Annotated in this window: 39 protein-coding genes, 7 pseudogenes and 1 riboswitch; of the genes and pseudogenes, 16 read left to right on the top strand and 30 right to left on the bottom strand. The window is 60.1% G+C overall.

Translation table 11 applies throughout. From position 1 onward, the window contains the following. The 9 genes from CP49_RS33935 to CP49_RS33885 form a co-directional block, all read right to left on the bottom strand. Positions 1–1,406, bottom strand: a 1,406-nt coding sequence (locus tag CP49_RS33935; protein WP_156438805.1) for a heavy metal translocating P-type ATPase, incomplete at its 3' end; no start/stop codon positions are given. An 11-nt stretch (positions 1,407–1,417) separates the two neighbouring features. Next, positions 1,418–1,939: a FixH family protein gene (locus tag CP49_RS33930; RefSeq protein WP_057854475.1), complete on the bottom strand. Its 522-nt coding sequence runs from the start codon at positions 1,937–1,939 to the stop codon at positions 1,418–1,420. Next, entirely contained in the window at positions 1,936–3,399 is a 1,464-nt protein-coding gene (gene ccoG / locus CP49_RS33925; RefSeq protein WP_057854474.1) for a cytochrome c oxidase accessory protein CcoG, read from the bottom strand. Before ccoG ends, CP49_RS33930 begins: the two co-directional genes overlap by 4 nt. Positions 3,400–3,477: 78 nt before the next feature. Then, complete coding sequence (gene ccoP, locus CP49_RS33920; protein ID WP_057854473.1) at positions 3,478–4,347, bottom strand: cytochrome-c oxidase, cbb3-type subunit III; 870 nt, start codon at positions 4,345–4,347, stop codon at positions 3,478–3,480. Between the two features lie 6 nt (positions 4,348–4,353). Next, on the bottom strand, positions 4,354–4,518 hold the full coding sequence (locus CP49_RS33915; protein ID WP_057846728.1) for a cbb3-type cytochrome c oxidase subunit 3: 165 nt from the start codon (positions 4,516–4,518) through the stop codon (positions 4,354–4,356). A gap of 11 nt (positions 4,519–4,529) precedes the next feature. Continuing rightward, positions 4,530–5,264: a cytochrome-c oxidase, cbb3-type subunit II gene (ccoO, locus tag CP49_RS33910; RefSeq protein WP_057854472.1), complete on the bottom strand. Its 735-nt coding sequence runs from the start codon at positions 5,262–5,264 to the stop codon at positions 4,530–4,532. Between the two features lie 11 nt (positions 5,265–5,275). Beyond that, on the bottom strand, positions 5,276–6,898 hold the full coding sequence (ccoN, locus tag CP49_RS33905; protein WP_156438806.1) for a cytochrome-c oxidase, cbb3-type subunit I: 1,623 nt from the start codon (positions 6,896–6,898) through the stop codon (positions 5,276–5,278). 403 nt (positions 6,899–7,301) lie between these two features. After that, positions 7,302–8,021, bottom strand: coding sequence for a helix-turn-helix domain-containing protein (locus tag CP49_RS33900; RefSeq protein ID WP_057854470.1), 720 nt, complete (start codon positions 8,019–8,021; stop codon positions 7,302–7,304). Positions 8,022–9,292: 1,271 nt separating this feature from the next. Further along, entirely contained in the window at positions 9,293–9,733 is a 441-nt protein-coding gene (locus CP49_RS33885; RefSeq protein WP_057854467.1) for a CBS domain-containing protein, read from the bottom strand. Here CP49_RS33885 and CP49_RS46770 point away from each other — a divergent pair. From CP49_RS46770 to CP49_RS33865, 5 genes are all read left to right on the top strand, one after another. Next, positions 9,726–9,923, top strand: a complete 198-nt coding sequence (locus CP49_RS46770; protein WP_210183110.1) for a hypothetical protein — start codon at positions 9,726–9,728, stop codon at positions 9,921–9,923. The genes CP49_RS33885 and CP49_RS46770 overlap by 8 nt on opposite strands. Beyond that, positions 9,920–11,455 carry a sensor protein FixL gene (gene fixL, locus CP49_RS33880; RefSeq protein ID WP_156438804.1) on the top strand — a complete coding sequence of 512 codons (1,536 nt, stop codon included), beginning with the start codon at positions 9,920–9,922 and terminating at the stop codon, positions 11,453–11,455. Before CP49_RS46770 ends, fixL begins: the two co-directional genes overlap by 4 nt. Continuing rightward, the gene (gene fixJ / locus CP49_RS33875) at positions 11,445–12,062 is read left to right on the top strand and encodes a response regulator FixJ (RefSeq protein ID WP_057854466.1); all 618 of its coding nucleotides are present in this window, start codon (positions 11,445–11,447) and stop codon (positions 12,060–12,062) included. The genes fixL and fixJ overlap by 11 nt, the downstream gene beginning before the upstream one ends. Positions 12,063–12,147: 85 nt before the next feature. Further along, the gene (locus tag CP49_RS33870; RefSeq protein WP_057854465.1) at positions 12,148–12,543 is read left to right on the top strand and encodes a response regulator; all 396 of its coding nucleotides are present in this window, start codon (positions 12,148–12,150) and stop codon (positions 12,541–12,543) included. Between the two features lie 118 nt (positions 12,544–12,661). Next, on the top strand, positions 12,662–13,351 hold the full coding sequence (locus CP49_RS33865; RefSeq protein ID WP_057854464.1) for a helix-turn-helix domain-containing protein: 690 nt from the start codon (positions 12,662–12,664) through the stop codon (positions 13,349–13,351). Positions 13,352–13,873: 522 nt separating this feature from the next. Here the strand turns inward: CP49_RS33865 and CP49_RS33860 are convergent. Continuing rightward, on the bottom strand, positions 13,874–14,077 hold the full coding sequence (locus tag CP49_RS33860) for a cold-shock protein (protein ID WP_057854463.1): 204 nt from the start codon (positions 14,075–14,077) through the stop codon (positions 13,874–13,876). 618 nt (positions 14,078–14,695) lie between these two features. Then, a pseudogene (gene metE / locus CP49_RS33855) lies at positions 14,696–17,007 on the bottom strand (5-methyltetrahydropteroyltriglutamate--homocysteine S-methyltransferase). A 102-nt stretch (positions 17,008–17,109) separates the two neighbouring features. Beyond that, a riboswitch (cobalamin riboswitch) is annotated at positions 17,110–17,305 on the bottom strand. Positions 17,306–17,684: 379 nt separating this feature from the next. On the opposite strand from metE, the gene CP49_RS49520 reads away from it, so the two are divergent. The 3 genes from CP49_RS49520 to CP49_RS33845 all read left to right on the top strand — a co-directional run bounded on the left by CP49_RS49520 (position 17,685) and on the right by CP49_RS33845 (position 19,463). Beyond that, entirely contained in the window at positions 17,685–17,882 is a 198-nt protein-coding gene (locus CP49_RS49520; RefSeq protein WP_420807671.1) for a DUF6925 family protein, read from the top strand. Continuing rightward, positions 17,879–18,142 carry a hypothetical protein gene (locus CP49_RS33850; protein ID WP_057854462.1) on the top strand — a complete coding sequence of 88 codons (264 nt, stop codon included), beginning with the start codon at positions 17,879–17,881 and terminating at the stop codon, positions 18,140–18,142. The genes CP49_RS49520 and CP49_RS33850 overlap by 4 nt, the downstream gene beginning before the upstream one ends. Before the next feature lie 223 nt (positions 18,143–18,365). Further along, the gene (locus CP49_RS33845) at positions 18,366–19,463 is read left to right on the top strand and encodes an ISAs1 family transposase (protein WP_057854476.1); all 1,098 of its coding nucleotides are present in this window, start codon (positions 18,366–18,368) and stop codon (positions 19,461–19,463) included. 921 nt (positions 19,464–20,384) lie between these two features. On the opposite strand, the pseudogene CP49_RS45470 reads toward CP49_RS33845, so the two are convergent. The 7 genes and pseudogenes from CP49_RS45470 to bioB form a co-directional block, all read right to left on the bottom strand. Then, positions 20,385–20,814, bottom strand: a pseudogene (locus CP49_RS45470) (3-methyl-2-oxobutanoate hydroxymethyltransferase); the annotation flags it as partial. A gap of 185 nt (positions 20,815–20,999) precedes the next feature. Further along, positions 21,000–21,200: a hypothetical protein gene (locus CP49_RS45465; protein ID WP_145963732.1), complete on the bottom strand. Its 201-nt coding sequence runs from the start codon at positions 21,198–21,200 to the stop codon at positions 21,000–21,002. 823 nt (positions 21,201–22,023) lie between these two features. Further along, a complete protein-coding gene (locus CP49_RS33840) occupies positions 22,024–23,289 on the bottom strand; it encodes an adenosylmethionine--8-amino-7-oxononanoate transaminase (protein ID WP_057846716.1) in 1,266 nt (421 codons plus the stop codon). Further along, positions 23,286–23,918, bottom strand: coding sequence for a dethiobiotin synthase (gene bioD / locus CP49_RS33835; RefSeq protein WP_057854461.1), 633 nt, complete (start codon positions 23,916–23,918; stop codon positions 23,286–23,288). Before bioD ends, CP49_RS33840 begins: the two co-directional genes overlap by 4 nt. Further along, the gene (locus CP49_RS33830; RefSeq protein ID WP_057854460.1) at positions 23,915–25,069 is read right to left on the bottom strand and encodes an 8-amino-7-oxononanoate synthase; all 1,155 of its coding nucleotides are present in this window, start codon (positions 25,067–25,069) and stop codon (positions 23,915–23,917) included. The genes bioD and CP49_RS33830 overlap by 4 nt, the downstream gene beginning before the upstream one ends. An 81-nt stretch (positions 25,070–25,150) precedes the next feature. Next, positions 25,151–25,503: pseudogene (panD, locus tag CP49_RS33825) on the bottom strand (aspartate 1-decarboxylase). 50 nt (positions 25,504–25,553) lie between these two features. Continuing rightward, complete coding sequence (gene bioB / locus CP49_RS33820) at positions 25,554–26,549, bottom strand: biotin synthase BioB (RefSeq protein WP_057854458.1); 996 nt, start codon at positions 26,547–26,549, stop codon at positions 25,554–25,556. Between the two features lie 227 nt (positions 26,550–26,776). On the opposite strand from bioB, the gene CP49_RS33815 reads away from it, so the two are divergent. The 4 genes from CP49_RS33815 (at position 26,777) to CP49_RS33800 (ending at position 30,033) form a co-directional block, all read left to right on the top strand. Next, a complete protein-coding gene (locus CP49_RS33815) occupies positions 26,777–27,412 on the top strand; it encodes a GntR family transcriptional regulator (protein ID WP_057854457.1) in 636 nt (211 codons plus the stop codon). Between the two features lie 171 nt (positions 27,413–27,583). Next, on the top strand, positions 27,584–27,943 hold the full coding sequence (locus tag CP49_RS33810; protein WP_057854456.1) for a Dabb family protein: 360 nt from the start codon (positions 27,584–27,586) through the stop codon (positions 27,941–27,943). A 117-nt stretch (positions 27,944–28,060) separates the two neighbouring features. Next, positions 28,061–29,452, top strand: a complete 1,392-nt coding sequence (gene pabB, locus CP49_RS33805) for an aminodeoxychorismate synthase component I (protein WP_057854455.1) — start codon at positions 28,061–28,063, stop codon at positions 29,450–29,452. After that, complete coding sequence (locus CP49_RS33800; protein ID WP_057846708.1) at positions 29,449–30,033, top strand: anthranilate synthase component II; 585 nt, start codon at positions 29,449–29,451, stop codon at positions 30,031–30,033. The genes pabB and CP49_RS33800 overlap by 4 nt, the downstream gene beginning before the upstream one ends. Positions 30,034–30,138: 105 nt before the next feature. Here CP49_RS33800 and CP49_RS43760 read toward each other — a convergent pair. Beyond that, positions 30,139–30,889, bottom strand: a pseudogene (locus tag CP49_RS43760) (IS5 family transposase). 968 nt (positions 30,890–31,857) lie between these two features. Between CP49_RS43760 and CP49_RS33790 the strand changes: the two are divergent. Beyond that, complete coding sequence (locus CP49_RS33790) at positions 31,858–32,118, top strand: hypothetical protein (RefSeq protein ID WP_057854454.1); 261 nt, start codon at positions 31,858–31,860, stop codon at positions 32,116–32,118. A 188-nt stretch (positions 32,119–32,306) separates the two neighbouring features. On the opposite strand, the gene CP49_RS33785 is transcribed toward CP49_RS33790, so the two are convergent. From CP49_RS33785 to CP49_RS49515, 4 genes and pseudogenes are all read right to left on the bottom strand, one after another. After that, positions 32,307–34,547 carry a hypothetical protein gene (locus CP49_RS33785; protein ID WP_057854453.1) on the bottom strand — a complete coding sequence of 747 codons (2,241 nt, stop codon included), beginning with the start codon at positions 34,545–34,547 and terminating at the stop codon, positions 32,307–32,309. Between the two features lie 642 nt (positions 34,548–35,189). Next, a pseudogene (locus CP49_RS33780) lies at positions 35,190–35,761 on the bottom strand (IS66 family transposase); the annotation flags it as partial. A gap of 113 nt (positions 35,762–35,874) precedes the next feature. Continuing rightward, complete coding sequence (tnpB, locus tag CP49_RS43755; RefSeq protein ID WP_420807670.1) at positions 35,875–36,153, bottom strand: IS66 family insertion sequence element accessory protein TnpB; 279 nt, start codon at positions 36,151–36,153, stop codon at positions 35,875–35,877. Between the two features lie 163 nt (positions 36,154–36,316). Further along, the gene (locus tag CP49_RS49515) at positions 36,317–36,532 is read right to left on the bottom strand and encodes a transposase (protein ID WP_420807672.1); all 216 of its coding nucleotides are present in this window, start codon (positions 36,530–36,532) and stop codon (positions 36,317–36,319) included. 261 nt (positions 36,533–36,793) lie between these two features. On the opposite strand from CP49_RS49515, the pseudogene CP49_RS46430 reads away from it, so the two are divergent. Next, a pseudogene (locus CP49_RS46430) lies at positions 36,794–36,992 on the top strand (IS5/IS1182 family transposase); the annotation flags it as partial. Positions 36,993–37,943: 951 nt separating this feature from the next. Here the strand turns inward: CP49_RS46430 and CP49_RS33775 are convergent. The 5 genes and pseudogenes from CP49_RS33775 to CP49_RS33755 all read right to left on the bottom strand — a co-directional run bounded on the left by CP49_RS33775 (position 37,944) and on the right by CP49_RS33755 (position 42,681). Next, positions 37,944–38,771 carry a citryl-CoA lyase gene (locus tag CP49_RS33775; protein ID WP_057854451.1) on the bottom strand — a complete coding sequence of 276 codons (828 nt, stop codon included), beginning with the start codon at positions 38,769–38,771 and terminating at the stop codon, positions 37,944–37,946. 64 nt (positions 38,772–38,835) lie between these two features. Continuing rightward, positions 38,836–40,095 (bottom strand): CaiB/BaiF CoA transferase family protein, encoded by a 1,260-nt coding sequence (locus tag CP49_RS33770; protein ID WP_057854450.1) that lies wholly within the window; start codon positions 40,093–40,095, stop codon positions 38,836–38,838. Next, a complete protein-coding gene (locus CP49_RS33765) occupies positions 39,986–41,173 on the bottom strand; it encodes an ABC transporter substrate-binding protein (RefSeq protein ID WP_245310997.1) in 1,188 nt (395 codons plus the stop codon). The genes CP49_RS33770 and CP49_RS33765 overlap by 110 nt, the downstream gene beginning before the upstream one ends. A 2-nt stretch (positions 41,174–41,175) precedes the next feature. Then, a complete protein-coding gene (locus CP49_RS33760) occupies positions 41,176–41,946 on the bottom strand; it encodes an ABC transporter permease (RefSeq protein WP_057854449.1) in 771 nt (256 codons plus the stop codon). Continuing rightward, positions 41,930–42,681 (bottom strand): annotated as a pseudogene (locus tag CP49_RS33755) (ABC transporter ATP-binding protein). Before CP49_RS33755 ends, CP49_RS33760 begins: the two are co-directional and overlap by 17 nt. A 192-nt stretch (positions 42,682–42,873) precedes the next feature. Here CP49_RS33755 and CP49_RS33750 point away from each other — a divergent pair. Continuing rightward, positions 42,874–43,563, top strand: a complete 690-nt coding sequence (locus CP49_RS33750) for an IclR family transcriptional regulator (RefSeq protein WP_057854448.1) — start codon at positions 42,874–42,876, stop codon at positions 43,561–43,563. Positions 43,564–44,185: 622 nt separating this feature from the next. Here the strand turns inward: CP49_RS33750 and CP49_RS33740 are convergent. Beyond that, on the bottom strand, positions 44,186–44,554 hold the full coding sequence (locus CP49_RS33740; protein WP_063791819.1) for a hypothetical protein: 369 nt from the start codon (positions 44,552–44,554) through the stop codon (positions 44,186–44,188). A 374-nt stretch (positions 44,555–44,928) separates the two neighbouring features. Further along, a complete protein-coding gene (locus CP49_RS43735; RefSeq protein ID WP_082646380.1) occupies positions 44,929–45,108 on the bottom strand; it encodes a hypothetical protein in 180 nt (59 codons plus the stop codon). Positions 45,109–46,184: 1,076 nt separating this feature from the next. Here CP49_RS43735 and CP49_RS33735 point away from each other — a divergent pair. After that, a complete protein-coding gene (locus tag CP49_RS33735) occupies positions 46,185–46,388 on the top strand; it encodes a MerR family transcriptional regulator (RefSeq protein WP_057854446.1) in 204 nt (67 codons plus the stop codon). Positions 46,389–46,522: the final 134 nt, after the last annotated feature.

Below are 46,522 nucleotides of genomic sequence, written 5' to 3'. Positions count from 1 at the left end.
AGCGCAAGCCGGCCCGCGAGCTCGAACACATCGGCGGGCACGGCCGCCGAGTTCACCACATCGAGCTCAGGTAACGTCAGCGTTCCCGTCTTGTCGAAGATGATACGGTCGATCTCGGCGACGCGCTCGATGGCATCACCCGAATTGAGCAGCACGCCAGCGCGGAACATCGCGCCCGACGCCACTGTCTGCACCGTCGGGATCGCAAGCCCCAGCGCACAGGGACAGGTGATGATCAGAACGGCGATCGCGGTGATAATGGCGTCATGGACGCTGGCGCCGGCGATCAACCAGCCGATCATGGTCAGGAAGGCCGTCGCGTGCACCACCGGTGCGTAGAGGCGCGAGGCACGGTCGGCAAGTTGCACATAGCGCGAGCGCACCTGCACGGCGTGATCAAGCAGCCGCTGGATGTCCGCAAGCAGCGTGCCTTCGGAGGCGGCGGAAACGCGGATGCGCAAGGAGCCGGAGATGTTGAGCGAGCCGGCGTAGACCGCACTGCCCGGCTTGACCGCCGCATGCGACGTCTCGCCCGTGATCAGGCTCTGGTCGATCTCCGACCTGCCGTCGATGACAGTGCCATCGATCGCCGAACGCTCGCCGGGCCGCAGCAGAACGATGTCGCCGGCCTTGACCGCTGCGGCCGGCACCACGGAGATCTCGTCTGGACCGACGAACTTGGTCGCCGTCTCGGCCTTCAGAGCGGCGAGATTGCCGGCCACCGCGCGGGTTCGCCGCTGCATGTTCTGTTCGAGATAGCGCCCGATCAGGAGGAAGGTGAGCAGCATGATCGCCGCGTCGAAATAGGCGTGCTCGGCATGGCCGATGGTCTCGACGATCGAGGTCGCGAGCGCCAGGATGACGCCGATGCTGATCGGCACATCCATGTTGACGTTGCCGCTGCGCAGCGCGTTGAAGGCGGAGCGGAAGAAGGGCTGGCCGGCATAGGCCGCGGCCGGCAGCGCGATCAGCGCCGATATCCAATGGAAGAAATCGCGCTGCTCTGGTAGCATGTCGCTGACATTACCGGACCACACCGGGATCGACAGCATCATGACGTTCATGGTCGCGAACGCCGCAACGCCCAGGCAGCGCAGCAGGAAGCGGGAGTTCTCGGCCTCTGCCGCTTCAGCGGTGACAGCCTCGAACGGATAGGCCTTGTAGCCGAGCTCGACCAGGCAATCGATGAAGCGCGCCGGATCGAGCGCGCCCTCCTTCCACTCCAGCGCGACACGGCGGTCGGTCAGGTTGACGCGCGCCAGCGTCACGTCCGGGATGGCTGAAAGGCCACGCTCGATCTTCGAGATGCAGCCGGCGCAGCTGATGCCTTCGACAGCGAGGTCAATATGCGCCACTCCGGAGCCGAGATGCTTAACATAATGCGAAAAGTCCCGTGTCGCCTGCATGACGCGTTCCCCTAGTTCAGTACCACGCGGTTCCTAGACATGAACAGACGCCGGCCGTCGGCTTCGCTTTCCAGCACCAGATTCCATTGCCCCGGTCCGACGGCGCGGCCGCTGCCCCGATAAATGCCGCCCGTCACCTCCGACAGCGCGATCACCCGGTCCGCCCGCCGGTCGGTCGGCCGCTCCAGGCGACCGGTGAATTTCAGTCCGGTCAGCGCCTTTCCGCTCCCGTCGCGTGCCTTGACTTCCAGCGCCGTGTCCCCGTCCGCACTGCGCGCAAGATGCGCGTCCACCTTCCAGCTGCGTGCATCCTGCTCGCGTGCGGCGGCGATCTCCTTCTCATAGGCAAGGCTCGCCGCATAGGCGCTGTCGACCTCGGTGCCGGGCAGCGTCATGGAAGCAAGCCTTATCATGGTGAGGTTGACGCCGATGACGACGCCAAAGAACGCAAGCAGCATGAAAAGCACCTTGCGGCCGGTGAGCGGCTTTGGCGATGCACTGGCTCTGTTCACGACAGCTCCACTTGTTCTCATGGCGAGACGAAATTGTCGATCGCGGAAGCGACCTCGCCGAGACCGATATCGGTGATCCGGAATTTAGTCGGGATCGATTTTTCGGTATTCTTCTCCGACGGAGCAGTCACCAGCACACGCAATTCTGTGGTGCCGTCGCGCCCGAGCACGACCATTGGCCGGTCGGGCGTGATCGAATCGTCGCCCACGACGTGGAGAACGGCATCTTGCGGACCATCGACGTCGATCGTCACCACGCGGTCAAAACCGCGCTTGTTGAGCAAACGGACCGTGTAGGCGTTGCGGATCGAGCCGTCGCTAAGCTTCACCGCGACAGGGTTGCGATCGTGCAGCACGTTGATGTCGAGCAGCGAACGGGTGAGCAGCGCATACAGCATGATCCCACCGACGAGTGCGATCAGCGCGGTGTAGATGATCGTGCGTGGCCGCACGATGCGGTAGATCGGCGGCTCGCCGGCCATCCGGCGCTGGATGTTAATGTCATTGTCGTAGCCGATCAGCCGAGTCGGCCCGCCGATCTTCTTCATCACGTTGTCGCATGCGTCGATGCACAGGCCGCACTGGATGCAATCGATCTGCGGGCCATTGCGGATATCGATGCCGGTCGGGCAGGCCGCCACGCATTGATAGCAATCGACGCAGTCGCCGGCAGGCAGGCCGAGCGCCCGCAGCTCGTTCGCCTTCTTTACCGACATGCGCTTTTCGCCGCGGTCGTAGCGATAGGTGACGTTCAGCGCCCATTCGTCGGTCAGCGCCGCCTGGATACGCGGCCAGGGGCACATGTAGACGCAGACCTGCTCGCGCATGAAGCCGGCGAGCAGATAGGTCGTGGCGGTGAGGATCGCGATCCAGATATAGGCGATCGCCGGCGCCTGGAAGGTGACGAGCTTCTTCACCAGCGTCGGCGCGTCGGTGAAATAGAGCACCCATGCGCCGCCCGTCCACCAGGCGATCAAGAGCCAGATCGAATGCTTGAGCACGATTTCGAAGACGCGCCCGAGTTTTAGGGGATCGGCGGAAGCCGCCTTCCTCATGCGCTCGCGCCGGTCGCCCTCGATCAGGCGCTCGACCGCATAGAACAGGTCGGTCCAGACCGTTTGCGGGCACAGATAGCCGCACCAGATGCGGCCGCCGACCGAATTCATCAGGAATAGTGTGAGCGCGGCGATGATCAGGAGGCCGGTGAAGTAATAGACCTCCTGCGGCCACAGCTCGATGAAAAAGAAATAGAAGCGACTGTTCGGCAGATCGATCAGCACCGCCTGATCTGGGGCGCCAAGGCCGCGATTCCAGCGCACGAAGGGCAGCAAGTAGTAGACGCCCAGGCAGAACGCCATCAGGCCCCATTTGATCCGACGGAAGGTGCCAAAAACACTCTGCGGGTAGACGTTCTTGCGGGCCGCGTAAAGCGGCCCAACATCTTCGACTTGGTCGGGGTCTGTTTGGATGATTTTGTTCATGGGCCCGTGCTCTCTTAGTCTCCTCCCTCTCTGCCGGGTTGATCCAGCGCAAACCCAACGCCGCTTCCCTTTGCTCCGCTACTTGCCGCCGCCGAGCGTGTGGACGTAGACCGCCAGCGCCTTGATGGTGGACGGATCAAGCCGGCCCACCCACGCCGGCATCACGCCGGCCCGACCATTCGTGATGGTCTCACTCAGGGTCGCCTCGTCCGATCCGTAGAGCCAGATCTTGTCAGTGAGATTGGGCGCGCCGAGCTCCTGGTTGCCCTTGCCCGCCTCACCATGGCAGCTCGTGCAATTCTCGGCGAAAATTTTTGCGCCGGCGGCGACATCGTAACCCTGGCGCGTCGGCAAGCCCGAGAGCGAGCGCACATAGTTGGCGACCGTGCCAATCTCGTCCCGCTTCAAGATGCCTTCCTTGCCGAAGGCGAGCATCGCGCCCTCATGGGTCTTGGTGTGACCCGAGCGCGCGCCGAATTGGATGGTCTGCACGATCTGGTCGAGCGAGCCGCCCCACAACCAGTCGTCGTCGTTCAGGTTGGGATAGCCTTTTGCGCCGGCGCCGCCCGAGCCGTGGCACGGCGCGCAGTTGTCGCCGAACGCGGCCTTGCCGCGGGCGCGCGCCAGCGTCAGCAGCGCCGGATCCTTTTCGATATCGGCGAGCGAAGCAGCACCCAGCGCAATCATCTTGTCGCCGCGGATCTTTTCCAGAATTGCAAGCTCGACGCCGACCGCGGCGCGCGTCGAATAGTTGAGCGCGCCCCTGGTGTAGCTCCACAGAAGCGGCCAGGCCGGGTACACCACCCAATAACCGATCGCCCACAGGATGGAGGCGTAGAAGGTGATCAGCCACCAGCGCGGCAGCGGTGTATTGAGTTCCTTGATGCCGTCCCACTGGTGACCGGTGGTGGTCTTCCCGGAAACCTCGTCAAGTTCGCTTTCCGCCATGACCTCTCAGTCCTCCCGCAACGGCATCCGAGATGCCTGGTCGAAAACCGCCTGGTTCCGCGGCCAAAGCGCGTAGATCACGATCGCAATGAACAGGCCGACGAAGATCGGCGTCCACACACTGGTGACGAGGTCCGACGCGATGTTGTGAACGATCAAGATTGCTTTCATCGTCCTGCCTCTCAGCGAAGATTGGCTTTTTCGTTGTAGAGCTTGAAGTCGACCAGCGTGCCGAGCATCTGCAAATACGCGACCAGCGCATCCATCTCGGTCGGCGCACCGGCCTTGCTGTCGAAATTGCGGATCACAGCTTTTGGATACCGTTTCCCGAACGCGTCGGTGCCGACACTATCCGGATCGGCCTGCGCCTTCAGGTCGGCGACCGCGTTCTTGATTTGCTCGTCCGAATAGGGCACCCCAACGATGCGGCTGGCCTTCAGGTTGTCGGCGACAACAGCGGTGTCGACCTCGGTCTGGGCGAGGAACGGATAGCCCGGCATCACCGACTGCGGCACAATCGCGCGCGGATTGGTCAGGTGAGTGACGTGCCACTCATCTGAATACTTTGCGCCGACCCGCGCGAGATCCGGCCCAGTGCGCTTCGAGCCCCACTGGAATGGATGGTCGTACATGCTCTCGGCAGCGAGCGAGAAGTGGCCATAGCGCTCAATCTCATCGCGGAGCGGCCGGACCATCTGCGAGTGGCAGAGATAGCAGCCCTCGCGGACATAGATATTGCGGCCTGCCAGTTCGAGCGGTGTGTAGGGCCTGACGCCATCGACCACCTCGATCGTGCTTTTCAGGTAGAACAGCGGCGTGATCTCGACCAGGCCGCCGATCGCAATCACAACCAGAATGCCCGCGATCAGGATGATGGAATTCTTCTCGAAGATTTGATGGCGGGTCCAAAAGGACATCCGATCGCTCCTTATTCCGCCGACTGCAACGCGAGCTCTGTGCCGACGTCCGCCTCGCTTGCCCGCACTGTCATCCAGAGATTGTAGGCCATGATCAGCGCGCCGATCAGGAACAGCGCGCCGCCGGCGGCACGGATGACGTAGAACGGGTGCATCGCTTCCACCGTCTCGATGAAGGAATATTCGAGGAAGCCGAGCGAGGTGTAGGCGCGCCACATCAGGCCCTGCAGGATTCCGGAGACCCACATAGCCGAGATGTAGAGCACGATGCCGATGGTCGAGATCCAGAAGTGCCAGTTGACGAGCTTCAGGCTGTACAGTTCCTTGCGGCCCCACAGCCAGGGCACCAGGCAATACAGCGCACCAAAGGAGACGAAGCCGACCCACCCCAACGCACCGGAGTGAACGTGGCCGATGGTCCAGTCCGTATAGTGACTCAGCGAGTTCACCACCTTGATCGACATCAGAGGACCTTCAAAGGTGGACATGCCGTAGAAGGCCACGGAAACCACCAGCATGCGCAGCACCGGATCGGTGCGCAGCTTGTCCCAGGCGCCCGACAGCGTCATCAGGCCGTTGATCATGCCGCCCCAGGATGGCATCCAGAGTATCACAGAAAAAGTCATGCCGAGCGTCTGCGTCCAGTCCGGCAGCGCCGTGTAGTGCAGATGGTGCGGGCCGGCCCAGATGTAGAGGAAAATCAGCGACCAAAAGTGGATGATCGAGAGCCGATAGGAATAGACCGGGCGCTCCGCGCGCTTCGGGATGAAGTAGTACATGATGGCGAGGAAGCCGGCGGTCAGGAAGAAGCCGACCGCGTTGTGGCCGTACCACCACTGGAACATCGCATCCTGCACACCGGCCCAGGCGATGTAGGATTTCGAGCCGAGCAGTGACACCGGCAGCGCCAGGTTGTTGCCGAGATGCAGCACGGCGATGGTGACGATGAAGGCGAGATAGAACCAGTTGGCGACGAAGATGTGCGGCTCCTTGCGCTTCACCAGCGTCATCACGAACACGACGAGATAGACGACCCAGACGATCGTCAGCCACAGATCGGCGTACCATTCGGGCTCGGCATATTCCTTGGATTGCGTCACGCCAAGTAGATAGCCGGTGCCTGCGATCACAATGAAGAAGTTGTAGCCGAGCACGACGAACCAAGGCGCGAGATCGCCCACGAGCCGCGTCCGGCAGGTCCGCTGCACCACATAGAACGAGGTCGCGATCAGCACGTTGCCGCCGAAGGCGAAGATCACCGCCGAGGTGTGCAGCGGCCGGAGCCGGCCAAAACTGGTCCAGGGCAGATCGAGATTGAGCAAGGGCCATGCGAGCTGGGATGCGATCAAGAGCCCGACGGCGAAGCCGGCGATGCCCCAGAACATCGCCATGAAGGAGGCAAATTTGATCGGACCGAGATTATAGTTCGGCTTCCCGCTGATCTCCTCCGGCGGCAGCGACGCGGGGCGGTCGAGATACCGATTCATGATGGCGAAGGAGGCGACGCCGCTCGCCACTGCAGCGAGCGAAGCATGAAACGCGAACGGCGCGTCCAGCGCCTTGGCGGCTGCGAACGCGCAGACGAAGGCTGCCATCGCGAAGAATAGCATCAGCCCGGCTTCGCCGTGGGTCATCCATTTCGTGGATTGAGTTTGCTGCATGTGTGATTCTCTTTGCATGGGCGCCTGCCCCGTCAGCCCGGGTCTCGCTGTGTTGTCCTTGATTGAGATCAACCCGATCAGCTACCCCCACGACCGGCGGGCATTTTGCACCCGCTCCAGCGGCTGCCTGAAGGAATCAGAATGGACGACGCTTGCGCGCTCCCGGTGTTGCCTGATGCGACCTTGGTGATTGGACACTGGCCCAAGCAAGAGCAGCGGCGAAAATCACGAAGACCGAGATGACGGCTGCGGAAACCAAGAGCGCATCGGCGGGCATGACGACCTCCATTGAAGCTGATGCGAATATATCGCCGTTTCAACAGAGGCGTCTTTGATCTTGATCAAACTAGGACAAAAGAACCCAACGCGACGCGCTTCAACTTATGCCCGCAGACAAGGCTTCGGCGCGCGGGGTATCCAACAGGACGACGCCACTCGCAAAGGTTTGGATCACACCATCACGTTCGAGCTTCGAGAAGGTACGGCTCACCGTCTCGATGGTGAGCCCCAGATGATCCGCGATGTCCAGCCTTTTCATCGGCAGCGGCATAATTTCTCCACCACGTCCAATTCCACTCAGCCGGTCGCGCCAGCCGATCAGGAAGCTCGCTATCTTCTCTTCGGCGGAGCGCCGTCCGAGCAAGACCATATGTTCCTGTGCCCGGGCCAGCTCGCGGCCCGCCAATTCAATCATGCGGCGCAGCAACTGCGGCCGGTTCTCGGCGAATGTCGCGAACGACTCCTTGGAGAACTGACACAGCGTGACGCGGCCGATCGCGTCAGCGGAGAATTCGTGGCGCGGCAAGCCGGGGAGCCCGAGGAAATCGCCTGGCAATGCAAAACCGACGATCTGCCGCCGGCTGTCCGGCAACAGCTTGTAGAGGCGCAGGGTACCCGCATGCACGCTGAAGGACGACGTTGCTATGTTTGCCTGTGCGAACACGGTGGCGCCTGATTCAAAACGAACATGCCGCGACAGCTGCGCCAATTCGCGCAATTCGGTCTTGTCGAGCGCTGCGCAGATGGCAAAGCCCCTCGCCGTGCAATCGTGACACAATCGACAACGCGTTCCTTCCCCCAAAACCGAAATCTTCACACGTCCCTCCGATTGCCGCCTGCAGGCGCCTCATGGGCGCGTTTCCCTGCCGGTCGATGCAGTGTAGCGTCCGTAGGGATGAGGTGTTGTTGATGCAGATCAATCGCCGGAGACGCCCTGAAGCTGCGTCGTTCCGCGCCCCGCGTAGGTCGTTAAGGGCGCGAGCTCGAGCTTGCCACTGAGATCCACGGCACCTCGCTTGACGCGCTCCAGATCGAGGCGCCCAGCTATCGCTGGTCTCGGGCCTGCTGCACCATCCCCTGAACGGACAGTCAGCCTGCTCGTACCGGTGGTCAGCATCATTATCAAGGCCTGACCAAGCCCGCAGCTAGCCAGCTCCCACTTAAGCTGCCTGTTGAACAGAGCAAGATCGCCACGAAGAAACCCTCCCTGAAGCCGATTCTTAAACCCTCCCTCCCTCCCATCGCAGTTATCGCAAGATCCGGCTGGAGCCTGCGCAACAGCCAGGTCGCCCCGAAGGCGGCGCGGGCACCGGCCATGTGATCGTTGCGCCGCTGGACGATGACTTCAGGATCGACGCCAATTCTGGCGGGCCCGCCGCGAAGCGTGCCGCTTCGCAAAATGCGGTCCTATGAGGAAAACGCCCTCGGCCAACTCGTTCGCCGTCAAGGAGGTGGCTGGGTGTTACACTATGATTCCTCACTCCGCCTGGCCCACGAAGTCCGATTCATTGCAAGGACGAGCGTTCGCTCCCGGCGAATATGTCTCGATCGGCGGTCTGATCGGGTCGCCGCCCTGCGGGGTCCGCGAGGGAGCGGAAGGCGGCAGTGCCGTTCCACCTCACCAATCCGAATTGTGGAATATTGTGTTGGTTTGGACTGTCCGGATCAATCCAATCTCGGATTTCGTGTTGGAGTCACCAGCCGCGTGTGCGACTATCCTTTCGAGGCCATGCTGCCGATGGTGCCCAGTCACCCTGGCGTTGTACTGGCTGATCGACCGCGCAGCACCTCTTGGGAGAAACGACCGATCAAGACATGCCTGGCGAGCAGCCGATTCGCGCTCATCGAAGTGCTGCGAACGTTTGGCTGCGTTGCTCGAAATCGACTGAACTCTGGCCCCCGGAGAGGGAAGGCCGCTATAGAACCCACACGAACCAATGCTCTACCAGACATCGCAGTTCAACACGACAATCCAGATGGCCCACATTCGCCGCCGGGTTACTTCGGAGGATGGCGCGCCCGATCCGAACGAGCCGCTCAACTCATTGACCCTCAAGCGACTGCTGGTCATACGCGGCACTGCTGCGATCAGACTCGGTCAGCGTCCGCCGTGGCGCAATCCTGCAGCGCCCGCATCGCGTCCTTCCGCGAAATAATGCCGGCAAGCCGCTGCTCGCTGTCGAGCACTGGCATGCTGCGGAGTCGGTAGTTGACCATCAGCTCCAGCACGCGGGTCAGCCTGGTTTCGGGAGCGACATAAATGAATTCCGCTGTCATTAGATCAACGGCAGTCCGCTGCATCAGGTCGCGGTAGCGCGGGATGATGCGCGCCGGCGTGAAAACGAAGCAGGACAGGTAGTCAAACTTGGAGATGACGCCGACCACCTGCGATCCGTCCATGACCGGATAGGCATTGAAATCTTGCTTCTCGAAGAGATCGCCGAGTTCGCACATCGTCATATCGCGCGCAACCGTCCTAGGCTCGCGCGTCATGTAATCGGCAACCGTCTGCTCGAGAAACTTGTACAAGGCGAAATCCTCGCTGTCGACGGCGCCACTTCAAGCACGCGGGGCGGCCGCGCATATTGAGCGAGGTCAAACGGATGAAATCAGCGCGATCGTACATATTTTCTTGCCCTTGAGTGCGGCCGGGCATTCGGCCCATAATCGGGAAAATCTCAACCGAATCCGCGCTCCGGAATTGGAGAAGGACAATTGAGCGGCATAGCCCCCTTCCCGTGTGACGACGGCAGCCACGATCAGCGCTTTCGGCTGGGTGCCGAGGGCGCTGGCGTCGGCGGCTGGGATATCGATCTGTCCACCAGGGAGTTGTTCTGGTCGAATATCGCGCGAAAACTGTTCGGCGTTTCCAATGCCGCTGCGGTCAGCTACGACCTGTTCCTTTCGCTGCTCGAGCCTGAGGACCGCGAGCGAACCGAGCAGGCGATCTCCCGTTCACGCGAGACCGGCGCCTCGTTTGACCTCTCCTACCGGCTAAGACGCGAGGACGGCGGCAGCCATTGGGTCCGCGCCCGCGGCAGCGTCATCAGGAACAAGGATGGCATTCCGTCCCACCTTTCCGGCGTTGTCCTCGACCTCGAGGAGGAGAAGCGGCTCGAGGAGGACCTGCGCACGCGCGAACGGCACCTTCAGTCCATTCTGGAGACGATCCCGGACGCGATGATCGTCATCGACAGCCGCGGCATCATGCAGTTCTTCTCGAGCGCGGCGGAACGCCAGTTCGGCTACGTCCAGAGCGAGGCAATCGGGCAGAATGTCAGCATCCTGATGCCCGAGCCCGACCGTTCACGCCATGACGGCTATTTGGCGCGATACGTCGCCACCGGCGAACGGCACATCATCGGCATCGGCCGCATCGTCACCGGTCAGCGCAAGGACGGCACCACCTTCCCGATGCACCTGTCGATCGGCGAGATGCAATCCGGCGGCATGCCCTATTTTACCGGCTTCGTCCGCGACCTCACCGAGCATCAGCAGACCCAGGCGCGGCTGCAGGAATTGCAGTCCGAGCTCGTCCACATGTCACGGCTGAGCGCGATGGGAGAGATGGGTTCTGCATTGGCACATGAGCTTAACCAGCCGCTTGCTGCCATCAGCAACTACGTGAAGGGCTCGCGCCGGCTGCTTGCCGCGAGCCCCGATCCGAATCGCGCTAGAATCGAGAACGCGATGGATCGCGCCGCGGAACAGGCGATCCGCGCCGGGCAGATCATCCGGCGGCTGCGCGATTTCGTCGCCCGCGGCGAATCCGAAAAGCGCGTCGAGAGCCTTTCGAAGATGATCGAAGAAGCCGGCGCGCTTGGCCTAACCGGTGCGCGCGAACAGGACGTGCGGATCCGCTTCAGCCTGGACCCGCAGCATGACCATGTCCTGGTCGACCGCGTCCAGATCCAGCAGGTGCTGGTCAATCTGTTCCGCAACGCGCTGGAAGCCATGGCCCAGTCCGCACGGCGCGAGCTCATCGTCTCTAACCGGCCGGTCGACGGGGACATGACCGAAGTCTCGGTGTTCGACACCGGTCACGGATTCCCCGAAGATGTGGAGAAGCACCTGTTCCAGACCTTCTTTACGACCAAAGAAACCGGCATGGGGGTCGGGCTGTCGATCAGCCGCTCCATCATCGAGGCCCATGGCGGCAGGATGTGGGCCGAATCCGATCACGCAGGGGGCACGACGTTTCGCTTCACCCTGCCGGCGGCACCCAACGAGAGTTTGACAGATGGCAACTAGAGGAAATGTCTACGTCATCGACGATGATGAGGCGATGCGTGACTCGCTGCACTTCTTGCTCGATTCCGCGGATTTTGAGGTCAGTCTGTTCGAGACGGCGCAGAAATTCCTCGATCACCTTTCCACCATCGAATTCGGCTGTGTAGTCTCGGATGTCCGCATGCCCGGCATCGATGGCGTCGAGTTGCTAAAGCGCCTCAAGGTGAGCCGCGCCTCCTTGGCCGTCATCATCGTGACCGGCCATGGCGACGTCCCCCTCGCCGTCGAGGCGATGAAACTCGGTGCGGTCGATTTCCTGGAGAAGCCGTTCGAGGATGACCGCCTGGTCGCGATGATCGACGCCGCGCTCCGGCAGGCTGAAGCCGGCGCCCGCGACGAGGCAATGACGCAGGACATCGCCGCGCGGGTCGCCTCGCTGAGCCCGCGCGAGCGGCAGGTGATGGAGGGATTGGTGGCTGGCCTATCCAATAAGATGATCGCAGGCGACTACAATATCAGCCCGCGCACCATCGAGGTCTACCGAGCCAACGTGATGACCAAGATGCAGGCTTCGAGTCTTTCGGAACTCGTCCGCCTCGCCATGCGAGCCGGGGCGCTTAAAGATTGAGCTGAATCAAGTCGGGCCCGCTGGAAGGCCTTATGAATGCTCTGATCGACCGCATGGCTGATCAGAAAGCCGCATAAAACCTGTGATGCCCTCACCTAACAGAACGCCCCTTGTCTACGTCGTCGATGATGACACCGATGTGCTCGGATCGCTGCGCTTTCTCCTGGAAACCGACGGTTTTTGTGTCCGCACTTTCCGCAGCGGCGAGGCGCTCCTGAACGCCATGACTATGGGCGGCGCCGATTGCTTCGTGATCGACTACAAGATGCCGGGCATGAGCGGCATCGACCTTGCCAGTCTCTTGCGCCGGCGCGATATCGATACGCCGATCATCCTGATCACCGGTCACCCCGACTCGTCCATTCCGGCCAAAGCAGCAGTCGCCGGTATTCGCCATGTGCTGGTCAAGCCGCATGTCGAAGACAGCCTTTCCTCCCATACCCGGGACGCGATCAACACGGAGCAGCCCTCGGCGTCCTGAAAACCGGCACACAGCTCCGGGATTCTACTTAAGGCATTGCCCCTAAGGCATGAAGCGAAATTTCCCAGCCGTTTTGTTCCACTTACCAATTCGCCATCCGCTGCACAGGAGATGGCTCATGCTCACCCGATCGATCGCCCCGTCCCTCAACGTCAACCGAGCCGCTCCCGGCGCGTTTGGGCCTGTCGAACCGTTTTTCGGCCTCACAGGCCATGCTGGCCTGATCGCCACGGAGTTCACCTACCGCAAGGACGAGGAAATCTACGGTGAGGACGAGCCGGCGGAGTATGTTTACCAGGTCGTTCGCGGCGCGATGCGCACGTACAAGCTGCTGTCCGACGGACGTCGTCAAATCGGCGCGTTCCATTTGCCTGGCGACGTGTTCGGGCTAGAGTCTGGCACCAAGCACCGCCTGGCCGCCGAAGCCATCATCGACAGCACCGTGCGCCTGGTGAAGCGCCGCAGGCTCGAACATGCGGCCGGCACCGACGTCCGGGTCGCCCACAAGCTCTGGACCATAACGGCTGATGACCTCAAGCGCGCCGAGGAGCACATCCTGCTGCTTGGTCGCAAAAGCGCGATGGAACGAGTCGCCAACTTCCTCCTGGAGATGGATCGCCGCCTTACGGTGGCCGGCACGATGGCGCTCCCGATGTGCCGCCGCGACATCGGCGATTATCTCGGGCTTACGCTGGAAACGGTGTCACGTGCCCTGTCGCAATTGAACGACGAAGGCGTGCTGGGCTTTTCCGGTGCCCGCCAGATCGTGCTGCGCAACCACCAGCGCCTGCGCAACATGGATATCTGATCGGCCTCATATGGCGAAGCCAAGTCGAGCGAATTCAGGTTGGCCGATGTGAATAAGCAGTCGCTCCAACCTGAAGCGTTCCGGCGTGTTGACAAAGATCCAGTGATGCCGGGCGTGAGGCCAAAACACTGCGCAGGCTATAGATGTCTCTAAACGAAAGTTTCGCGAGATGCATGGCGTTCCCGATTGGACGTTGCATCCGACCGGGTCGAGGTAATGGGAGCGCAGCCGACGGGAGATCGCAATTGAACGCGATCGCCGCCTCGCGTCCGCCCGCTTGGTCCGCGAGCAGGGGCTTGATGTTGCACCGCCTGCCGAGACCTGGCCACTTACCTTGCGAGGTAACCACTAATGCCTGTCCGAAAATATAAGGACTTGCTCGGTCTTAATGAAAAGGCGTGATTGCGGGGCGACTGGGATTGCGGGTTCATGGAGTGAGAGAAGCTAGAGGCCCTTTGGAACGCCGGTGATAAGAAAGCCTTCGTATGGTGGCCGGGAATGACTCTGCCCAAGTCTCTATGATCAACCGATCACGACCTTTTCGGCTCGACTACGTCCGGTCCTGCGGTCTACACCGATTTCATAGCTGACGCGGTCTCCTTGCTTGGGCGTTACACCGGGCAACAAGCTGCTCACGTGGAAGAATAGGTCTTCACCGCCGCTATCAGGCGCTATAAAGTCGAACCCCTTATCGTCCTTAAACAGCTTCACCTTGCCTTGGGGCATGTTCTTCTCTCCGAATCACATAAATTAACGGCGTATCAGATCATTAAACTCGACAGACCTGCTCGCCTCAAGTGATTTGCGGAATTAGCTTTAGTGCGCCAACTCCGCCGCGTTGAGCCGTGGTAGCAGCAATGTAGCCGGCAGTTTCTGACGACGCCTTTCGACAATGGCACCTGCCGGATAGGCGCAGCGATCTTCCAGCGCGAACAGATCGCCCTGTCTCAGGCGAACGACGACGGTTCGCTCGCGAGACGAGGAGCAAAAGCGTTCTCCGCCTGATCTCACGCGACCAGGCAAGAGCATGCCAGTCCGGATGCGCATCGCCCGTTCGCAAATCGACCGACACTTCGCCGGTTCCGGTTCCCAAGGTCTGCAACACTCGACTCAATAAACCCCACCGAGATGGATCGAGAGATTTCGTCCGGCGTCTCGTTCACCTCGATCGTTTGGGCGTTGCTTCCGACAAACTCCAGGATCGTTTTCTCGCCATCACGCCCATCTCCTCGACAAGCGAGAAATCCACAGGGCTCCTCCTTTCCAAAGCGGGTGCATTTGATCCAGAAACGCATCGGCGCTCCCTGTGAAAAAAGACGCCGGACATCGGCGATTGCCTCGGGATCAGGACGCCGCCCGCAATTCACGGGCAGCGGCGACCATATTGATGAGCGCGGGACGCACCTCATCCCATCGGCGCGTTTTAAGGCCGCAATCTGGATTGATCGAGAGCTGCGCATCGGAAAGCCGCTGCCGCGCCAGCGCAATGAGCTTCTTCATCTCGGCCGCGTCCGGCACGCGCGGCGAATGGATGTCGTAAACGCCGGGTCCGATCTCGTTCGGATATTTGTAGCTCTTGAAGGCGTCAAGCAGTTGCATCTTTGACCGCGACGTCTCGATCGAGATGACGTCGGCATCCATTGCCGCGATCGCGTCGATGATGTCGTTGAACTCGGAATAACACATATGGGTGTGGATCTGGGTCTCGTCGGCCACGCCCGACGAGCAAATGCGGAAGCTGTCTACGGCCCAGCCGAGGTAGGTCTTGCATTGTGACTTGCGAAGCGGCAATCCTTCTCGGAGCGCAGCCTCGTCAATCTGGATCATCATCGCGCCGGACCTCTCGAGGTCGATCACCTCGTCACGGATCGCTAGCGCGATCTGACGGCATGCTTCGCTCCGTGGAATATCATCACGGACGAACGACCAGTTCAGGATCGTCACCGGTCCTGTCACCATCGCCTTCAGTGGCTTCTTGGTCAGCGATTGCGCGTAGCGCCACCACTCCACCGCCATCGGCTTCGGCCGGGAGACATCACCAAAAAGGATGGGCGGCCGGACACAACGCGAGCCGTAGGACTGAACCCAACCATGCTTGGTGAATGCGAAACCGGACAGCTGCTCGCCGAAATACTGCACCATGTCATTGCGCTCGAACTCGCCATGCACGAGAACGTCGAGACCGATGTCTTCCTGCCTGCGCACCGGGCGTGCCGTCTCCTCTTTGAGAAACTGCTCGTGTTGTGCGTCGCTCATCGTTCCCCGCGCATGGGCCGCGCGGGCTTTGCGAACTTCCGCCGTCTGCGGGAACGATCCGATCGTCGTCGTGGGAAATGTCGGCAATCCGAACCGCGCGCGCTGAACCTCGGCGCGCCGGGCGAAAGAACTGCGACGACGCCGCATGCCGTCATCGATTGCAGCTTCGCTTGGCGACGTTCGCATTGTGAACGTTGGGCGACGTTTCGCGCGTGACGGCCGCGCCTTCTGAGGCCGCAAGTACATCCGCCGCTTCCTCCCAGCCTTTAGCCAGCACGCGTCCCAACGTTGCGAGTTCTCCGATCTTCTGGACGGAGAAAGCAAGCCAGCTTTTCACATCGGGATCGAGATCGGTCTCGAGATCGAGGTCGATCGGACATGAAGCAGCGAGCATGAGGGTGGAATCTGCACGCGGTCCTCGCCAAGCTTTGCGACGGCAGGTTCGAGCCGGTCGAGCACCGCTGGAAGGTTCGAACGCCAGACATTGCGGCCATCGACGACGCCGAGAGAGAGGACAATATCCCTTCGAGCGTCGGCGACAATCGGGCTCAACTGCTCTGGGGCGCGGACCAGGTCGATGTGAAGGCCCGCAACCGGCAACGTCAAAGCGGTTTCCAGGTTGTCGCCGATCGTTCCAAAATAGGTAGCGAGCATGATCTTGAGGTCGGCAACCTTCTTGGCCAGGTGGGCGTAGGTCGCGTGTAGCGTCGTCGAGGTCCAGGACCAGACATGGCTCGTCCAGCTACACCCACTCGGCGCCCCTTAGGGTGAGTTCGCGGAGAACATCTACATAGACCGGCAGCAGCCTATTGAGGAGCAACAGCGGATCGAATGCAGGATCTGCGCTCTTGCCGAGCTTCAGAAAGGTGACCGGACCAACCAGCACCGGACGCGTCTGACAACCCAGGCTTTTCGCCTCTTCATACTCCTCGATCGGCTTGCGAGAGGAAAGCGTGAAGGTCTGGTCCTTGCGAAATTCCGGCACCATGTAGTGATAATTGGTGTCGAACCATTTGGTCATCTCCTGCGCTGCGGCGCCGTGCTCGGCGTGACCGCAATTCGCATCATGGTCATCGCGCTGTGCGCCCCCGTGCCATTGCAAAGTAGGTCTTGAGCGAAACAGGGCCTGCGCTCCAACCGTAAATTTCCGGAATGGCACCGACCATCACGCTGGTATCGAGCACATGGTCATAAAGCGAGAAGTCGTTTGAAGGAATAACGGTTACGCCGAGCGATTTCTGCCGCGCCCAGTTGGCGGCGCGAAGCGCAGCCGCAGCCTGAAGAAGCTGCGTTTCGTCAGACTTTCCGGCCCAATAGCTCTCGAGCGCGAGTTTGAGTTCGCGGCGCGGACCGATGCGCGGCGTGCCGAGGGTAGCGACAGGAATCGAGAGAAGAGACATAGCTTCAACCCTATGTTGGGAGCAAAGGCCATGGCGGACGCGTGCAGAAAAAGCCGCCGAAGCGGCAACTGCTTGGCGCACCACCGGGACACCCCGCCCGTGGACGAATATGTTGTCGGGCCAGGTCTCCCGGCTCGCGGGTCGTCGCTGCTATCCGGCCTTCCCGAAGCCGCGAGGCTTCAGTGACTTCTATTGGACAGCGGCTCGCCGCTTACAGTTGCGGGGGCAGCGCCGACATTGCACCGGCTTCCCTCCTAGCTCCGGATCAATCCGGAGAGCCTCGACATCTCCGATTACCTGCAAGAGGGCCGTTCCGTTCGGTTCTCGGGAGCGATCGTCTGGACAACGGAGGCATCTAGCGCCTCGTCTTCGTGCGGCCCGATCGTCGCATAGAGTTCGGCGCGCGTCTGGATTCGATCGACAATCTTGTGGGTGCCGTGGTCGCGCGATCGCAGCCTGCGCCTTGTTAGCTACCCGCAGCGCAGACACCGGCCAGATCACCATTGAATAGTTACCTCGAATTCTGCCACCGCAAAGCAACGGCGTCTTTCCGAAGGCGGTCATGTTGGCGAGCAGCGGCATGCCCGGCATCCGCTCGGCAAAGGCAGGAACATTTCCGCGGTGTTGAGCGCGCCGGGAAAATCGGTAGGCGCCCGCCTCCAACTCTGCACGCGCTTATGTGCTGTATCGCGAGGCACACCCATATCTTTGCCGAAAGTACTGTCGCATCGCCGTACCCATGCAGTGACGTAGCCATTGCCCGAGGGTTGCCCACCTGCGCGCATCTCTATCCCCTGGATCCGCTCCGCGACCACCTTGGCCAAAAACGCCCGTTCAGGCATGACTGCCGCATCAGCTTTCAGGCCCTTGCTTGAAAGTTACGGGCAACCCCGATCTCGTGGCCTTCAAGCGGCATGTCATCCATTCCGCCGTCTGCGGACTTGAACCATCCACCGTCGCACTCCGAAACGACCATTTTGCCTGCGCCATATTCCGCGTGACGCTTCGCCAGGTGCAAGCCTTGGAGCAGACATCGGCAGTGCTTGCGGCTTGGCTGTCGGCCTGGGACGAGCTCGGTCCGGTGGACGCCGACGACCCATCGATGCGCTACATTGACATTCCTATCGGCCCGTAGCTGCTCAAGATTCTGAATTCGCAGTGTACGTTACATACAGACTATAATAGATCACCGAAACCCGTGACGAGTGTCGCCGAGATGACCATCCCGCCTGAACAACGAAGGGAAACGGTGACCTCCCTAGGCATCCCAGGGGAATCGCATGTGAGATTCCGTAAGTTATTGCGAAGCGGCGATAAATTGATTCTGAAGGTAGCTCCTGATTCGGATGGAGCGGCCGATGAATCAATTTGCGGAGTGCTTCGAGGAGCTGCCGGACCCGCGCGCGGACAATGCGCTGCACGATTTGACGGAAATTTTGCTCATCGCTTTGATGGCGACGCTGTGTGGGGCAACGAGTTGCACCGACATGGCGCTGTTTGCGCGGATGAAAGCCTATCTTTGGGAGGGGGTGCTGGTGCTCGAGCATGGTCTGCCGAGCCACGACACGTTCAGCCGCGTGTTCCGCATGCTCGATCCGGCAGCGTTCGAGAAAGCCTTCCAGCGCTTCATGAAGGCCTTTGCGGAAGGCGCGAAGATCAAACGGCCAAAAGGAGTGATCGCGCTCGACGGCAAAGCGCTGCGGCGCGGCTACGAGCGCGGCAAGAGCCACATGCCGCCGGTCATGGTGACCGCTTGGGCGGCGCAGACCCGCATGGCGCTGGCCAACGTGCAGGCGCCGAACAACAACGAAGCTGCCGGCGCGTTGCAGTTGATCGAACTTCTGCAGCTCAAAGGCTGCGTGGTGACGGCCGATGCGCTGCATTGCCATCGCGGCATGGCCAAAGCGATTGTGGCGCGGCGCGGCGATTACGTGCTGGCGGTAAAGGAGAACCAGCCGGCGTTGTTGGCTGACGCCAAGGCCGCGATCGGTGCAGCAACGCGCAAGGGAACGCGAGCGACCACCACCACCGATGCCGATCATGGGTGCAAGGAGAGGCGCACTGCCCTTGTCGCACCGGTCAAGGACATGGCGCAAAAGCACGACTTCCCCGGCATCAAGGCCGTTGCCAGGATCACCAGCAAGCGCGGCAAAGACAAGACCATCGAGCGCTTCTTCCTGATGAGCCAAGCCTACAGTTCCAACGATGTTCTGCGTATCGTCCGTACACATTGGACCATCGAAAACAGCTTGCATTGGCCGCTCGACGTCGTCCTCGACGAGGATCTGGCCCGCAACCGCAAGGACAACGCCCCGGCCAACCTTGCCGTACTCCGGCGTCTTGCCCTCAATGTCGCCAGAGCCCATCCCGATACAACCACCTCCTTGCGCCTCAAGCTCAAGCGCGCCGGATGGAACGATGCCTTCCTCTTCGAACTCCTTGGCCACATGCGATAGCCCTGCTAGGCATCCGGGCTTATCGCGGTAGACCGACCGATGCGTTGAGCTGCACGCTGCGTCCAGTTGATCATCTTTGCACAAAAGATGCGACACATGCGCAAAAATCACCGCCAAACGGCGCAAGAACTCGAGTATTCGATCATTTGTTCGCGCGACTAGAGACGACTAAAAGGGCATCTCGTAACACTGATGTTTTCACAAGCTTGGAGTTCTCGGTGAGTGATCGATCTACTCATCTCGATGCTCCTTCAGCGGCCCCTTGGGGCGTTTCCTCCCTGACTTGGCCGCGCGTAACATTCGCGCGGCCTTTTTTCTGCCCCCAGCAAGAGATTGACTTGCAGGATTCAATGGGCTTTGAACGCAAAAACGCATGGTGCGAGTAGGTTCTCGCGCAGATACAGGGGCATTAGCCCCTTGGCGAAGAGTTGTTCGTAAATGCCGGCGTACGGTCACCCATCCAATTTTCGATTTGATTCGCGAATAGGACGCCTCCGCAAGGCCGGCGATTGACGTCTTCGTAATTGTAATAAGCAGCCTTCGCGTCTTCGGGCGAGCGGCTCTGCAAGAAAGGTTGCGGTCGGGTATCTTCAAGCGGACTCCAGAGCGTCGCTCATGTATATCGAGTTCACGAAATCGGCCACATCGAATCAAACCGTGAGCCGCCAGATCCGTCGGAATACTTCCAGACGACCAATTAGTTGCGCCGTGCTTTGTCATCTGAGACCGTCGGTCTCATCCGTCTGTCATACCGTTCCGCTAGGTCCAGCAGCCTTTTTCTGGTGAAAGGGTCTGCCTTGTCCGCTAGATCGCGAATGATCTGGGCCCGGTCCTTTAAAAACTGCTCATCCACGAAAACACCTATCCAGTGCAAGTTTCCGTTTTTTCTTAGCACTCAGTCGTTTGGTTCTCATCGGCTTTCCTTCCCTGCACCTTGGATCCACCCATGACATTAACGCTCGAGGGGTGAGGCCGAGACGGTTCGTCATAGGAATTTCGGAATCGACCAAGGCACGCGCCATTTCGACACGCTTGGCACCACCCTTGAGCTTCACGGCGTCGCTGCCACGCTGAAGGAAGCCTCCGGCGTTCCGCCAGAAGCAAGGCATGGGTCTGGCCTGTGTGCGCGCAACCGCATCTAAGTAATATTTCCCATGGCCACTGACCGGCACTGTGTTTGCCGAATCCGAGGCAGACGTTGCCAACGCTATCTCCGGCCAGGATGACGTCGACGATGCGTGTCGTAATAGCCTCGTACGCTGTGCCCCGGCGACACGACGTCCCTCCACTGTCCACCGCTGCAGCATTGGATGGCGACACGTTCAAGAGGCTGCTCCGAACTGTGGCTCATTTTAGATCCCGGTCGATCGCTCGCCCCGTATCCCTGCAGCCAATGATTCCTAGGGAAGTCGAGAGAAAACCGTCAATGGTAGAGGGAAGGAAGGATCTTGCCTAAAATTGGAGAACTACGCACAAACGTTAGTCGTCGCGCAACCATCTCTGTCGCTAATTCCCATCGCAGCGTCCGGGGATTGCTCACGAAGGCTCCTGGTCCGACGCGGGCAGATCCAGCAAACCAAACGGGATCCAGGCCAGAAAAGGCCAGAAGAAATAGAAGGATGCGACCGCTCGATAGGGCGCGGTCGAGTAAACTTCGTCGCGCGACAGCTCAGCCGCAGCACGCTTGTTCATCCTGTAAGCAGTGAAGTCGATGATTGTTGCCGACGTATCTGTCACTTGATGCTTCCATGCTACTCTAGCGTCACAACGAATTCTAATGAGAAGTTTGTCAACTCCGCTAATGCGCTTCTGCCGCGCGCCTGTCTCCCGCGACTCGGTGCCACATTTAAGCCGCTCGCAACCAGCGAAGCCATTTGTGGTCGGCCTCCCGCCGCGCCTTGAAGTGGTCGACGCATTTGTTCGAACAAAGGGCCGTTCGCCAGCAGTAGTAGCGGATCAGCCCGAACTTTCCGCCGCAAATCGCACAGCACCTCACTGGACCGTAGTAGGGAATATGGGAGCAGTTGCGCATTTTCGCCTCCTATCGGCGTTAGGTGGATAGCCCCTGCACTTTCTTCGCCTCAGCACCACGCCCGCACGTGAAAAGCCGCGTCGGCGATGCCAAGTCTCGCGGTAGGTACGGGCGCTGGGGGCAAGAGTTTGACCCTGATGTGCGCCTCCCTGGTGAAGCGACGGCTCAATCGGAGTCCTTCGCTGGGATTTCCAATCTGTAACGAATATTTTCGTCTTGATTGATGCAATGAGCGGCGCGTTGACGGTTAAATCCTGCGCTCGCACGCGTTTCTTCGACCGATTTCAACAGGCCTTGCTGATGGGGTGCGTGTGCTAGCACTCGCCCCGATCTCGTCGCTGCCACCTCGTGCTTTGCGGTGTCAAAGGGCGGCAATCCGATTTTTATCTCCAGCTGCTCGAAATGCATGGTCACTGTGGGCTGGGTGAGATGTAGATTTTGCGGCTGCCTAGGCGAATCCGAGGTGTTCGCGTTCCTTAGAGAACGTGCGGAGACGTTTAATGGTGGCTACACGCACCAAGCGCGTCCTCAAGCCTGCGCATCGGCAGAATCCCTGATGGCGGCATAGATTTGGTCAAGATCTATCGCCGTGACGCAATAAGGCGGCATCACATAGATCGTGTTGCCGAGCGGCCGCAGCAGCAGATTACGGGCTTTAAAGAAAGCCTGAAGCTTCGGACCGATGCCCGCGAGATAGCCAGCATCATTCGTTTTCAGATCGAGTGCTGTAATGGTACCAGTTTGACGGATGTTTGCAAAGCGAGGGTCGGCGCGGAATGGCTCAATTGCCTGCTCTTGCATCGTGGCGACCGATGCAACACGTTGGCGAGTTTCCTGATCTTGCCAGAGATCCAGGTTGGCCTTTGCGGCGGCGCAGGCTACAGGATTCGCGGTATATGAACTCGAATGAAAGAACGTACGCGTACGATCTTTCGAATAGTGTGCGTCGAAAATATCTGCGCGGCAGAGTGTCACGGCGAGCGGAAGCGCCCCTCCCGTAAGTCCCTTCGAATAGCAGGCAATATCGGGCGTGACATTGGCCTGCTCACAGGCAAATAACGTTCCGGTGCGGCCCCAGCCCGTCATGACCTCGTCGGCAATGAACAGGACATCCGAGGCCTCGCAGATCCGCTTCATCTCTCTTAGCACCCAGGCTGGGTACATCAGCATCCCGCCTGCCCCCAATATCAGAGGCTCCACAATAAAGGCGGCCGGCATTTCGTTTCGACATGCGGACTCGAGCGCGTCGAGCGTCGCCTGCTCACGACCTCCCGCGGGGAATGGGATTGAGGTGACGTCGAACAGCAGCGGCCCATACGCAGCGTTGAACACGCCTCGGGCACCGACCGACATCGCCCCAACCGTATCGCCGTGGTAGGAATCTTGCATCACGATGATGCGTATTCGCTGTTTGCCGATATTATGCCAGTAGCCGAGTGCCATTTTTAAGGCCACTTCCACACTGGCTGAGCCACTGTCGGAGAAGAAGACATGGTCGAGGCCGCGGGGTGCCAGTTTCAAGAGTAGCGCCGCAACCTCCTCGGCCGGATCGTGGGTATAGCCGGCGAAGATGATCTGGTTGAGCTTGCCTGCCTGTTCCCGGATGGCGCTCACGATATGTGGATGGCAATGACCATGCGTCACGACCCACCAGGATGAGATTGCATCGATGATGCGGCGACCATCGGCGGTGTGGAGATAGGCCCCTTCACCACGCACAACCTTTGTCATCTCGTTTTGAAGCGCGTGTTGCGTGAACGGATGCCAGATCGGCGACTTCGTCTTTGGCATCATGGCTTGAAATCATCACCGCGGAATGAGGCTTTGAACGCGGCCTGCAGCGTGTCTGCCGTGAGAGGAGAAAGCCAGGGCAATCGCCCTAACCAACGCACCCGCCCGATCTCGCAAATTGCGCTCTCAGTCTCAGAATTTCTCTCGCCAATGAACGCAATCCCAAGAAGCTCGATCTGGCGCTTTCGCAGAGCCTCTATCGACAGCAGCGAGTGATTAATGGTGCCCAGCGCTGTTCTTGCGCAAAGCACGACTGGAAGCCGCCATCGCTCAAAGACGTCAGCATAAACTGCGCCGAGACTCAGCGGCACCATCAGCCCGCCGGCACCCTCGATCACTAGCGGTCGTTCCCCGGTATCCGGCACATCCAGCGAATCCGCGTCAATGCGAACTCCATCAATTTCGGCGGAATGATAGGGCGAAGCGGGCGTTCGAAGGCGGTAAAGCTCCGGCACGATGCGATCGGCTGAGAGGCTGCCCAGCCGTGCGACGAGCTCCGTATCGGTCTCCCCTTCGAGGCCGGCCTGAATCGGTTTCCAATAGTTCGCGCCGAGGAGATCGGCGAGTCCCGCAGAAAAAACCGTTTTTCCGATCCCGGTATCTGTGCCTGTTACCACGATCCGCTGACTCATCGAGATTCACCTCTCGTCTCCTCTATGAGAGCATCGAGCATCGCGCGCACGTCGTCCTCCACAACGTTGAGTGTCAGTGAAATTCGCAAACGGGCTGTGCCCGCCGGCACAGTTGGCGGCCGGATTCCGCGGATATCGAAGCCGCGAGCCTGCAGCCTCGATGCAAGCCGCATCGCACGCGAGTTGTCGCCAACAATATAGGGCACGATCTGCGAGTCCGAAGTATTTCGCAAACCGCGCACGCCGATCTCCCGATGCGTGAATGCGACCAGGTTGGCCAAACGTTGCTGACGCTCGGGTTCCTGCTGCAGGATCAAGATTGCCTCGCGTACGGCGACAGCCGTCAAGGGTGATGGCGCCGTAGCGTAGATAAACGGACGGCAGCGATTGATCATAAAGTCGCGCAGCACGCCGGAGGCAGTGACAAGCGCGCCGGCCGTACCCAGCGCCTTGCCGCAGGTATGAACGACCAAGAGATTTTCGCGCCTTTCATGGGGCGCGGTGAGTCCTCGTCCCTGCTCGCCGTAAACGCCTGTGGCATGAGCCTCATCCACCATCAGGAATGCATCGTGCCGGTCCGCAATCGCGACCAGCTCTTCGAGCGGCGCGAAATCGCCATCCATGCTGTAGAGACTTTCGACCACGATCCAGACGCGGCCCACTCCGCCTTTGGCCCGCCAGTCAAGAATTGTGTTTTCGATCGACTGGAGGTCATTATGGGCGCTTATCCGAAAGTCGGCCCGGCCAGCTCGCGCTCCTTCATGAATACTCGCGTGCACGAGCGAATCGAGGACAAGCAAATCGCCCCGCTGCGGCAGCGTTGTTAGGATAGCAAAGTTTGCGACATAACCGCCGCTAAAGAAAAGCGCCGTCTCTGCCCCAAAGAACCTGGCAGCGGCTGCTTCGAGAACTTCGTGCTCCTCGCAATTGCCGCGGAGAAGCCGCGACCCGCCAGCGCCGATTGGTGTGCCGGCCTGGAGAGCGGCTATGAGAGCCTTTTTCATACGCGGCGCGCTCGCGAGCGCCAGATAATCGTTCGATGCGAAATCAATTCCCGCGCGCGGCCTGAGACTCCGCAGGCGATTGTCGTGTTTCAGGGCATGCAAGGCCGCGACATAATCGGCAACTTTGGCCGCGTGGTTTGCGTTCATTCTTCACTCCAGGATCACGATCCATCGCGCAAGAATTCCATTGGCCGCTAAGAACAACTGCTTCAGCAGCGACCTTAGCTTTCAACGTGACAAGATGCGATTTTCTCCGTCGACCAGCACACACGCGGCCTGAAGATTTTTGCTTCCGCCTCATCAAAGGAGGCATATGCAACGATAATAATTTTGTCTCCGGGCATCGCGAGCCGCGCAGCCGCACCGTTCAAATCTATGGCGCCAGACCCGCGGGGCGCTTCCATCACCTCGGTGGCGAAACTCGCTCCGGTTTCGATGTTGTAGATTTCGACGCGCTCGTTGATCAGGAATCCCGCCGCGTCCAGCAGCGCCCGATCAATCGAAATCGAACCTTCAAGGTACAGATCGGCTTCGGTTACCGAGGCGCGATGGATTTTGCCTTTCATCAACGTAATCTGCATTTCTCACCTAAGCCGGAGTTTGCGCACAGCGCCCGTTTAGCTGTTTTCAATCAGGCAAGCCCGGACGTGATGCCGAGCCGGTGCAACAAACTCGCGTCGCGGTCGCGCTGCGGGTTCTTGGTGGTCAACAGTACATCGCCGATAAAGATCGAATTTGCGCCGGCCAAAAAGCACAGCGCCTGCAATTCGTCGGTCATGTACTGCCGTCCGGCGGATAACCGCACCGCGCTCTTCGGCATCATGATTCGGGCCGTCGCTATCAGGCGCACCAGCGCGATCGGATTGGGGCGCTCCGCGGTGTCATAGACCGGTACGCCCGTGACCTCGTTCCATAGATTGATTGGCACGCTTTGCGGATGGCTCGGCAGATTGGCGAGCAGGACGAGCATGCCGAGCCGGTCCTCGAGGCGCTCGCCCATGCCGATAATGCCGCCACTGCACACCTTGATGCCGGCATCGCGGACGTGCGCAAGTGTGTCGACGCGGTCCTGCAGGGTGCGGGTGGTGATGATTTTGTCGTAGAACTCCGGCGAGGTGTCAACGTTGTGATTGTAGAAGTCGAGACCGGCCTCAGAGAGCCGTGCGGCCTGCTTAGGCGTCAGCATGCCGAGCGTGACGCAGGTTTCCATGCCAAGCCCTTTAACCGCGGTGACCATGTCGCAGATCTGATCGAGATCGCGATCTTTTGGACCGCGCCAGGCGGCGGCCATGCAGAAGCGAGTCGCGCCGGCATCCTTGGCGCGCTGCGCAGTGGCGACCACATCGGCGCGATCCATCAGGCGGGTGGCTTTCAGGCTGGTGTCGTAGTGCGCGCTCTGCGCGCAGTAGCCGCAGTCTTCCGGACAACCGCCGGTCTTGATGCTGAGCAGGCTTGCTGTTTCGACGCGGTTTGGATCGAAGTTATCGCGATGAATGCTCTGCGCCTGAAACATCAGGTCGGCAAACGGCAGGCCATAAAGCGCGCCGGCCTCGGCTCGCTCCCAGTCACTTCGGACCGGCACGCCGTTGCCCCTGTCATTCCCTTCTACTCCCACGACAGCAACCATATAACTTGCCTTCCCAAGTTTTAATAGATAAGGACGTCGATTATTTATTATGTGTGCCCGTCCGTTGGACCCTTCTATGCGTTCTCCAAGACGAACATAAAGATGTGTCAACGCTCAAAGGCCCCGGAAATCTGCCCGGATTGCAGAAAATCTGCAAAAAGAGGCCATTCTCGATTGGTACGGCCGAGTCGTCGCGCACGGCCGGCGCATAATTTGATAGATAATCTATGACGGACGACGAGAACACGACGATGGCGGGTCGCATTGCAGCGGCAATCGCTGCGCGCATTGTCAGCGGCGCGCTGCAACCAGACGCCCCACTCCGGCAGGATCATGTCGCGCGAGAATTCAACTCCAGCCACGTCCCGGTGCGCGAGGCGTTTCGGCAACTTCAGGCCCAACAGCTTGTCGTCGGCGTGCCCCGTCGCGGTATGCGGGTTGCTCCGCTCGATACCAATTCGGTGAAGGAGATCGCCGAGATGCGTGCCGCGCTCGAAGTGGTCGCGTTGCGCAATGCGGCGCCAAAGCTCACCTCTAGACATTTGGCACGGATCGAGCTTGCCCTGATTGAAGGAGACAATGCCCAAACGATTCAGGACTTTGAAATGGCCAACCGCGCCTTTCACCACGCGCTGGTGGCGCCCTGCGCGATGCCGCGCCTGCTCGCGAGCCTCGACGGACTACAGCTTGCAAATTCACGAGTCGTGTTCGCGGTGGCGCGCAGTAGCGGCTGGCGACCGCGGTCCAATCAGGATCACCGCCTGATTCTGCAAGCCCTGCGAGCGCGCAACACCGACCAGGCCTGTAGTCTGCTCGCGCGCCACATTCAAACGATTGAGCGCCTCGCCCTTCCTGCGTCCTGACCAGGAATGAGATCTGGCGAGTTGCGTTGCCGACCGCGGGCGAAGCGCTAGAGGGTCAAACCTTCGACCGTCTTGCCGCGCGAGGCGGCTTGCGGCCGCCCGCCGTTGCAGCGGGCTCGTTCCTAAGCTAGTTATGCGACCTCCTTGCGACATCACTCCTTAAGGCCATCCATGATTCGTCACATCGTCTTGTTCAGCGCCAAAGATCAGGCCCATATCGACCAAATCATCGAAGGCCTTTCGCTTCTCACCACAATCCCGCATGCACGCCGGCTCGAGGTTGCGCGCAACCGCAAGACTGACCAGCTTGGCAACGAGATCGACGTGGTGGTTTATGGTGAGTTCGACAACGAGACGGAGCTCGCAGCATACAAAGCGCACGATCTCTACCAGGAATCGATCAGGCGGGTACGATCCCTCCGGGAGCTGCGGTTCGCGGCCGACTATAATGTAGCCACAGATGCGCGGTTCGCCTCGACGGCAGCGGTAAGCCAAGGTAGTGGGCGCTTCGGGTCCACCGGCGGGGGTTAACCTGGCAATCGATCTCAAGACCTTGCGGGGCCAGACGAGCGTCGCTCTCGTCGGGGTGGGGATTCGTAATCGGAGCGCGTCTCACCAGCACGCCAATCGTCGGTGAGTGACAAGGCGATGCACGTCCGCGAACTGCAGTGGATTGAGCCTGTCACCGCGATGCGCTGTCTCGCGCATCGACCGCACCTGACGTTCCTCGATAGCGCTGCACCGCAGCTGCTCGGGCGCTACTCCTATATGGCCTGCGACCCCTTCAGCACCTATATGGTCGCGGACGGACAGGCGAGTTGCAACGGAGAGACTCTTGCGGGCAATCCGTGGCGAGCTCTTCGCACCCTGCTCGCCAGGTACCGCGAAGAGCATCGTCCCGATCTGCCGCCGTTCCAGGGTGGTGCGGCCGGCTTCTTTGCTTATGATCTGAACAGGACACTGGAGCGACTGCCCGCGCCGGCAATTTCCGGTCAGAGGTTGCCGCAATCCATCCTGCATTTCTATGATGTGGTCATCAGCTTCGACCACCGTGACGAAAAATGCTGGCTCGTCTCGACCGGATGGCCGGAGCAGGATCTCGCACGACGGCGCGAGCGTGCGCGCCGTCGGGCCGATGAGTTTGCAGCGCGGCTCGCCGGCCCAAGGGCGCCGCGGAATGACCTCCCCGCCACAGCGGGCGCATGGCATTCGAACTTCAGCCGTGAGGGCTACATTGCGGCGGTGCAGCGCGTCATCGACTTGATTCTGGCTGGCGACATCTTCCAAGCGAACATTGCGCAGCGCTTCAGCGCCCGCCTGTCGAGCTCATTTGATCCGCTGGCTTTCTATTGTCGGCTGCGGTCGTTGAACCCGGCCCCCTTTGCGGCCCTCCTGCGCTATGGCAGGCTGACCATTGCCTCGAGCTCGCCAGAACGATTCCTCAAACTTAATGGACGGCAGGTCGAAACGCGCCCGATCAAGGGCACGATCGCGCGCTCCGCTGATTCCAAGGACGACCGGCGCCGCGCTGAACTCCTCCTCGCGTCCGAAAAGGACCGTGCCGAGAACACGATGATCGTCGACCTCCTGCGCAACGATCTGTCACGCGTTTGCACGCCGCAGTCGGTCGAGGTTCCAGCGCTGTGTGCCCTGGAATCCTATGCCTCAGTGCACCACCTCGTGTCGACCGTGACGGGTGAACTTGCCGGAGATGAAGACGCCGTCACCTTACTGCGAGCGTGCTTTCCCGGCGGCTCCATCACCGGGGCGCCCAAGGTGCGATCGATGGAAATTATTGCGGAGATCGAGCGGGTGGCGCGAGAGGTCTATTGCGGGGCGATCGGCTTTATCGGCTTCAACGGGCACATGGATACGAACATTGCGATCCGCACGGTCACATTCGACGATGACTTGGCTGTGTTTTATGCAGGGAGCGGGATCACGGCGATGTCGGATCCAGAGGCCGAATACGAGGAGACGCTCGCCAAGGCGCAGCGAATCTTTGACGCATTTCGTGCTGGGAGCTGTGGTGCATTTTGATTGTCATCATCGACAACTACGACTCCTTTGTCTTCAACATTGCCCGCTATTTCCGCAAGCTAGGTGCAGCAACGGCAGTGATACGGAACGACGCCGTCAGCGTCAGCGACCTTGCCGGCCTCAAGCCGCGCGCCGTGGTCCTCTCCCCTGGTCCCTGCACACCACTTCAGGCCGGAATCTCGACCGCCGTCATCCGCGAACTGTCAGGTCGCGTCCCAATTCTGGGCATCTGCCTCGGACACCAGTGCATTGGGAGCGCGTTCGGCGGACGCGTGGCGCGTGCACGTCGTCCCATGCACGGCCGGTCCTCATACGTAGCCCATGACGGCCGCGGACTGTTCAAGGACCTTTCGTCCCCACTTTGCGTTGGACGCTACCATTCGCTTGTTGTTGAGCTCGACGGGTCATGCGCACCGCAACTCGCAGTGACAGCGCGTTCGGACGAAGGCGAGATCATGGCCCTCGCACATCGCTCTCACCCGACCTATGGCGTGCAGTTCCACCCGGAATCGATACTCACTCAACAAGGGCAGCTGCTACTGATGAACTTCTTGCGACTCGCAGAGACTCGTAGATCGTGAGGATATCGGAGAGCGTGTCGCACAATTGCCAGCTGGACGCACGGAAGCGAATTCGTCAGCTTCTGCGGGTCTGATAGGTACTAAGCAGATGGGTCGTGTGGACACTTATATCACATCCACAGCATGATGGCTGGAGAGTGACGACGGCGCAATCGCTTCGGGCGGTTTTTCGAGGCGGGTTGCTACGCGTCGGAACTGCTTGAGCTTGCTGAAGCCGCATTCCACACGATGTTTCTGGGCGTAGAGATGCTTGTCGAGCGGATATTTGAGCCCCCGTGACCGGTTGTTGGGAATGACAGTCCGCTCTTGGCGGGCGTTGGCTAGGCGTAAGTGGTCCGCGTCATAGGCCGTGTCAGCCATGACGACTTCGGCGGATAATCCCTCTATCAAGGCTGCGGCTTGCGGTGTATCACCGTTCTGACCCGCAGTTAGTGTGAACCGCACGGGCATCCCAAGCCTCGAACGACCATGTGGATCTTGGTGCTCAGGCCATCGCGAGAACGGCCGATGGCTCGATCTTCAGACCCTTTTTTTAGCCCCGGCAGCGTGCTGATGGGCTCGGACGATGGTGGAATCAACGATCAGGTATTCGAAGTCCGGATTAGCGGACATCGCCTCGAAGATTCGCCACCAAACAACCTGGGTGTTCAGCGACTGAAGGGCCGGAAAACGCTGTTCCAATCGCCAAACAGCTCTGGAAGATCACGCCAGGGAGCACCCGTGCGCACAATCCAAAGGACGCCCTCCACGACATCCGGTGGTCGCGTCCCGTCGATCCCCTTTGATCGGGCCGGCCGATGATCAGTGGCCCTATCCGATCCCACGCCGCGTCGCTCAAGACCAAGCCGTCCATCATACTCAAGACTGTCCCCCAAAAGCAGCCTTGAATCTGATTGCCGCCTCAAGGGAATCCCCAAAAGTCCACAGCACCTAATCCTAGAGAGCCCCTCGCCGCGTCCGATTAGCGGCCGAGCTAAAGGCATCATCCCGTGCGCTCCCCCGGAATCAACAAATGAGACCGCAAGGCCATCGATCGGGCGAGCCGTTTTGTGACGCTCCTCGCGAGAAAGTTGCATCATGATCCTTTAAGGTGTTTTGCGGACTTACAACTGCGCGCTCGGTTGTAGTCAATGCGGCACGCTAAGGTCTCCGCTTGATCGTAGGCGCGCGCATGATGCTGCCCTGACGCCGGACGGCTGAAGAGCGCTGGGTCGTCAGGTTCTCGACAGCTCCACATAGCAAAGTGTGGTCTCCGGACGCCCGAAAGACGGCTGATGACACCGGAAGAACATTGGAGTGCCCGATGCTCAGCTGCTTGGAAGCGGCCCCTTGGGAACGTACGGTGGTTTGTTGTTGAGGTCCGACGTCCAGAAGCAGATTCGCAGTTGAAGCCTTGATCGTTCTCGGTCTGCCGTCTGAAATTCCACATCAGATCCGAGCCTGGCTTCGGATCGGCCTAAATTTTCGAAAGTGAGAACGGATGGATCTCCCTTTAACTAACCGACTACATCAACAATCGGGCAACGCGGACCCGCAGGAGAGGACACCGGAGTTCTCGTCCGCAGATGTGGCGGCCTTTAGGCGCCAGCTGGGCGAATTTGCCAATTCAGACCCTCGCAGGCAGCCCCCACTGATCCAGTCGGCGCGCCACCACCGGAACCTATGTCCATGACGCAACCGCGCTGGGAGGACTACTCCCGAGTAGTCGCAAGGTAGCGGCGGTAAGGCGATGCCGGGCATTTCGGTGCCGCAGCCGCTCCAATCAAGTGGGGTTTTCGTCCGTCGCAGAAGGCAGCCTCTTTATGCCGAGGATGCGTCCCTCATTTGGGGCTTGAGAACGCACTCAAGAAGACGGCCACTGAGCGCACCGCCAAGGGCCATGTAGATTATCTTCTCGGCTTGGGCCGCCGGCTCTTTGATAACAACAAGCAGGCCATCGCCGGTCGACTCAATGACGCTTCGCTCAACGATGATGTCCGGCAGTTCATAGGCGACAGCGACGACAGGAGGAGAGTCCTTACCGCGCTAAATTATCTCCGGGCGTCCCAATCCTCGAGCGGTGTGCCGCCGATCGCCGGCATTTGACGGTTCAGCTGCCAAGCGGAAGGAAGTCGGGGTCACGACGCTCCCGATCGAATTTCAGTCGGACCCCGTTGTCGATCTGTTCGAGGGAGCCCGCGCCGGCTTCGAGCTCATCGAGGATTCCTCTCGGTGATAACGGTCTGCTTAATGGCGTCACCACAGCGACGCTCTGGCGCGAGACACTCAGGTAACTACATCCCGAGGCGCGCGAACTGCATCGACGCGTGCTCCGCCTCGGGAAGGGGGTACCACGGGGCAATGCTCAACAACGACTTACAGAACGCAGGCGTGAGCTTGCCACGGTGAATCACAACGTTCTCGTGCCCCGTCGCAGCTTGGGCGCTCTGCCAATGCCGATTGTAGCCACGCTGTTCATTGGACTTCACGTGGCAAGCGGCGAAGTCGGCGTCACCCAGCGACGCCAACTGCCACGCATGTACCGGCCGCTTCGTATGGATGTGCACCCACATCGGGCTTGGCATCGCACCACTACGCAGCGCCTTGGGCTGCAGCTTGATCTCGAACAGCGTCCCTGGCTCGCCCTTCAAGGCGCGCGGTGGATCCACAGACGCCAGTTCCTCGGCCGCCCGCAACTGTTCAAGGTACTTCTGCGACGGAAAGGCGTAGGTCTTCATGCAATCGATCGTGATCGCCGCCTTTCGCGCGTTCAATGAGTTTGTCTGTCCCTGAACCTCGGACAACATCGCCTTAAGCCGGACTATTTTTTCGTGCACTTCGGGCACTTGCGCAGGCGTGAGTAGGCCACGTCGGCGAGGCTCCTCCAGCGCGGCTACACAGGGCTCAATCTCGGCGGCCTGCGTCTGCAGGCGCCTAACGACGAGATCCACGACGTGGTCGGCGTCCTCGGGCTTCATCTGGCGCGCTTGCGAGACGGCGCTTTGCTGAGCCGGCAGATCGAACTGCAGCAGCTCGTCCAATCGCTTGAGTAATCCCGTCAGTGCGTTCCTGGAGGGCGGAGCCTGCCACATCTCCAGGTGCCCGGTCGCCGATGATGAAGCCCTCGCGCGTGCCTCCTCTGCACTTGCGAGTTTCTTCGTACCCAGATCCGAGAGTACGATAACCTTGGCTGTCGGGGCCGTGGCAGCGTCGGGCCTGGCGAGCTGCGGCTCGCGCAGCCCGGCAGTTGAACTCCTCTCGCCTGCGGCCGGTGCGCGCTTGCCTTTCCCCTTCCTGCGCGCCGCGTGGCCCTTAGCCAATAAGACGGTATTTTCCGGTATCGCAGCCTGGGCAGGCGGTTCAATCAGGACTGGCCTCTTTGGCTGCACTGCCAAAAGTCGCGTGACTTCGTGCGCGGTGACCCATGCACCTTCCACGATCTGGTTCAACAGTTCCAATGGAAGGTCGGCATCCGTTCCGGCATCCCTTAGCCTGGCAACGATGCCGTTCACCCCTGACGCAAATTCCGAAAGCCGCTCCATGACTCCTTCCAGAACGGTGCAGTGCTCTGCGTCGAGTGCCGCTCCATTGCTGTTTAGAACCGCGTCGGCCGTCGAGAGGAATGCCGGAAAAACATCCTCGATGAAGGTCCCGAGCAGACGCACTCGCCCGTTCTCACCCATGAGGATTTCCCTCACGGCTGGTCCGAACGTGCTCGCCTGCGGCACAATCATGAGCTGCGCGAGAGCGATCCGCGATTGCAGATACATGCACTTCGTATTAAGTGCCCAGCCGGTATGCAGCCGTAGTGCGGCCTCTTCGGCCTTCCGCATCTCGGGCGTAGTGCTTGGCAAGTTGGCAGTGGCCGCGCAGACGGACTGCATCCGTTCCGAGCGCAATGCCTTCTTTCCCCACCACTCCATGCAGGGCAGGTGGTGCTTCGCCACGCTGGAAACCGCTCGGCTCAGCTGGCCGGGCGGCGCGTTGGATTGGCGCATCTGGTCGAGCACGGCTGCTGCTTTCTTCCTGCTCGCCTCCAAGTCGTGGATAGTCCAGGTGGCCACGGCGTTGCATTCGTCCGCCGCATCAAGCGTCTCGTCGCGGAGTCGGCGAGCCTGCTTGTCGGACAGAATGCTACGTGCCATATCTCGGGGCAGGCCCGCGTAGTAGTCCAGAACTGCTGAGCCTGCCTTGACGACTTGATCGATCAGCTCTTGCGCCTCCGACGGGTTCCGGGCTCGCGTGGCAACATCACGACAAGCATCAAGGTCCTCAAGCAGGCTGCGCATTTTTCGCTTTGCTACCTTGTTCTGGTCGCCTCTTGGGGCTGCCACACCCGAAGTTGGTGGCTGGCTCACGAGCGGCGCCGTTCTATCTTGAGGCCCGGAGCGCATCCGCTCCACGACGGAGTCGAATGATTGCCTGCCTTGCCCGAGGGCGGGACCGGGCTCCGGGCTCAAACTGCTCGATCCCCACGTGCTGTCGGCTCCTGCAGCCCCAACGTGCGATTTGCCAGGTCGGTCAATGCCCGTCATATTCCATCTCCGATATGGGCGAGAATGCGCAGCCTTGATAGACAGGCTGGCTGACGAGTAGCTGACGAAGGGCGTTTTTCCGGATGCACAAGAAAACCCAGGTACCGTCGGTTGCAATTCCATGGGGTCTGGCGTGCTGCTGGAGGCAGCGGGGATGACCGCGTCATATAGGATAGTCAGCTGCAGTGCATCACCGCGACCTGGTGCTGCCTCGCCGTGACCGCCATAAGGATCCGCGCTGTCAGGCTGCGACAGAATCGGCCGTGACGGCGATCCTTGAGACTCCGCCCTATGCCGGCTGCTTTGTCTATAGGGACTTGGCAAAGACCATCCCGAATACCGGAGCGCCGCCACGAGAATGCTCGCGTCCTGAAACGGACTGGTGGATTGTGGTGAGGCAAAAATAGCCGGCGAATATCGATTGGCAGACCTTCGGCTGCCGCACGTCCTGTTCTCCGGGAAGGAGATGCGAGTCCGAAGAGCTTACTGATCCAGCGGTGATGCACCAATCCTGACCAGACGCAGAACGTCGGTCAAAACAACATTTCTTGCCCCACGTCCGAATTCGAGCAGAACCGATGTTGCGCAGCTCTTTTCCAAAGTACAATCTTGCCGAAGCTGCCGCCCATCCCAGCCCAGTCAGAAGCGGCGCGGGATCGCCTCCAATGTCCTGGTTACATCCTCGCCCAGCTTCGACAACCGCGCCCCGCCACAGCAGGCGCAGGTGGTCGGGGGTATAGAGCGGCAATCTGGGTGCGAAGAGCGCGACAACCCGATTGACGCACTTCCACACTGTTTGCCGCGCGGCCCGGGGGGATCGATGACGACGCGCTCGCGTTCGATGTCATCCGGCCAGGCCTTGCGTACCGACCGCTTGCGCGTGAACGCGCACACGGTTTGGGTTTTCGCCGCCGCGGCCCGAGCTGCAAGCTCATCCTCGGTCGCCGACATTACCAGATCTTTCAACTGCTCGATCAGCCGCGCCGTGCGTTCGGAGCGCGACCCATGCAACTCGCGTTTCAGCTTTTCGATCCTGAGCTGCAGATGAGCGATCAGCGCTTCGGTGTCGGACAGCTTTGCCTTCGCGCTGGCGGGCTTCAGCCACGGCCGCATCACGCTCAGCCTCGACCCTTTTGCCGCGCTTCACGCTCGACCAGCAGCGCCGCCTGGGCTCTCGCGAGGTCCGAAGGAAGATCATCCGACTTCGAATTCATGAAGCGAGTGAATCAGATTGGCTGGCAAGTTCAATCACAAAATGCTTATTCAACTCGCGTTGGACGCCACGTTCCTTGAGGATTGCGTCAGTCGATTCCAGACAAGAGATAGCTCAATTGCGCCGGAGAGATCGCCACTGCTTCCCCTGCAACCGAAGGCGAGATGAACCTTCCTCTCTCAAGTCTTTTTGTAAACAGGCATGCCCCCTGGCCATCATGCCAAATACCTTCAAAAGATCGCCGCGTTTTCCCCTGAAGCAAAAAAGATTTCCGCCAAGAGGATCTTGCTTGAGCACTTCCTGCACGCGGAGAGCCAAACTCGGAAAGCAGCACCGCATGTCGGTGTAGCCGGTCGCTAGCCACACACGAACGCCCGTCGGAATCGGGATCATCGTCCCTCCAGTACTCTTAAGACCCGCGATAGAGCGGCGATGTCGACATCCACTCCAACGATCAGACGAACACCGCTGCCGAGCACGATCTCCATCCGTCCAACAACCTGCTCGCAGCGAGCGGCGTCACGGCTCCCATCGCTTCTCGTTGGATCCGGCTCAATCAGAGCCGCAATAAACCCGTGTTCGCCATCTTTGGGTTAAGCGCTCCAAGAGCGCCTTGTCGCGCCATGCGTCGCCATCCGAACAGTTGGCCAGGAAAAAGTCCGTGGCGGCGAGCAACGACAGTAACAGGATCGCCACAGCAATAACTCTCCTCCACAATCCGCTGCTTCGCTTCAATACTGAACCGCCGCCGTCCTGTGTCGACAACCTCCATAACTTTCGCATTATTGGCAGTGGATATGGTGTCCATACTGCCTGTAATCACGCAATAGCCAACCTCTGCAAGGCGGCCGCCCTCGGATGCGTACCTACCGACGTGCTGCTAGCTGAATATTTCCCACCTCTCGCGTGCGATCTCGCGAATGGGCCGCCGAAGGTGCTCTCCCGCGATTCGCCCCCCATGTGCTGCGGACTCTTGAGGATTCCCTTGAGGCGGCAAATCAGATCCAAGGCCGGTTTTTCGGGAGGCAGTCTCGGTGTGTGGGCCGTCATTCCCAACAACCCGTCACCGGCGCTCAAATATCCGCTCGAAGCATCCAATGCCGAGGAACATCTTGTGGAATGCTGCTTGCAAGCTCAAGCAGTTCCGACGCGTAGCAACCCACTTCGAAAAAACTGCCCGAAGCTATTGCGCCTTCGCAACTCTCGCAGCCATCATGCTATGGATGCGATAAGTGTCCACACGACCTTGGCCGGAATGGCAGCAAGTTACATCAACGCGACGTCTGTGCCGCGATCACCCACTGAACCTTTGGCGGGCAGCAAGCAGCGGCTCTCCGGCTTGAGCCAGATGCGTCAGTGCGACCACGAGGTGTTACGGATATTGGTGACCAGTGGCCAGTTGCGCGGCGATGGCGGTCTGCCAAGGCGTATCAGCATCATCTCGCGTCCTGTATCTGTGTTGCCGATAACCGAGCGCCGGGGAGTCCGGCAAAAAGCCCGGCATCGGCGGGTCGATACAGCGGTTGATCACGCGTCGCCCCGTGCTCTCCTTCGATAAAAACAACTGATCGAAATGACGATAAGATGCAGCTTGCCGAAGCTGCCGCTTTTTTGAGCGTGGCTTTACAAGGCACCAACTCTGCGATCAATACCGAACGTACCGAACCGGTTGCTAATTCTGTGATAAACAAAGCGCCATCTTGACCCAATGGCAACGCTCGTACACGTCGAGCCAGCGCAGGACTGATGCGGAGCGATGCACTCGCCATCCGATGCCAGGACGAAGACGTGGCCCAGCTATGCATGAGCTACGAACAGCGTCTGGCGTCCATTGCCAGCACGTCCGGACCGCTCGTCCCGAAGAATGAGCTAAACCTGCCGATCTTACGGCACACCCCAGACGTTGTCGGACGCGAGAATGCGGCCAGGCCATTCCGCCAACCGTTATTGACGATCAAGGACCAGGAGCCACCGGGTGCAAGCCTGAAGATGCGGCCAAGGAAATGTCGATCAAATAGAGATTTCCCTACGCGTCGAACGACGGCCCTCGATGAAGCAGTCAGCCGGCTTGCCTCCACGGTTGACGTCCGCCCAATCCGAGCGGACTCCGGGCCGGCGCAATTTGGCGGGCATGGCCGAAAAGACGCGCGTTTCGATGAACTGCGGCGGTCCCTCAAGGTACATCATGGCGCTTCCTTTAGGCTGCGCCTTGGCTGCCCCTGGTATTTGTAGGCGAACTGCTTGGGCATCGGTCCTTTATTGCGGTCCTTGCGTCCGGTCTGCTCCCATGCATGCGCCAGGATGCCTACTGCGCGTGACAAGCAGAAGATGCCGCGGGCTAGGGGTGCAGCAAAGCCCAGCTCCCCATAGATGACTGCAGTGGCTCCATCGATGTTCATAGGGATGAGCTTGCCGTTGCGCTCGCGCATGACGCGCTCGCTCGCGCGTGCAGCGCTGGCATAGCGACCCGTGACGGCACCATCACTGATCGCGGCATCGACTAGCGCGAGCAGCGGTTCAGCGCGCGGGTCGACGGGATGAAACCGGTGACCGAAGCCCGGCAGATATTTGCCGCGCGTGGCGGTGAAATGGTCAATCGCCTCAGCGGCAGCCTCATCGAGGTCCTTAGTCTCGCTGCGTCGCAGGACCTCGTCATAGAGCTCGATCGCCTGCTCCCCCGCTCCGCCATGCACGTCGTCGAGCGTGTTGATCGCCGATGCCATCGCGCCGTTGAGCGGCAGCCCACAACTGACAGCCATCTGCGCGATGGCGATGGAAGGTGCATGCGGGCCGTGATCCACCGATGCAACCAGCGCAGCCTGTAATAGCCGCTCCTGCGCCGGTGTGGGTAGCTCGCCGCGCAGCATCAACCAGATCATCGCGGGGAAGGAGATATGACCAATCAATTCGTCGATCGTGTATCCGCGGTAGGTGATCCGCCCGGGGGCAATGTCGCATATGGAGGTCCGCCACCAATGGGCGGCCTGCTCTCGCAGCTCCGTTTCGCTCATTCTGTTTTCCAATCTCGTCAGCCTATGTCCGGCCGAGGCTTGCTTGCGCGCAACTCCCTGCCCGTCACGCTCCATCCGTCGCCGGGCGGACCCGTGGAAAATGCGCTCCTCCTTGATGTGGCGTTCCGGCGGCACCGCTTGCGATAAGGTGCTTAATTTCCGGACAGGTATAACCGAGCCGAGCCAGCCATCGCTCCGTGTCCGCACCGAGCGACGGGGGAGGCGCCGGGACAGGAAACACCTCATCCAGCAGAAAACCAGGGCGCGTAACGCGTAATGGCAGTTCGCCAGCCCTATCGAGCGGCAGCATCTCGACAAAGCCGCGCTCCAGCAACTGCGGCTCGCGCAAAACTTGCGGAACGGTCAGCACGCAGCCGGCAGGAACGCCGGCGGCGTTCAACAGCGCCTCCCACTCCTCTGCAGGCCTGCAGCTCAGGGCTGCGTTCAACTCATCGCTAAGCACCCCGCGGTTCAATTTACGTGCTTCGCGCTTTGCGAAGCGCGGATCCGTCTTCAGATCCGGCCGGCCGATCAGATCGCAAAGGGTCCGGTACTGCTTCTGCTCGTTTGCGGCTATATTCAGCGGGCCGGTCGCGGTGCGGAACGTGCCGGAGGGTGCGGCCGTGAAATTCTCGTTCCCCATCGGCTGCGGCTCGACTCCGCCGTTCAGGTGATTGGAAACCACCCATCCCATGGCCGCGATTGTCGCCTCGAGCAGCGACACGTCGATGAAGCGGCCCCTGCCCGTTTGCTGCTGCTCGACGAGCGCGGCGGCGATGGCAAAGGCGGCCGTTAGCCCGGCGATGGTGTCGGAGATCGGGAAGCCGGTCCGCAGCGGAGCCGTGGCTGCATCACCGGTAACACTCATCGCGCCGGAAAGGCCCTGGACGATCTGGTCGTAGGCCGGGCGGGCGGACCAAGGACCGTTTTGCCCAAAGCCTGAGATCGCACAATAGATGAGGCGTGGGTTGCGCTTGCACAACGCGTCGAAACCGAGACCAAGCCGCTCCATGACCTTGGGCCGGAAGTTTTCGAGAAGGACGTCGGCCTCGGACGCCAGCCTGAAAAACACTTCCCTTCCCGCTTCAGACTTCAGATCGAGCGCCACCGACTGCTTACCGGCGTTGACGCCGACGAAGGAGAGGCCCTGAAGGCGCTCTGCCCTTTGCGGATCGGCGCCAAGGCGCCGCGCGAGATCGCCTCCATTGGGGTTTTCAACTTTGATAACCTCCGCGCCGAGGCGCGCTAGGTGGTAGCCGCAGAACGGACCTGCCAATACGTTCGACAGGTCGAGGACACGGATGCCGGTGAGCGGCAGGGACATCTGACGAAACCTCCTTTGCCGTATCTTCGGCCGCTGCGGTTGTTATTTCAGTTGCTGGACCGCACGCTCGGCGAAGCGATTGGTGAAGGTTTGCTGAGGTCGATGTTGGCCGCGGCGATCCTGGGTCGAAATCGCTCAACACAGCCAGCGCTATCTTGGCCGCCTCGGCGTCCATCAGGCCGGTCTGGGAAAACAGTGCCGTCGACGCCTTCAGGACGTCGATGTTCACCTCGCGATTGTCGGTCTTGTACCCGGCCGGGACCGCGTCAACGAGCTGTTCCGTTGATACCGAGTTGATCCAGCGGTGGGTCTTCAGCAGGGCATTGACCAGGCGCTGCACGGCTTCGGGATTTTTGTCGATGAACGATTGCTGGAGGTAGAGACAGGCGGTCGGATAGATCCCGTTAAAGGCGGTCTTGGAGCCTTCGACCGTGCGCGCATCGAACAGCGGCTTGGCCGCATTCTTCCTCGAGAGCAGCGTCGCAACGGGATCGAAATAGACCAGCGCGTCGATGTTCTTGGCTTCGAGCACAACCATGCCCGGCGTGCCGCTGCCGACTGCGATGATCTTGACGTCGCGCGGCCCCAATCCTGACTTCTTGATGTAATAGCGTGCCATTGTGTCCGTCGAGGAACCAGGAGCCGTGATGCCGAGCTTCAGGCCCTTGAGGTCGGCGCCGCTCCTCACCTTGTCGGCGAGATCGCTGCGCCCGAGAAGAACGCCGGGTATGTCGTTGAGCAGAAAGACGCAGGAGATCTCCTTGCCCTGCGCCTGCATCTGGATCGTGTGATCATAGAACCCCACGACGCCGTCCACCGAGCCACCAATCAGAGCCTGCAGCGCCTTGGAGCCGCCGGCCTGGAAATTCTCGACAGTGACGTCGAGCCCTTCTTCTTTGAAGTTACCGAGCTTTACGCCCAATTCGAGAGGCATGTAATTGAGAATCTGGGAGCCGACGGCGATCTTCAGTGTCGCCCTTTCCGGTTCGCCGGCGTCAGCCGATAAGAGGCAGAGGCCAACGGCCGCAACACCAAAGATCAATCGGAAAAAAATGCGCATATACTTGGCCAAGCACATGTTCAAGCCTCATGAAGCGGCGCTGGCCGCCAGACCAACAACCTCTTTTCGGCACGATCGACGAGCGCGTCAAGTGCGACCACGAATGCGGACAGCACAATGATTCCGGCGAACACGCCGGTCGCATCGAGCACCCCTTCGGCCTGCGCGATCAGGTGCCCCAACCCGGCGGATGAGCAGAGATATTCCGCAACCACGGCGCCCATGACCGCCATGCCGACGGACACTCGCAGGCTCGACAGGATCCAGGTGTTGGCAGAGGGCAGATAGACGTGGCGCAACAGCGAGGATTTCGAATCGCGCAGCAGTCGCGTGCTCGCCAGGACGACCGGATTGACCTCGCGCACGCCTTGGAAAGTGTTGAAGAACGCAACGAACAGCACGAGGGTCACGCCGAGCGCAACGCTCGAGGTCAGCCCCAGACCGAACCAGATAACGGAGATCGGCCCCAGCAGGATACGCGGGATCGCGTTGAACATGGTGAAGCGCTGAACGACATCAGCGGCAAACGGGCTTAATCCCAGCCAGATCCCAAGCGCAGTGCCGATCGCAATCCCGACCACGAATGATGGGATCGTCTCGACCAGCGTCATGCCAACATCGCCCCAGAAATCCGCGGTCGACGTCCAGTTCCTTATCCTGCCGACCAGGGTCGACGGCGCCGCAAAGAAAAAGGCGTCGATGAGGCCTAATCGCACCCCCAGCTCCCAGATCAGGACAAGAGCGAGAACGATCGCGACTTGCGTGACAACGACCTTATTTCTGCGCGGCATAGCTCCTCTCCACTTCAGCGCCCAAGCAGCGACCAGATTTCGCGATAGAGCGCGACGAACTCGTCCGTGGTCCGCAGCGCGCAGACGTCCCGGGGACGAGGCAGCGTGATCCTGACCTCGCCGACCATCCGGCTGGCAGGGCCTGCGGACATCCCGACGACGCGGGTCGGCCAGCGTGATCGCCTCGTCAAGATGATGGGTGATGAAGATCAAGGAGCGGCGCTTGGCCTGCCAGCGATCGGGCAGGATGCGGTGCGTCAGCCGGCGCGTGTGAACGTCCAGCGTCGAGAAGGGCTCGTCCATCAGAACGATTCTCGGCTCCATGATGAGCGTCTGCGCCATCGCCGCGCGCTTGCGTTGCCCGCCTGATAGCTGATGCGGATAACGCTGCTCAAATCCCGTCAGGCCGACTTTGGCGAGCCACGGCCGAACCTCGGCGCGCGCCTCCTCGAGTGACTTGCCCTGAAAGACGAGCCCGAGCCCAACGTTGTCGTGCGCGGTCTTCCACGGCAGTAGGCCCTCCTGTTGGAGCATGTATCCGGACTGATCATTCAGTCCCGTGAGCAGCTTGCCGAAGATCTGAACGTCTCCCGACGCGGGTTTTGAGAGACCTGTGACAGTGTTCAGGATGATGGACTTGCCGCAACCAGTTGGTCCCATGACCGCAACGAACTCCGCGTCGCCTACTTGGAGGTTCACGCTTTTGACTGCGATGAATGCGCCGAAGCGGATCATTACCTCGCGCAAGTCAACGGCCAGCGTTGGCTGCCCCTCGCGCTTCAGAACTCGTTCTGTTATATGCAATCCATAGTCATGTGCGTGAGAAGAGTCAATCTATTCTGCCCTACAGAACCGTCTACTGCCTTTCATAGTGGACTTTGACGTCTTAATCTGGCAGTGATTCTATTCTCCAGAACTGGAGCAGAGATGAGCAAGACAGGAGTTGACGCGGTCAGGAGAGCGCTCGCGATCCTGAAAAGTTTCAACGCGGAGCGGTCTGCGATGACGCTGACGCAGATTGCGGAGATGACGGACCTCTACAAGAGCACAGTACTCCGATTGGCGTCTTCGTTGGAGGCTGATGGCTTTCTCGTCCGCGGCGCGGACCGGTTGTTTCGACCGGGACCGGAGTTGTGGCGTCTTGGGGCGCTCTATCAGCGCGGTCTGGATCTTGGCGAAGTCATCCGGCCATCGCTTCGTCGCCTGGTTGAGGCAACGGGGGAAACTGCATCCTTCTATGTTGCAGATGGCGACGAACGCATCTGTCTTTACCGCGTCAATTCTCCACGTTCAGCTCGACATCATCTCGAAGAAGGCCAGCGATTGCCGATTGATCGCGGCGCCGCCGGGCGAATTCTTACTGCATACCGCGAGCCAACGAACGTAGAAGGGAAGAAGATCCGCGATAAAGGCTTTTATGTTTCGATCGGAGAGCGGGATCCGGAGGTCGCCGCGGCGGCCGTCCCGTTGATGGACGTACACGGCAAACTGAGGGGCGCCCTTTCGGTATCAGCGATCAGGACGCGCTTCGATACCGACGCCCGCAAGTCGGCAATCGATGCTCTCAAATCGGAAGCCAAGGCCTTAGCGGGGTTGCTGCCTGCGAGCGAATGCTGATCATTGAGGGCGTCCGCTTTGCGCCATTTGTAAAGAAGTCGACGCGGCTTCGGCAAAGGCTGGCAGTGTCTTATGGCGCAGCATGAGGCAATCAGGCAGTTCCCGACTGTTCAGAGGCAGAGCAGCCACGTTGAACGATCGAGTACAGAGATGATGACGCGAACGACATTCACATTCGATTCGATGCGCCCGCCATGCTTCGCAAATGGCCCTCCATAAACAAAAAGCGCCTTGCAGACAGAAGCACCTATCTGCTGGCGGAAGGCACGCTGGACGACTGCATACGAGAGTTTATGACCAAGCCTGAGGCCACACGTCATCTTTACGAAATCCACACAGCGCCACAGCCTCCGCTCGTAACGGAAGTCTTGTCAGCCGATCACATCACGGAGCTCGCCAGATTCCGAAGTTTCCTCTGATCGGGATGTTCCTGTCGGCACTTCTGGATCAGGCGAAGGTCAGCCTCAAAATCGATGTTCGGGTGACACGCAGCGCGCAACGCACGCCGAATGAATTAGTCTCAGATCCAAGGACAACAATTCCGCTTCGCCCTCGAAAGCAGAGCTGAGCGTAGGTGCCGCTTTCGTCCTTGAGACCGGCTGGAGCATAGGCTCTTACTCAATCAGAAGCGATCATGCAGCTGCCGGCTGCGCGTTTTGTCGCCGGCCGTCTCAGCCACGAACTGTCCCGGTCCTCGCGGCGGGCCCTCGGGCTGCCGTCGCCCCATCGCCATGATGGCGGTGCCCATCGCGCTGGAGCTGAGGGTGATGATGAAGCCGAACAGGAGCAGCCCGAGCGCGATGCCGGGGGTGTTATCGGCCAGGATGAGGTCTCGTATGTTGCCGGGATTGAGCAGCATGAGGCCACCGACCAGAAGCACCGCCAGCGACACGCCCGCGGCAAAGTTGATCGCGAGCAGCCGGAACAGCGGCGCTTCGAAAACAAGGGACCTGGGCGGCGCCGGCGCCTCTTCCTGCATGTCGTCCTCCATCGCAAGAAAGCTCTCGCATTTTTCGACCGATCGACCGCCGGCTCGGCTGGTGAAAGAATCCGCTCGCGGCATTCACACCATGCGACAATAAGCATCAGGCGGCCGACCGCCACCTCGCCGTCCTCGAAATTGCTCCCCGAACGTCGGCCACCACACGCCGCGCGACGTGGGCACGTCTTCGTTCTAGAGCGGCACGTCGAAGGTGACACTTGGATGGCGTATGATGCGAACTCAGGTGGGCGCTCAACAAGAATCCACGCCCGCTCACTACGAGGCTAAACCACGTCAATCCGCACGCGGCGTGACCGCCAACTGCTCAGATTCAGCGATGCGGAAATGGGCGACAGGCCGCACTCCGGCCCGTCGCCTGTAAGTTAAGCGCGCGTTGATAATGAAACTCCTAGCTTTGCTGCCATCACAGTGGTGGCACCGGGAGTTCGCATTAGCGCCTTTGCGATCTTGGCGGCGCCTGACTTTGCTTTTGCCATCGTCTTCATTTTTCGGACATCGTCTTTTGTCCACGCGCGGCGAACTACTTTCTTTGCTTTTGCCATTCTTTCTCCGAATCGGATTGGGGCAGAGCCGGGCTTCTATCATGACAGTCTGCGTTGGCGACAATGAACAAGCTTCTATTGCGAGAATGTGAATGCGACTTCGCCGGCTGACAGCTAAATATGTGATCTGGATTACTGTTGTCGGTCGCAAAAACGGGCATGTACCTCTTATTTCAAGGGGACCAGCATGGACGACCGATTTTACATGGATAGAGCGCGCCTCGTGGCGCTTGCGGACGAGGCAGAAACCCCTTGATTAAGAAAGGGTTGCGAACAATTACGACGGCATCACCAGAGCGCAGACAACGCGCGGTCACGCGAAAAAGAAGCCAGCGCAAAGTTCTAATGTCGAGAGTCGGGACGCAGATTAGCTGACCCTACTGGGGATCCTTTACTGTAGTGTTTTAGGGGCATCGAGCGGCGGGTCGGAAATTATTCATATCCGCAGAATGGGCGCTCGACCTGCCTCAACAACTGGCAAGACTTCAGGCAGCATGTATCCAGACTTGGCGCCGCGGGCGAATTCTCCGCCCGCGAACCACCACGCGCAATTTTTTGGCCATCTCGCCGCCATCACATTATCACTTCACGTGATCCAACAGCAGCCAGCGAGAGCAACCGTTGGCCTGTCCAGCCCCGTCATGGCCAAACTTGGGCGAGCTAAAGCAACAAAGGCGACGGCTTGATACACGTTCAGCAAAATCGGTCACACCAAAAAAGTGATGCGAACATCCAGTCACCGGAAAATGATCGCTGTGTTCTTCTCCGATCTCACCGGCTCACAATGATCCTCGGCTCTTTCAGCTGTCCCATAATACTCGAAGCTTTCTTAGCTTTCACTGGAGAGAGGAGCGAACGCCATGATTGAATGAATCGACGCAGAGCTTTCTTCCCTGCCACTCGTTTTTTATCTTGCGGTCACCAACCTGGTATCGAGATCCAAACTCACAAAGGCGGATGTCAGGGCGCGCGCCGTTCCGAAGGACGCCGCGGCTAGCTGCACGAGACCGCCGATTCTGATTCAATAGCGGCGGCGGAGAAGGATGAACAGCCGAGCACAGGAGGGATCGATAGCGATGACGGATGACCCCCGCCAGAAGCGGAACCTGATTACGTTGAAAAAGGCGTTGGAGCGGGGCGGTTTCCGCCGGACCAAGGCCTACAAGCTGATCAAGAAGGGAAAGATCGTCGCCTACAAAATGGAGGGCCAGACCATGGTCGACGCCGATTCCATCGACGCCTATCATATGACCCTCCCTCGCATTGAGCCGAGTAAATGAAGAGAGGCGCTCTAGCTAGTTTCTGTCGCGAAAGACATTTCGCCCCTTAAAATAAGGGCTATTTCGCGATTTTCGAGCACGTTTTTTCTTGCGGCGTACATGTGCATGGTATCACATTCTTCATATGAAGCATG

The sequence above is a fragment of the Bradyrhizobium valentinum genome, assembly GCF_001440405.1.
In the GTDB taxonomy this organism is placed as follows: Bacteria; Pseudomonadota; Alphaproteobacteria; order Rhizobiales; family Xanthobacteraceae; genus Bradyrhizobium; species Bradyrhizobium valentinum.
The sequence above is the reverse complement of the archived record's forward strand: the minus strand, read 5'-3'. Positions and strand labels throughout refer to the sequence as shown.

Coding starts and splice junctions, on each gene's coding strand:
- CP49_RS33930 (WP_057854475.1), bottom strand. CDS start 1,939: ATGAGAACAAGTGGAGCTGTCGTGAACAGAGCCAGTGCATCGCCAAAG.
- ccoG (WP_057854474.1), bottom strand. CDS start 3,399: ATGAACAAAATCATCCAAACAGACCCCGACCAAGTCGAAGATGTTGGG.
- ccoP (WP_057854473.1), bottom strand. CDS start 4,347: ATGGCGGAAAGCGAACTTGACGAGGTTTCCGGGAAGACCACCACCGGT.
- CP49_RS33915 (WP_057846728.1), bottom strand. CDS start 4,518: ATGAAAGCAATCTTGATCGTTCACAACATCGCGTCGGACCTCGTCACC.
- ccoO (WP_057854472.1), bottom strand. CDS start 5,264: ATGTCCTTTTGGACCCGCCATCAAATCTTCGAGAAGAATTCCATCATC.
- ccoN (WP_156438806.1), bottom strand. CDS start 6,898: ATGACCCACGGCGAAGCCGGGCTGATGCTATTCTTCGCGATGGCAGCC.
- fixJ (WP_057854466.1), top strand. CDS start 11,445: ATGGCAACTAGAGGAAATGTCTACGTCATCGACGATGATGAGGCGATG.
- CP49_RS33870 (WP_057854465.1), top strand. CDS start 12,148: ATGCCCTCACCTAACAGAACGCCCCTTGTCTACGTCGTCGATGATGAC.
- CP49_RS33865 (WP_057854464.1), top strand. CDS start 12,662: ATGCTCACCCGATCGATCGCCCCGTCCCTCAACGTCAACCGAGCCGCT.
- CP49_RS33860 (WP_057854463.1), bottom strand. CDS start 14,077: ATGCCCCAAGGCAAGGTGAAGCTGTTTAAGGACGATAAGGGGTTCGAC.
- CP49_RS49520 (WP_420807671.1), top strand. CDS start 17,685: ATGTGCTGTATCGCGAGGCACACCCATATCTTTGCCGAAAGTACTGTC.
- CP49_RS33845 (WP_057854476.1), top strand. CDS start 18,366: ATGAATCAATTTGCGGAGTGCTTCGAGGAGCTGCCGGACCCGCGCGCG.
- CP49_RS33840 (WP_057846716.1), bottom strand. CDS start 23,289: ATGATGCCAAAGACGAAGTCGCCGATCTGGCATCCGTTCACGCAACAC.
- bioD (WP_057854461.1), bottom strand. CDS start 23,918: ATGAGTCAGCGGATCGTGGTAACAGGCACAGATACCGGGATCGGAAAA.
- CP49_RS33830 (WP_057854460.1), bottom strand. CDS start 25,069: ATGAACGCAAACCACGCGGCCAAAGTTGCCGATTATGTCGCGGCCTTG.
- bioB (WP_057854458.1), bottom strand. CDS start 26,549: ATGGTTGCTGTCGTGGGAGTAGAAGGGAATGACAGGGGCAACGGCGTG.
- CP49_RS33815 (WP_057854457.1), top strand. CDS start 26,777: ATGACGGACGACGAGAACACGACGATGGCGGGTCGCATTGCAGCGGCA.
- CP49_RS33810 (WP_057854456.1), top strand. CDS start 27,584: ATGATTCGTCACATCGTCTTGTTCAGCGCCAAAGATCAGGCCCATATC.
- pabB (WP_057854455.1), top strand. CDS start 28,061: ATGCACGTCCGCGAACTGCAGTGGATTGAGCCTGTCACCGCGATGCGC.
- CP49_RS33785 (WP_057854453.1), bottom strand. CDS start 34,547: ATGACGGGCATTGACCGACCTGGCAAATCGCACGTTGGGGCTGCAGGA.
- tnpB (WP_420807670.1), bottom strand. CDS start 36,153: ATGATCCCGATTCCGACGGGCGTTCGTGTGTGGCTAGCGACCGGCTAC.
- CP49_RS49515 (WP_420807672.1), bottom strand. CDS start 36,532: ATGGAGGTTGTCGACACAGGACGGCGGCGGTTCAGTATTGAAGCGAAG.
- CP49_RS33775 (WP_057854451.1), bottom strand. CDS start 38,771: ATGAGCGAAACGGAGCTGCGAGAGCAGGCCGCCCATTGGTGGCGGACC.
- CP49_RS33770 (WP_057854450.1), bottom strand. CDS start 40,095: ATGTCCCTGCCGCTCACCGGCATCCGTGTCCTCGACCTGTCGAACGTA.
- CP49_RS33765 (WP_245310997.1), bottom strand. CDS start 41,173: ATGTGCTTGGCCAAGTATATGCGCATTTTTTTCCGATTGATCTTTGGT.
- CP49_RS33760 (WP_057854449.1), bottom strand. CDS start 41,946: ATGCCGCGCAGAAATAAGGTCGTTGTCACGCAAGTCGCGATCGTTCTC.
- CP49_RS33750 (WP_057854448.1), top strand. CDS start 42,874: ATGAGCAAGACAGGAGTTGACGCGGTCAGGAGAGCGCTCGCGATCCTG.
- CP49_RS33740 (WP_063791819.1), bottom strand. CDS start 44,554: ATGGAGGACGACATGCAGGAAGAGGCGCCGGCGCCGCCCAGGTCCCTT.
- CP49_RS43735 (WP_082646380.1), bottom strand. CDS start 45,108: ATGGCAAAAGCAAAGAAAGTAGTTCGCCGCGCGTGGACAAAAGACGAT.
- CP49_RS33735 (WP_057854446.1), top strand. CDS start 46,185: ATGACGGATGACCCCCGCCAGAAGCGGAACCTGATTACGTTGAAAAAG.